Annotated in this window: 51 protein-coding genes, 5 tRNA genes and 1 pseudogene (2 of these 57 running past the window's edge); 22 read left to right on the top strand and 35 right to left on the bottom strand. The window is 57.4% G+C overall.

Annotated elements, in window-relative coordinates; translation table 11 throughout:
- Positions 1–274 carry the start of a peptide chain release factor 3 gene (locus tag N7D90_RS03825; RefSeq protein ID WP_261740951.1) on the bottom strand. 1,310 nt of this gene lie to the left of the window's left edge, so 274 of the gene's 1,584 nt are visible here — the first part of the coding sequence; its start codon is at positions 272–274; its stop codon lies off the left edge, out of view.
- Between the two features lie 337 nt (positions 275–611).
- On the opposite strand from N7D90_RS03825, the gene N7D90_RS03820 reads away from it, so the two are divergent.
- The 5 genes from N7D90_RS03820 (at position 612) to N7D90_RS03800 (ending at position 5,714) form a co-directional block, all read left to right on the top strand.
- On the top strand, positions 612–1,328 hold the full coding sequence (locus N7D90_RS03820; protein ID WP_048359225.1) for an ABC transporter permease: 717 nt from the start codon (positions 612–614) through the stop codon (positions 1,326–1,328).
- 25 nt (positions 1,329–1,353) lie between these two features.
- Positions 1,354–2,247: a glycine betaine ABC transporter substrate-binding protein gene (locus N7D90_RS03815; protein ID WP_261740950.1), complete on the top strand. Its 894-nt coding sequence runs from the start codon at positions 1,354–1,356 to the stop codon at positions 2,245–2,247.
- A 14-nt stretch (positions 2,248–2,261) separates the two neighbouring features.
- Positions 2,262–2,915, top strand: a complete 654-nt coding sequence (locus N7D90_RS03810) for an ABC transporter permease (RefSeq protein ID WP_261740949.1) — start codon at positions 2,262–2,264, stop codon at positions 2,913–2,915.
- Positions 2,912–4,069 carry a betaine/proline/choline family ABC transporter ATP-binding protein gene (locus N7D90_RS03805; protein ID WP_261740948.1) on the top strand — a complete coding sequence of 386 codons (1,158 nt, stop codon included), beginning with the start codon at positions 2,912–2,914 and terminating at the stop codon, positions 4,067–4,069. Before N7D90_RS03810 ends, N7D90_RS03805 begins: the two co-directional genes overlap by 4 nt.
- 481 nt (positions 4,070–4,550) lie before the next feature.
- Entirely contained in the window at positions 4,551–5,714 is a 1,164-nt protein-coding gene (locus N7D90_RS03800; protein ID WP_261740947.1) for a type III PLP-dependent enzyme, read from the top strand.
- Between the two features lie 46 nt (positions 5,715–5,760).
- Here N7D90_RS03800 and N7D90_RS03795 read toward each other — a convergent pair whose 3' ends face one another.
- From N7D90_RS03795 to N7D90_RS03780, 4 genes are all read right to left on the bottom strand, one after another.
- Complete coding sequence (locus N7D90_RS03795; RefSeq protein ID WP_261740946.1) at positions 5,761–6,795, bottom strand: alpha-xenorhabdolysin family binary toxin subunit B; 1,035 nt, start codon at positions 6,793–6,795, stop codon at positions 5,761–5,763.
- Positions 6,792–8,021, bottom strand: coding sequence for an alpha-xenorhabdolysin family binary toxin subunit A (locus N7D90_RS03790; protein ID WP_261740945.1), 1,230 nt, complete (start codon positions 8,019–8,021; stop codon positions 6,792–6,794). The genes N7D90_RS03795 and N7D90_RS03790 overlap by 4 nt, the downstream gene beginning before the upstream one ends.
- Before the next feature lie 193 nt (positions 8,022–8,214).
- Positions 8,215–8,976: a tetratricopeptide repeat protein gene (locus N7D90_RS03785; protein ID WP_261740944.1), complete on the bottom strand. Its 762-nt coding sequence runs from the start codon at positions 8,974–8,976 to the stop codon at positions 8,215–8,217.
- Positions 8,977–8,978: 2 nt separating this feature from the next.
- Positions 8,979–9,659: a Fe2+-dependent dioxygenase gene (locus tag N7D90_RS03780; RefSeq protein WP_261740943.1), complete on the bottom strand. Its 681-nt coding sequence runs from the start codon at positions 9,657–9,659 to the stop codon at positions 8,979–8,981.
- Positions 9,660–9,876: 217 nt separating this feature from the next.
- Here N7D90_RS03780 and N7D90_RS03775 point away from each other — a divergent pair, with 217 nt between their 5' ends.
- Both N7D90_RS03775 and N7D90_RS03770 read left to right on the top strand, forming a co-directional pair.
- The gene (locus N7D90_RS03775) at positions 9,877–12,180 is read left to right on the top strand and encodes a TonB-dependent receptor (protein ID WP_261740942.1); all 2,304 of its coding nucleotides are present in this window, start codon (positions 9,877–9,879) and stop codon (positions 12,178–12,180) included.
- A gap of 241 nt (positions 12,181–12,421) precedes the next feature.
- Positions 12,422–14,956, top strand: coding sequence for a PepSY domain-containing protein (locus tag N7D90_RS03770; RefSeq protein ID WP_261740941.1), 2,535 nt, complete (start codon positions 12,422–12,424; stop codon positions 14,954–14,956).
- 145 nt (positions 14,957–15,101) lie between these two features.
- Here the strand turns inward: N7D90_RS03770 and N7D90_RS03765 are convergent, their stop codons facing one another.
- Genes N7D90_RS03765 through ptsP form a run of 3 tightly spaced genes read right to left on the bottom strand, consistent with a single transcriptional unit; the run spans position 15,102 to position 20,652 of the window.
- A complete protein-coding gene (locus tag N7D90_RS03765; RefSeq protein ID WP_261740940.1) occupies positions 15,102–16,838 on the bottom strand; it encodes a PTS fructose-like transporter subunit IIB in 1,737 nt (578 codons plus the stop codon).
- A gap of 11 nt (positions 16,839–16,849) precedes the next feature.
- Positions 16,850–17,791 carry a 1-phosphofructokinase gene (gene pfkB, locus N7D90_RS03760; RefSeq protein ID WP_261740939.1) on the bottom strand — a complete coding sequence of 314 codons (942 nt, stop codon included), beginning with the start codon at positions 17,789–17,791 and terminating at the stop codon, positions 16,850–16,852.
- Positions 17,791–20,652 (bottom strand): phosphoenolpyruvate--protein phosphotransferase, encoded by a 2,862-nt coding sequence (gene ptsP, locus N7D90_RS03755; protein ID WP_261740938.1) that lies wholly within the window; start codon positions 20,650–20,652, stop codon positions 17,791–17,793. Before ptsP ends, pfkB begins: the two co-directional genes overlap by 1 nt.
- 340 nt (positions 20,653–20,992) lie before the next feature.
- Between ptsP and cra the strand changes: the two genes are divergently transcribed.
- A complete protein-coding gene (gene cra / locus N7D90_RS03750; RefSeq protein ID WP_261740937.1) occupies positions 20,993–21,988 on the top strand; it encodes a catabolite repressor/activator in 996 nt (331 codons plus the stop codon).
- Positions 21,989–21,990: 2 nt separating this feature from the next.
- Positions 21,991–22,767: a TatD family hydrolase gene (locus N7D90_RS03745; RefSeq protein ID WP_261740936.1), complete on the top strand. Its 777-nt coding sequence runs from the start codon at positions 21,991–21,993 to the stop codon at positions 22,765–22,767.
- Positions 22,768–22,937: 170 nt separating this feature from the next.
- Here the strand turns inward: N7D90_RS03745 and ampE are convergent, their stop codons facing one another.
- From ampE to N7D90_RS03730, 3 genes are all read right to left on the bottom strand, one after another.
- On the bottom strand, positions 22,938–23,774 hold the full coding sequence (gene ampE / locus N7D90_RS03740; protein ID WP_261740935.1) for a regulatory signaling modulator protein AmpE: 837 nt from the start codon (positions 23,772–23,774) through the stop codon (positions 22,938–22,940).
- Positions 23,771–24,334: a 1,6-anhydro-N-acetylmuramyl-L-alanine amidase AmpD gene (ampD, locus tag N7D90_RS03735; RefSeq protein WP_261740934.1), complete on the bottom strand. Its 564-nt coding sequence runs from the start codon at positions 24,332–24,334 to the stop codon at positions 23,771–23,773. Before ampD ends, ampE begins: the two co-directional genes overlap by 4 nt.
- 83 nt (positions 24,335–24,417) lie before the next feature.
- A complete protein-coding gene (locus N7D90_RS03730; protein WP_405046612.1) occupies positions 24,418–25,860 on the bottom strand; it encodes a DUF1631 family protein in 1,443 nt (480 codons plus the stop codon).
- A gap of 401 nt (positions 25,861–26,261) precedes the next feature.
- On the opposite strand from N7D90_RS03730, the gene nadC reads away from it, so the two are divergent.
- Positions 26,262–27,110: a carboxylating nicotinate-nucleotide diphosphorylase gene (gene nadC / locus N7D90_RS03725; protein ID WP_261740932.1), complete on the top strand. Its 849-nt coding sequence runs from the start codon at positions 26,262–26,264 to the stop codon at positions 27,108–27,110.
- Between the two features lie 117 nt (positions 27,111–27,227).
- Here nadC and N7D90_RS03720 read toward each other — a convergent pair whose 3' ends face one another.
- The 4 genes from N7D90_RS03720 to N7D90_RS03705 all read right to left on the bottom strand — a co-directional run bounded on the left by N7D90_RS03720 (position 27,228) and on the right by N7D90_RS03705 (position 29,863).
- Positions 27,228–27,725 (bottom strand): methylated-DNA--[protein]-cysteine S-methyltransferase, encoded by a 498-nt coding sequence (locus N7D90_RS03720; RefSeq protein WP_261740931.1) that lies wholly within the window; start codon positions 27,723–27,725, stop codon positions 27,228–27,230.
- A 2-nt stretch (positions 27,726–27,727) separates the two neighbouring features.
- A complete protein-coding gene (locus N7D90_RS03715; protein ID WP_261740930.1) occupies positions 27,728–29,218 on the bottom strand; it encodes a DNA-3-methyladenine glycosylase 2 in 1,491 nt (496 codons plus the stop codon).
- A 115-nt stretch (positions 29,219–29,333) separates the two neighbouring features.
- Positions 29,334–29,409: transfer RNA gene (locus N7D90_RS03710), tRNA-Thr, on the bottom strand.
- A 46-nt stretch (positions 29,410–29,455) separates the two neighbouring features.
- Positions 29,456–29,863 (bottom strand): prepilin-type N-terminal cleavage/methylation domain-containing protein, encoded by a 408-nt coding sequence (locus N7D90_RS03705; protein WP_261740929.1) that lies wholly within the window; start codon positions 29,861–29,863, stop codon positions 29,456–29,458.
- A 213-nt stretch (positions 29,864–30,076) separates the two neighbouring features.
- Between N7D90_RS03705 and N7D90_RS03700 the strand changes: the two genes are divergently transcribed.
- From N7D90_RS03700 to yacG, 4 genes are read left to right on the top strand one after another with little or no spacing between them, the layout of a single operon-like run.
- Entirely contained in the window at positions 30,077–31,294 is a 1,218-nt protein-coding gene (locus tag N7D90_RS03700) for a type II secretion system F family protein (protein WP_261740928.1), read from the top strand.
- A 2-nt stretch (positions 31,295–31,296) separates the two neighbouring features.
- The gene (locus tag N7D90_RS03695; protein ID WP_315968150.1) at positions 31,297–32,157 is read left to right on the top strand and encodes a prepilin peptidase; all 861 of its coding nucleotides are present in this window, start codon (positions 31,297–31,299) and stop codon (positions 32,155–32,157) included.
- 1 nt (position 32,158) lies between these two features.
- Positions 32,159–32,782, top strand: coding sequence for a dephospho-CoA kinase (gene coaE / locus N7D90_RS03690; RefSeq protein ID WP_261740927.1), 624 nt, complete (start codon positions 32,159–32,161; stop codon positions 32,780–32,782).
- Positions 32,779–32,982 carry a DNA gyrase inhibitor YacG gene (gene yacG / locus N7D90_RS03685; protein ID WP_261740926.1) on the top strand — a complete coding sequence of 68 codons (204 nt, stop codon included), beginning with the start codon at positions 32,779–32,781 and terminating at the stop codon, positions 32,980–32,982. Before coaE ends, yacG begins: the two co-directional genes overlap by 4 nt.
- Positions 32,983–33,080: 98 nt before the next feature.
- Here yacG and N7D90_RS03680 read toward each other — a convergent pair whose 3' ends face one another.
- Positions 33,081–33,770, bottom strand: coding sequence for an energy-coupling factor ABC transporter permease (locus N7D90_RS03680; RefSeq protein WP_261740925.1), 690 nt, complete (start codon positions 33,768–33,770; stop codon positions 33,081–33,083).
- 109 nt (positions 33,771–33,879) lie between these two features.
- Here N7D90_RS03680 and N7D90_RS03675 point away from each other — a divergent pair, with 109 nt between their 5' ends.
- From N7D90_RS03675 to N7D90_RS03665, 3 genes are all read left to right on the top strand, one after another.
- Positions 33,880–34,509, top strand: a complete 630-nt coding sequence (locus N7D90_RS03675) for a DUF1780 domain-containing protein (protein ID WP_261740924.1) — start codon at positions 33,880–33,882, stop codon at positions 34,507–34,509.
- Between the two features lie 90 nt (positions 34,510–34,599).
- A complete protein-coding gene (locus tag N7D90_RS03670; RefSeq protein ID WP_261740923.1) occupies positions 34,600–34,773 on the top strand; it encodes a DUF3094 domain-containing protein in 174 nt (57 codons plus the stop codon).
- A gap of 65 nt (positions 34,774–34,838) precedes the next feature.
- Entirely contained in the window at positions 34,839–36,140 is a 1,302-nt protein-coding gene (locus N7D90_RS03665; RefSeq protein WP_261740922.1) for an NAD(P)/FAD-dependent oxidoreductase, read from the top strand.
- 112 nt (positions 36,141–36,252) lie between these two features.
- On the opposite strand, the gene N7D90_RS03660 is transcribed toward N7D90_RS03665, so the two are convergent.
- Positions 36,253–37,650, bottom strand: a complete 1,398-nt coding sequence (locus N7D90_RS03660; RefSeq protein ID WP_261740921.1) for a glutamate decarboxylase — start codon at positions 37,648–37,650, stop codon at positions 36,253–36,255.
- A gap of 171 nt (positions 37,651–37,821) precedes the next feature.
- Here N7D90_RS03660 and glsA point away from each other — a divergent pair, with 171 nt between their 5' ends.
- The gene (gene glsA / locus N7D90_RS03655) at positions 37,822–38,766 is read left to right on the top strand and encodes a glutaminase A (RefSeq protein ID WP_261740920.1); all 945 of its coding nucleotides are present in this window, start codon (positions 37,822–37,824) and stop codon (positions 38,764–38,766) included.
- A gap of 25 nt (positions 38,767–38,791) precedes the next feature.
- Positions 38,792–40,366, top strand: a complete 1,575-nt coding sequence (locus N7D90_RS03650; protein ID WP_261740919.1) for an APC family permease — start codon at positions 38,792–38,794, stop codon at positions 40,364–40,366.
- Between the two features lie 210 nt (positions 40,367–40,576).
- Here the strand turns inward: N7D90_RS03650 and N7D90_RS03645 are convergent.
- The 7 genes from N7D90_RS03645 to rluD form a co-directional block, all read right to left on the bottom strand.
- Positions 40,577–40,653, bottom strand: a tRNA-Pro gene (locus tag N7D90_RS03645).
- A gap of 95 nt (positions 40,654–40,748) precedes the next feature.
- Positions 40,749–40,824, bottom strand: a tRNA-Lys gene (locus tag N7D90_RS03640).
- Between the two features lie 5 nt (positions 40,825–40,829).
- A tRNA-Pro gene (locus N7D90_RS03635) sits at positions 40,830–40,906 on the bottom strand.
- A 9-nt stretch (positions 40,907–40,915) separates the two neighbouring features.
- Positions 40,916–40,991, bottom strand: a tRNA-Asn gene (locus N7D90_RS03630).
- A gap of 308 nt (positions 40,992–41,299) precedes the next feature.
- Entirely contained in the window at positions 41,300–43,867 is a 2,568-nt protein-coding gene (clpB, locus tag N7D90_RS03625) for an ATP-dependent chaperone ClpB (protein WP_261740918.1), read from the bottom strand.
- Positions 43,868–43,987: 120 nt separating this feature from the next.
- A complete protein-coding gene (gene pgeF, locus N7D90_RS03620; protein ID WP_261740917.1) occupies positions 43,988–44,722 on the bottom strand; it encodes a peptidoglycan editing factor PgeF in 735 nt (244 codons plus the stop codon).
- Positions 44,719–45,681 carry a 23S rRNA pseudouridine(1911/1915/1917) synthase RluD gene (rluD, locus tag N7D90_RS03615; protein ID WP_261740916.1) on the bottom strand — a complete coding sequence of 321 codons (963 nt, stop codon included), beginning with the start codon at positions 45,679–45,681 and terminating at the stop codon, positions 44,719–44,721. The genes pgeF and rluD overlap by 4 nt, the downstream gene beginning before the upstream one ends.
- 148 nt (positions 45,682–45,829) lie before the next feature.
- On the opposite strand from rluD, the gene N7D90_RS03610 reads away from it, so the two are divergent.
- Together N7D90_RS03610 and N7D90_RS03605 are read left to right on the top strand one after the other, a co-directional pair.
- Positions 45,830–46,843, top strand: a complete 1,014-nt coding sequence (locus tag N7D90_RS03610; protein ID WP_261740915.1) for an outer membrane protein assembly factor BamD — start codon at positions 45,830–45,832, stop codon at positions 46,841–46,843.
- A gap of 118 nt (positions 46,844–46,961) precedes the next feature.
- Positions 46,962–47,192 carry a PP0621 family protein gene (locus N7D90_RS03605; protein ID WP_261740914.1) on the top strand — a complete coding sequence of 77 codons (231 nt, stop codon included), beginning with the start codon at positions 46,962–46,964 and terminating at the stop codon, positions 47,190–47,192.
- Between the two features lie 109 nt (positions 47,193–47,301).
- Here the strand turns inward: N7D90_RS03605 and thiO are convergent, their stop codons facing one another.
- From thiO to pilV, 5 genes and pseudogenes are all read right to left on the bottom strand, one after another.
- Positions 47,302–48,402, bottom strand: coding sequence for a glycine oxidase ThiO (thiO, locus tag N7D90_RS03600; RefSeq protein WP_261740913.1), 1,101 nt, complete (start codon positions 48,400–48,402; stop codon positions 47,302–47,304).
- A gap of 33 nt (positions 48,403–48,435) precedes the next feature.
- Positions 48,436–48,837, bottom strand: a complete 402-nt coding sequence (locus N7D90_RS03595) for a type IV pilin protein (protein ID WP_261740912.1) — start codon at positions 48,835–48,837, stop codon at positions 48,436–48,438.
- 10 nt (positions 48,838–48,847) lie between these two features.
- The gene (locus N7D90_RS03590) at positions 48,848–49,390 is read right to left on the bottom strand and encodes a PilX N-terminal domain-containing pilus assembly protein (RefSeq protein WP_261740911.1); all 543 of its coding nucleotides are present in this window, start codon (positions 49,388–49,390) and stop codon (positions 48,848–48,850) included.
- A gap of 8 nt (positions 49,391–49,398) precedes the next feature.
- Positions 49,399–50,073, bottom strand: coding sequence for a PilW family protein (locus N7D90_RS03585; RefSeq protein ID WP_261740910.1), 675 nt, complete (start codon positions 50,071–50,073; stop codon positions 49,399–49,401).
- A 35-nt stretch (positions 50,074–50,108) separates the two neighbouring features.
- Positions 50,109–50,309 (bottom strand): annotated as a pseudogene (gene pilV, locus N7D90_RS03580) (type IV pilus modification protein PilV); the annotation flags it as partial.
- Positions 50,310–50,552: 243 nt separating this feature from the next.
- Between pilV and N7D90_RS03575 the strand changes: the two are divergent.
- Positions 50,553–51,074: a GspH/FimT family pseudopilin gene (locus N7D90_RS03575; protein WP_261740909.1), complete on the top strand. Its 522-nt coding sequence runs from the start codon at positions 50,553–50,555 to the stop codon at positions 51,072–51,074.
- On the opposite strand, the gene ispH is transcribed toward N7D90_RS03575, so the two are convergent.
- From ispH to murJ, 6 genes are all read right to left on the bottom strand, one after another.
- Positions 51,071–52,018, bottom strand: a complete 948-nt coding sequence (gene ispH, locus N7D90_RS03570; RefSeq protein WP_261740908.1) for a 4-hydroxy-3-methylbut-2-enyl diphosphate reductase — start codon at positions 52,016–52,018, stop codon at positions 51,071–51,073. The genes N7D90_RS03575 and ispH overlap by 4 nt on opposite strands.
- Positions 52,019–52,083: 65 nt before the next feature.
- Positions 52,084–52,521, bottom strand: coding sequence for an FKBP-type peptidyl-prolyl cis-trans isomerase (gene fkpB, locus N7D90_RS03565; protein ID WP_261740907.1), 438 nt, complete (start codon positions 52,519–52,521; stop codon positions 52,084–52,086).
- Entirely contained in the window at positions 52,514–53,032 is a 519-nt protein-coding gene (gene lspA, locus N7D90_RS03560) for a signal peptidase II (RefSeq protein ID WP_261740906.1), read from the bottom strand. The genes fkpB and lspA overlap by 8 nt, the downstream gene beginning before the upstream one ends.
- Positions 53,025–55,856, bottom strand: a complete 2,832-nt coding sequence (ileS, locus tag N7D90_RS03555) for an isoleucine--tRNA ligase (protein WP_261740905.1) — start codon at positions 55,854–55,856, stop codon at positions 53,025–53,027. Before ileS ends, lspA begins: the two co-directional genes overlap by 8 nt.
- The gene (ribF, locus tag N7D90_RS03550; RefSeq protein ID WP_261740904.1) at positions 55,853–56,803 is read right to left on the bottom strand and encodes a bifunctional riboflavin kinase/FAD synthetase; all 951 of its coding nucleotides are present in this window, start codon (positions 56,801–56,803) and stop codon (positions 55,853–55,855) included. Before ribF ends, ileS begins: the two co-directional genes overlap by 4 nt.
- Positions 56,804–56,921: 118 nt before the next feature.
- Positions 56,922–57,671: the 3' portion of a murein biosynthesis integral membrane protein MurJ gene (gene murJ, locus N7D90_RS03545; protein ID WP_261740903.1), read on the bottom strand. Its footprint extends 789 nt past the window's final position; 750 of the gene's 1,539 nt are visible here — the last part of the coding sequence; its start codon lies beyond the right edge, outside the window — the gene reads right to left on this strand; the stop codon is at positions 56,922–56,924.

The raw sequence follows: 57,671 nt of genomic DNA, 5'->3' as shown, positions 1-57,671 counted from the left end.
CTTCGTGGCCCGGGGTGTCGAGCAGGTTGATCATGTGGTCGCGATACGGGAACTGCATGACCGACGTGGTAATCGAAATACCCCGTTGTTTCTCCATTTCCATCCAGTCGGAGGTGGCATGGCGGTCGGACTTTCGCGATTTCACCGTACCGGCGATAGCAATCGCCTTACCCATCAGCAGGAGCTTTTCGGTGATGGTGGTCTTACCCGCATCGGGGTGGGAAATAATGGCGAAAGTGCGGCGTTTCGCGACTTCGGCGGCCTGGTTGGTCATGGGAAATCGCCTGACGATTGATTCAAAAAAGGGCGCGGATTATAGCCCAAATCAGGTGCCCACGGCCACCGTTGCCACCCTTGCTCGTCGGACAAGGGTGGCAATGTGCCGTAAAAAATGTGAACCTTTTAGACAGTGGAGGCGTCCACTCTCCTGATACGACAAACCGTCAGGAGCTGAAATATCAGCAAGTTAGCCTGACGAGGCTGCGCTAATGACAGGTGATGAGAGCGATTTTCGCCACCACCCGTTGCTCTTCGCGAACTCATTGTCGGCAGCCAGGAATGGCCTTGCCACACGACGATGTGTACGCCGACTGAAAAAAAGGAGTCCGTCTGTGGCTAATCGCTATGGAAAAGGGCTTATAGGATGTGCGGTAGTTATCGCGCTTCTGGCCCTGTTGGTCCACTGGATCGGCATCAGCACTATCGAACACTATCAAGATGATTTGTTGTTCTATCTGCAAGCCCACCTGTACCTGGTACTCGCTTCAATGCTCGCGGCCCTCCTTGTAGGGATACCAGCCGGCATTTTCCTCAGCCGACCTAATATGGCCGGACGTGCGGAACGCTTCATGCAAGTCTTCAACATCGGTAACACCGTACCCCCGCTGGCGGTACTGGCCATTGCCCTGGGTTTCCTGGGAATCGGTAGCGGCCCTGCCATCTTCGCCCTGTTTCTCGCCTCGTTGCTGCCTATCGTGCGCAACACTTATGAAGGCCTGAAAAACGTCCAGGGTTCACTCAAGGAAGCCGCCGTCGGCATCGGCATGACCCCGCGCCAGGTGCTGTGGCGAGTCGAGTTGCCCAACGCCGTGCCCATCATCATGGGCGGTGTGCGAGTGGCACTGGCGATCAACGTCGGGACGGCACCGCTGGCGTTCCTGATCGGCGCCAACAGCCTGGGCAGCCTGATTTTCCCCGGCATCGCCCTTAACAATCAGCCGCAATTGATCCTCGGCGCTGCGTGTACCGCGCTGCTGGCATTGCTGCTCGACGGCCTGGTGATTCTCATCAGCCGCCGATGGTTGGAACGCGGTCTGCGACCTGTTTAAGGTCTGGCTGAGCAAAGGAATACCCATGAAAAAAATTAGCTTTTTACTAGGCTGCATCCTGCTGTGCGCAGGAATTGTCCAAGCCGCAGAAAAACCCCTGATTCGCATTGGGGCGCGGGTGTTCACCGAGCAAACACTGCTCGCGGAAATCACCTCGCAATACCTTAACAGCAAGGGCTACAACGCCAAGGTGACCGGCGGGCTCGGCAGCAGCCTGGCACGTTCGGCCCATCAATCCGGGCAACTGGACATGGTGTGGGAATACACCGGCGTATCGTTGGTGGCCTACAACCACATCACCGACAAGCTCGACAGTCAGCAATCCTACGACCGGGTCAAAGAGGTCGATGCAAAAAAAGGACTGATCTGGCTGCACCCGTCAAAGTTCAGCAATACCTACGCGCTGGCCTTGCCACAGAAAGTGGCCGAGGCGTTTCCCGACATCAACAGCATCAGCGATCTGAACAAGGCACTGCGTGACCCGCAAAACAAAAGAGCGCTGGTAGCCCTGGACACTGAATTTGCCAACCGTTCCGATGGTTTGCTGGGCATGGTCGAGCTCTACGACATGGACCTGACCCGCCGCAATATCCGACAGATGGACGCAGGTCTGGTTTACACCGCGCTGAAAAACGGTCAGGTGTTTGCCGGGCTGGTCTACACCACGGACGGTCGCTTGAGCGCCTTCAACCTCAAGCTGCTCAACGACGACTTGCATTACTTCCCGGACTACACCGCCGCACCGGTAGTGAGCAAAACCTACCTGGACGCCCACCCCGACCTCGAAGGCCTGCTCAAGCCGCTGGCGGATCTGTTTGACGACGAAACCATGCGTCAGCTCAACGCCCGGGTCGACGTTGACCACGAAAGCCCGTCCAAAGTCGCCGCAGACTTCCTGCGCCAGCATCCACTGAACTGAATTGAGGAGAAGACATGGAATTTTTAAACGCCTTTTCCCATATGGACTGGTCGCTAGTCTTACATCTGACCTTGCAACACATCAGCCTGGTAGGCATTGCCGTGGTTCTCGCGATCCTTATCGGTGTACCGCTGGGTGTGCTGATGACGCGTTTCCCGACACTGGCCGGCCCCCTGCAAGCCAGTGCCACCGTGCTGCTGACCATTCCGTCAATCGCCCTGTTCGGTCTGCTGCTGCCGTTTTACTCCAAATTCGGTCAGGGCCTGGGCCCGATGCCAGCCATCACGGCGGTGTTCCTTTATTCACTGCTGCCCATCATGCGTAACACCTTTCTCGCCCTTACCGGCGTTGAGCCGGGTATTCGCGAAGCCGCACGCGGCATCGGCATGACCTTCGGCCAGCGCCTGCGCATGGTTGAACTGCCGATCGCGGTGCCCGTGATTCTGGCCGGTGTGCGCACCGCCGTGGTGATGAACATCGGTGTAATGACCATCGCCGCCACCATCGGTGCTGGCGGTCTGGGTGTACTTATTCTTGCTGCAATCAGCCGTAGCGACATGTCGATGCTGATCGTCGGCGCCGTGTTGGTCAGTGTTCTGGCCATCATCGCTGACCTGCTTTTGCAATGGCTGCAACGCTCGCTGACTCCAAAAGGACTGCTCAAATGATCGAACTTCAAAACCTCAGCAAAACTTTCCAAAGCAACGGCAAAGACGTAAAGGCCGTGGACTCGGTAAGCCTGACCGTCAACGAAGGCGAAATCTGCGTATTCCTCGGGCCTTCGGGCTGCGGCAAAAGCACCACGCTGAAAATGATTAACCGCCTGATCAAGCCCACCTCCGGAAAAATCCTGATCAATGGCGAAGACACTACCGACCTCGACCCGGTAACCCTGCGGCGCAATATCGGTTATGTAATCCAGCAAATTGGTCTGTTCCCCAACATGACCATCGAGGAGAACATCACCGTCGTCCCGCGCCTGCTTGGCTGGGACAAGCAAAAGTGCCATGACCGTGCTCGTGAACTGATGAGCATGATCAAGCTCGAACCCAAGCAGTACCTCAATCGCTACCCGCGTGAACTGTCGGGCGGCCAGCAACAGCGGATCGGGGTGATTCGCGCCCTCGCCGCCGATGCACCGTTGCTATTAATGGACGAACCGTTTGGCGCGGTCGACCCGATCAACCGCGAGATGATCCAGAACGAATTTTTCGAGATGCAGCGGGCGCTGAACAAGACCGTAATCATGGTCAGTCACGACATCGACGAAGCAATCAAGTTGGGTGACAAGATTGCGATCTTCCGTGGCGGCAAGCTGCTGCAGATGGATCACCCCGACACCCTGCTCGCCCACCCAGCCGACGACTTTGTCAGCAACTTCGTGGGCCAGGACAGCACGCTCAAGCGCCTGCTGCTGGTCAAAGCTGAAGACGCAGCGGACAACGCGCCGTCAGTCAGCCCTGAAACCCCGGTGGGTGAAGCGCTGGAACTGATGGACGAACTCGACCGTCGTTACGTTGTGGTCACCTGCGCCGACAACAAGGCCCTGGGCTATGTGCGTCGTCGCGACCTGCACCGCCAGACCGGTACGTGCGGCCAGTACCTGCGCGAATTCACCGCCACAGCCGCCTCCGAAGAGCATTTGCGCATCCTGCTGTCGCGCATGTATGAGTTCAACCGTTCGTGGTTGCCGGTGATGGACGCCGAGCGTGTGTTCCAGGGTGAAGTGACCCAGGAATCGATTGCCGCCTACCTGAGCTCGGGCCGCTCGCGCGGGGCCAAGACCAGTATCGTGTCGCCAGCAGATATCGCGCTGGCGTAACGGCCAACAAGCCTGGGGCAAGCCCCAATGCTGTTCACTTAAGCAAGTGGTATGACTGTGGGAGCGAGCCCGCTCGCGAAGGTCGTTAACGATAGCGCGTACGCTATTGAAACCTTCGCGAGCAGGCTCGTTCCCACAGTCGTGTTCACCTTCCACGCCCCCGCAAAAGCCCTCCGTTCGAACTCCTCAGTGTCATGACTGTCGGTTACTTATATAGCTGTCAGTGCCCCCACGACGAACGCGTACAAAAACGCGACATTTTTTGTTGATCTCAGCGCACTCACGCCCTAAAGTTCGCGCCGAACATTCATGCTGGAAACGATCCATCCGGCTCAAGTACTGACGACGAGACAGCAAGGTCCATTTACCTTATTTGCTTTCGGCGGACATGCCTTGGGAAGTAGGCGAACCAAAGTGGGGATACGGAGGATGTTCAGCTGCACCCATTTATTTTTTACGTTTGCCACAGGAGTCCCCACGCATGTCGATTCAGATCGAAGACTATTACGCGCGCGATACCTTCAACAAAATGAAGGCTTTCGCTGACACCCAGGAAACTCCGTTCGTGGTGATCGACACCGCCATGATCAGCAAGGCTTACGATGACCTGCGTGCAGGCTTCGAATTCGCCAAGGTGTACTACGCCGTCAAAGCCAACCCGGCCGTCGAAATCATCGACTTGCTGCGCGACAAGGGTTCGAACTTCGACATCGCGTCGATCTACGAACTGGACAAAGTGATGGCCCAAGGCGTTGGCCCGGATCGCATCAGCTACGGCAACACCATCAAGAAATCCAAAGACATCCGTTATTTCTACGAGAAAGGCGTGCGCCTGTTCTCCACCGACTCCGAAGCCGACCTGCGCAACATTGCCAAGGCTGCACCGGGTTCGAAAATCTACGTGCGTATTCTGACCGAAGGCTCGACCACTGCTGACTGGCCTTTGTCGCGCAAATTCGGCTGCCAGACCGACATGGCCATGGACCTGCTGATCCTGGCTCGCGACCTGGGCCTGGTGCCTTACGGCATTTCGTTCCACGTGGGCTCCCAGCAACGCGACATCAGCGTTTGGGATGCCGCGATCGCCAAGGTCAAAGTGATCTTTGAACGTTTGAAAGAAGAAGACGGCATCGTCCTCAAGCTGATCAACATGGGCGGCGGCTTCCCGGCCAACTACATTACCCGTACCAACAGCCTGGAAACTTACGCCGAAGAAATCATCCGTTTCCTCAAGGAAGACTTCGGCGACGACCTGCCAGAAATCATCCTGGAGCCAGGCCGCTCGCTGATCGCCAACGCCGGTATTTTGGTCAGCGAAGTAGTACTGGTTGCGCGTAAGTCGCGCACCGCCGTTGAGCGTTGGGTATACACCGACGTGGGCAAATTCTCTGGCCTGATCGAAACCATGGACGAAGCCATCAAGTTCCCGATCTGGACTGAAAAGAAAGGTGAAATGGAAGAAGTCGTAATCGCCGGTCCAACCTGCGACAGCGCCGACATCATGTACGAAAACTACAAGTACGGCCTGCCACTGAACCTGGCCATCGGTGACCGCCTGTACTGGTTGTCGACCGGTGCCTACACCACCAGTTACAGCGCTGTTGAGTTCAATGGCTTCCCGCCGTTGAAGTCGTTCTACCTGTAAAACTGCAACGCCCTCCGGACAAGTGTTCGGGGGGCGTTATTCGTTGCTAGCGACTGATGCGCCGCAAGAAGCGCTGAAACCCGGACAGCTCTGCCGATGCTTGCAGCATCGAATGTTCATTCACTTCAGTCGTCGCACGAACCCTGGCCAAAAACACACTCAGCCCTTGGGCAACCAACCTCAGGTTTTCAACCCAGTAGGCCCGCGCCTCAACCAGTTCTGTGTGGCGGCGAATTTTTTCTGCCCGTTCCTTGAATGACCGCGCATCCGTCCTGTTCTTGTTTTGCAACACTCTCAGGTCATATAACTTTTCAGTTATTTTATTGCGTGCCACAGTCAGCGAAAACAACCGATAACCACCGTCAAAAAAGCCCAGATACTGCACCACACGTGCAATGGCCGCTGTGACAACATCCGCCTCCACTTTGCCCACCTGGGTTGTGGTGACAAGCGTCTGTATTTGCTCGGCCGTGGGCAGCAAGTCCCGTACATGCTCCAACCATGTACGGGACTGCAACACGGCGACAGCAGCATCTAAAACCTGTTTATCTGCCCGCAACCGATCTTCTTCCACTTGCAACGTTAAAGCCTGTTGTTCCAGTTCTTCGAGCCTGACCGCGTCATAAGCCAACAAAGGATCGGAGTAGTGTTCCAGGTTTAGCCCACCCCCCTCCTCGACACGCAATACTATTTGCTCCTTGGCCGCGGTGACTGCACTTGCGATACGGCCTACCCGCTGCGCAAAAGCATCATTCAGAACTTTAAGCGCAGCGCTTTGCACTTCCACAGTCAATTCGGTGTGTGCCTGAATCGCAACCCACTGTTCGAGCAGTTCATCGAGCCCCGCATTTTCCACTTTCACATCAAGACTGCGTACGTGTTCGACAATTACACGTGCACTGTGACTCAAGCATCTGGCCGCCAGACTCAAGCGTTCCTGCAATGAGGGGATAAAATCATATTCGCGATTAACCGCCACCGCATTGAACTTTTTAAGCCCTGCAAAAACACCCGACATATCAGGATTTTCGTAAACCATTAGTCCAATTTCCCTATTCATGATTTCAGTCCCTTTATTCAAAAGCGCTCATTGATAATTTCATTAAACGCATTGGATATCTGCACGCTGTAGTCTTTAACACGCGTCCAGGGATTTAACAGTTGGGCGAAATCAAGTTTGAATTTATGGAGTCGGGCGAGGTTATCCACACCCTCCAGCTGCTCGGCGGCTTCATCCAGATAAATGGCAATATAGCCCCACACTTGCGCCAACTGCTTGGCTCCCTGCTCGGCCACGAGCATACGACTGCGCAAATCAACAAAACGCTGCTGAGTGGCATCCAGCATAATGGCCAGTCGCTCTTGTTCCTGACTGCCTTTCCTTGCGATATCCCGCGCAGCAATCAGTTTGTTTTTTCGGGCACGAGTAGCTTCGGCTTTTACGCCAAATATCCCGCCCGTGATCGCCAAAACGATAGGCCCCATAAGTATCCCTGAATGCCCATACAACACCTGAGATTTGTAGTCCTTGATGACCTGCTCAATTTCACTGTCCAGTTCCTTGATACGCGCGATCAACGCTACCCGCTCTTGGGAGAGCCCGGCCTGCGCATAGGCCTTAAGCTTGGTGTTAACCTCGTGAATCAACTCGTCCGACAGCACTCGCTCAAACTCGGCCGCCAATGCGCCTACGGCGTAGGCCTTTTTAATATACGAGTCGGTATCTTTTTTAATCTGCAGTACGTAATCCCTGACAATCCCGACTGCCCTAAGCTCTGTTGTACTTAGAATGATTTCTTTCAACTCGGCCTCTTCCTCCTCGGTCAACTCATTCAACGTACCGGTGAGAAATCGCTCGAACTCGACTCTATTGATGATCTCAATAATGCCGTTACCCGTTGTAATAAAACTGTCAGAGAACCGGTTAAGTTGCCGACTCAGCTCTTTTGTATCACGCTCCAGTGGCGACCATGTAGCAGCGTGCTGTACAACTTGTTGATGAAACGCCTGAATGCTTGCAGGTTCCAGGCCCGGCACACTTTCCGTGTTACCCCCAACCCACTCCACGATCTTGTTGTAGTCAACCGGCAATGCCCGTGACTCGCGAACATAAGCACGAACACTGTGTATATCACTGCGCCGAATGATAAAGCCCAATTCATCTTTTGAAACAGCAGCATCACTCTTGCCGGCCAGCACCTGAATATACTGTGACGGTAAAAGTACAGCGACCTCCAACGAAGTCATTTTTTCCAGCGATCTGGCTTCGCCAATATTCTCACTGAATGCGAAATCACTACCTTGCATATTAATTCCCTTTAAATAATTATCCTGCCCAAACAGAATTAATCTTTAAAGGACTTCAATCAACTGCAACATTGCTCTGCAACATGTAAGACAATGACAAAAGCAAAAATGAATAGTTACCGAAGTAAATACTCACTCGCTCGGACTCACTTGAAAGCCGCGTACGAGTACTACTCGCACGGCGTAATCAGTATCAGAAGTTGTTGCTCTGCAACGCATTAATCCGCGCTTGCCAAGCATCGCTGAGGACTTGGACACGAGGCTCGCGAGCCTCGAGCAGGGCTGCCCGGCTCACCCGTAAAAAATTCAGATTGCCGCCTGCAAGTGCACGCTCAAACCAGATTAACGCCTCATCGATATTGCCGGACTCGGCCAACACCGAGGCATGGCTGAACTGGCCACGAAAATCACCGCCAAGGGCTGAGCGCTCGTACCAAAAACACGCCGCAGGCTTATCGCCCGGGCAATGCACGCCCGCTTCGAGGTAACGCCCCACCAGGTTCATCGACTTGGCATGGCCCGCCTGCGCCGCCACCCAGTACAACTTGAACGCCGCGTCCTGGTCTTGTGCCACACCGCGACCAGTGGCCAGCAGATTGGCGTAATTGTAGAGCGCCCAATCCAGCCCGCCCTCTGCTGCCTGCCGATACTCCAGGCTCGCCAGAGTGCAGTCCACCGGCCCGCCCCAGCCATGCTCCCAGCAGCGGCCGAGCATGTTGCGGGCCATCAAGTGCCCACCATTGGCCGCAATCTGAAACCAGCGTTTGGCCAGTACGGGATCACGTGCAATACCCTGGCCGTCGAGCAGAATTTGCCCGAGCAAGGCCTGGCCATCGACGATGCCTTGCTTGGCCGCCAGTAAAATGGCCTGGGCCGCTTTCGCCGGGTTCTCAACCAGCATGGCGCTCAGTTGGTCGCCATCCAGAACTTCTTCGCGGCGCAATTGAAAGCTCATGGCTACACCTCAGCCCAGCGACGCAATAGATTGTGATACGTGCCGGTGAGCTGGATCAGCGATGGATGATCGGGTACATCGCGGGTCAGTTGCTGAATCGCGCCATCCATCTCAAACAGCAAGGTGCGCTGGCTATCTTCGCGCACCAGGCTTTGGGTCCAGAAAAACGATGCGAAGCGTGCCCCACGGGTGACGGCATTAACCTTGTGCAAACTGGTGCCGGGGTACAGCACCATATCGCCAGCAGGCAACTTGACCTGCTGCACACCGTAGGTGTCCTGAATCACCAGCTCGCCGCCGTCATAGTCCTCGGGATCGCTGAAAAACAGGGTTGCCGAAAGATCGGTACGTACCCGTTCGGGGCTGCCTTTGGGTTGGCGCACGGCGTTATCAATATGAAAGTCGAAACTGCCGCCACCGGTGTAGCAGTTCACCAACGGCGGGAACACTTTGTGCGGTAACGCTGCTGACATGAACTGCGGGTTTTTCCACAGCCTGTCGATCATCGCTACGCCAATTTCCTTGGCTAACGGGTGGTCTTCGGGCAATTGCAGATTGTGCTTGGCCTTGGCCGATTGAAAACCTGCGGTGATCTTGCCGTCAGCCCACTCTGTCTGCTCCAGCGCCTCACGAATACGCTGCACCTCATCACGGGAAAACAAGCCGGGGATATGCAGCAACATGACGCCATACCTGATAGCAAAGGGATGGCAATGGTATTGATTCTTATTGAATGTGTAAAACCCTGTTAAGGGTCCATAGACGAACGAGTGTGAAAAAACCGTAAAGGGAATTTGTAAAGATTGTAAATTTAGCGCAAATAGTAATATCTCTCAATTGATAGCTAGAATTGTTTGCACTATATTTCGCGGCTCAAATTCTGGGGGAAGGGATCTTAAAATGTCGCGCCAACAATTAAAAATACCCGTCAGCTCACCGCGTTTGCTGGCTTCAGCCATCGGTGTCGCTATCACCGCGACGTCTGCAGCCCATATGGCTCAGGCTGCTGAAAGCACTGACAGCAAGGTACAGGGCAACAGTATTTCCCTTGGCGCGACCACTGTTACCGGTGAGGCTCAAGATCAAAAGTCGTATCAGGTCGAGAAAGCCAGCTCCCAGAAGTACACCGCACCTCTGGTCGACACCCCGCGCTCCGTCACCGTGATCCCTCAGCAGGTGCTGCAAGACACCGCAGCCACCTCGTTACAAGACGCATTGCGCACTGTTCCGGGTATCACCTTCGGCGCAGGCGAAGGCGGTAACCCACAGGGCGACCGTCCGTTTATTCGTGGTTTTGACGCTCAGGCCGATATGTACCTGGACGGCGTGCGTGACGCTGGCGGCCAGACCCGTGAAATTTTTGACATCGAGTCGATCGAAGTCAGCAAAGGCCCGAACTCCTCCTTTGGTGGTCGTGGCTCGGCAGGCGGCAGCCTGAACATGGTGAGCAAGGCCCCTAAGCTGGGTGACTTCACCAACGGTGGTTTCACCTACGGCTCCGACCAGACCCGTCGCTACACCGTGGATGTAAACCGTCAGTTCCTGGACACCGCTGCGTTCCGCCTGAACCTGATGAGCCACGAGCAGAATGTCTCGGGCCGTGATGCGGTCAACTACGACCGCTGGGGCGTTGCGCCATCGCTGACCTTCGGCCTGGGCACTGAAAACCGCCTGAACGTCAGCTACTACCACCTGGAAAGCAACGATCTGCCGGACTCGGGCATTCCGTATGGCTACAGCAACAGCTCAAAAACAGCTGTTCATGGTCACGACAAGCCAACCGATGGCGGTGACAGCAGCAACTTTTACGGTTTGAAAGACCGTGACTTCCGCAAAACCCGCGTCGACATCAGCACCATCTCGTTCGAGCATGACTTCAGCGACGCGATGACCCTGAAGAACACTTTCCGTCACGGCAACACCGGCCAGGACTACATCCTGACCCAGCCAGACGATAGCCAGCACAACGTTAACCAGTACGGCACCGTGTGGCGTCGAGCCAACACCCGTGTTTCGACTACCGAAACCACCACCAACCAGACCGATCTGTTTGGTAACTTCCAGGTCATGGGCTTCAAGAACACCTATTCCACAGGTGTCGAGTTCACCCGTGAAGAAACCCGGGCCAGCGGCTATACCGTCTCCCCGAACAGCAACCCTAACTGCACACCGGACAAAGTCGGCAACAGCGGTGGCCAGTGCACCTCGCTGTCCAACCCTAATCCGAATGACGTTTGGACCGGTACTGAAGCGCGCAACTACTACGGCACCAACACCGTTGGCGTGACCAAGGCGGCTTACGTGTTCGACACGATCGAACTTGATCCAAAATGGCTGTTGAACGCCGGTCTGCGTTATGACGCGTTCAGCACCACAGCCAACACCAACGCTGCAACCGGCCGCACCAAAGCCTCCAACGACAGCAACTTCTTCAACTGGCAGACCGGTCTGGTCTGGAAGCCGCTGGATAACGGTAGCGTTTACGTTTCCTACGCGACATCAGCTTCCCCACCAGGTGGCATTGTGGGTGAAGGCGCTGAAGGCAACGGTCTGATTGCCCAGGGCAGCAACATTACCAGCGACCTGAAGCCGGAAGAAACCGTTAACTACGAGCTGGGCACCAAGTGGGATGTGTTCCACGATCGCCTGTCGCTGACGGCTGCGATATTCCGTACCGAGAAGAAAAACACCCGCGTCCTGACTGACTCGTTCACCTACCAAAACGCCGGTGAGTCCCGCGTTGACGGTCTGGAATTGTCGGCCAGCGGCAAGATCACCGAAAAATGGCAAGTGTTTGCAGGCTACAGCTACCTGAAGAGCGAGCTGGTTGATCCAGGCCAAAAAGGCAACCGTAACGGCAGTATCAATACCACTGCCGTGTCGGACAAAGGCAACGAAATGCCAAACACCCCGAAAAACAGCTTCAGCCTGTGGACAACTTATGAAGTGATGCCAAAGCTGACCATCGGCGGCGGTGCGTTCTATGTTGACGAAGTGTACGGCGACACCGCCAACACCGTTTACGTCCCGGCCTATACCCGCTACGACGCAATGGCCAGCTACAAGCTGACCAAAAACATCGATCTACAACTGAACGTACAGAACCTGACCGACAAGACCTACTACGACAAAGCCTATGCTGCGCACTTCGCCAGCCAGGCAGCAGGCCGTACAGCCTTGTTGACCACCAGCTTCCACTTCTAATTCGAAGTTGAGCTGAACAGAGCCCCGTCCATTCAATGGCCGGGGCTTTTGTGTGTAGCCGCTGACGAGGTACGAGGCTGCGATGCGGGCCGCAGGACCGCCGACGGGGGCCGCTGCGCAGCCCATCGCAGCCTCGTACCTCGTCAGCGGCTACATGTTCCGGGCGCTACACAAATGTATAAATGACGTACACGGCAAACTGCGCCGTGAAGCATTCAATTGAGCAAGCAAGGCGGTCGTTGTGTTTAAGAAAACACTTTTTCAGCTGCACTGGTTTTTCGGGATTACCGCAGGGCTGGTTCTGGCCCTGATGGGGATAACCGGTGCCACGGTGTCGTTTCAGGACGAGTTGCTGAACTTGCTCAACCCTTCGGTGCTCAAGGTCGAGAAACTCGACAGCGGCGTGCTGCCTCCCGCCGAACTGGTGCGCAGGGTCGAAGCCACCGAGGGCAAACAGGTTTCCATGCTGTGGGTGGGTGTGGACAGCGGCACTGCCGCGCGCATCTTCTTCACCCCACCACCGGGTGAGCGCCGTGGCCAACTGCGTTATGTCGACCCGTATACCGGCGCCTACCAAGGCGATGCCAGCGGCCAGGGCTTCTTCGACCTGATGCTGCAACTGCACCGCTTTCTGGCCATGGGCCAAACCGGTCGCCAGATCACTGGCGCCTGTACCTTGATGCTGATTTTCTTCTGCCTCTCGGGCCTGTACTTGCGCTGGCCGCGCAAAGCGTTGAACTGGCGCACCTGGCTGACCCTGGACTGGGCGAAAAAAGGCCGCAGCTTCAATTGGGACCTGCACGCCGTAGCCGGAACCTGGTGCATGATCTTTTACCTGCTGGCTGCCCTGACCGGTCTATCGTGGTCCTACGAGTGGTACAACAAGGGCCTGCAAAAGCTGTTTTCGGACACCCCCAACAGCGAGCAACGCAAAGGTGGCCGCGGCCAGCCAGGGCCTGCAGGGCCAGCTCCGGTTGCTGACTATGACGCGATCTGGGCCAGTATCCAGAAAGCTGCCGGGCCAGAGCTGAGTCTGTACAACGTACGTATGCCGCCTGTGGCCGGGCAACCGGCCACGGTGTTTTACCTGCTCAACAGTTCACCCCACGAACGTGCGTTCAACATGATCAGCCTTGACCCGGCCACAGGTCGGGTGAAAAAACATGATCGCTACGAAGACAAAAGTTACAAGGCGCAACTACTCGGTAGCATTTACGCGCTCCACGTGGGCAGCTATTGGGGGCTGACCGGTCGCATTCTGGTGACCATCGCCAGCCTGACCATGCCGTTGTTCTTTATTACCGGCTGGTTACTGTACCTGGACCGGCGCCGTAAAAAGCGTCAGATCAAACAGGCACGCCAGGGTTTTGCCGCCGCAAGCAACGATGCGCCGTCATGGCTGATCGGCTTTGCCAGCCAGAGCGGGTTTGCCGAACAACTGGCCTGGCAGACTGCCGGGCAATTGCAGGCAGCCGGGTTGCCGGTGCGGGTTCAGCCTTTGGCCACACTCAGTGAAGACGACTTGCAACAGGCCAGTAACGCACTGTTTGTGGTCAGCACTTTTGGCGATGGCGAAGCACCCGACAGCGCACGCGGCTTTGAACGCAAAGTCCTCGGCCAGCCCTTGGCGTTGAACGCACTCAACTATTCGGTGCTGGCACTGGGCGATCGCCAATACCCGAACTTTTGTGGTTTTGCGACACGGGTTCAGCAATGGCTGAGCGAACGCGGTGCGCAGTCATTGTTTAGCCCGGTGCAAGTGGACAGTGGCGATCCTCAGGCGCTGCATCACTGGCAGCAACAGCTCAGCCAACTCACTGGCGCAGCGCCACCAGCCAACTGGCAGGCGCCGAGCTACAACAACTGGCCCCTTGCTCAGCGCCTCCTGCTCAACCCCGACAGCTGCGGCTCGGGGGTTTACCTGCTGGGGCTCAGCGCGCCCGACGCAAGCTACTCGTGGCAGCCGGGTGATCTAGTGGAAGTCATGCCCCGGCACTCGAGCTGGGCGGTTGAGCATTTCCTTGAAGGCCTGGGCCTATCGGCTGACACCCAAGTGCAACTCGATGGCCTGCAGGAAACCCTGGCCCAGGCGCTGGCAGGCCGCCAACTGCCGGAAAATCGCGGCCATCTGGTGGGCATGCACGCCCAGGCCCTGGTAGATGCGCTTATCCCGCTGAACATGCGCGAATATTCGATTGCCTCGATCCCGCAAGATGGCTTGCTGCAATTGATCGTGCGGCAGGAACGCCATGATGATGGCAGTCTGGGGATCGGTTCGGGCTGGCTCACTGAACATGCTGCCGTCGGTTCGGCTATCAGCCTGCGCGTGCGGCGCAATAGCGGCTTCCATCTACCGGCCGAACCCTGCCCACTGATTCTGCTGGGTAATGGCACAGGGCTGGCGGGGCTGCGCAGCTTGCTCAAGGGCCGAATTGCTCAGGGTCAGCAGCGCAACTGGTTGTTCTTTGGCGAGCGTAACGCCGAGCACGACTTCTATTGCCGCGATGAGTTGCAAGGCTGGTTGGCCAGTGGTGATCTGGCACGGCTGGATCTGGCATTTTCGCGGGACCAGGCGCAGAAGATTTATGTACAGGATCGCTTGCTGGAAGCCGCTGATGAAGTGCGCCAGTGGCTGGCTGATGGCGCCGCTATCTATATTTGCGGCAGTTTGCAGGGGATGGCGGCGGGCGTGGATCAGGCGCTGATCGATATGCTGGGGGCTGAAGCGGTGGAGTTACTGATCGAGCAAGGGCGCTATCGGCGGGATGTGTATTAACGATACCGATCCATTGTGGGACAACACTGCGGTGTATGTGTTACATCGCAGTGATGCCATCCCGAGCAAGCCCGACTCCCACAAGTTTGCGTCGATATAAAACTAATGAGGGAGCGGGCTTGCCCGCGAAGCAGACGGCGCGGTCTTAAGCCTTCACCGCCTCCAGCGCCATCTCAACCGGCTCTGGCCGTTTGATCACCGCATAGACCACTGCCGTCAACAAACTACCCGCCACAATTGCCAGCAAGTACAGCAGCGCATGGTTGATCGCATTCGGGATCAGCAATACAAACAAACCACCGTGCGGGGCCATCAGTTTGCAGCCGAAGTACATCGACAGTGCGCCCGTCAACGCACCGCCCAAAATACTCGCTGGGATCACCCGCAGCGGGTCTTTTGCGGCAAACGGGATCGCACCTTCAGAGATAAAGCACAGCCCCAGCACCAACGCCGCTTTACCGGCCTCGCGTTCGGTCTGAGCAAATTTGCGCCGGGCCAGGAAGGTCGCAATACCCAAGCCGATCGGCGGCACCATGCCCGCAGCCATCGTAGCGGCCATCGGTGCATAACTTTGCGATGCCAGCAGCCCAACCGAGAACGCATAAGCGGCTTTGTTGATCGGCCCGCCAAGGTCGACACACATCATGCCGCCCAGCAACACACCCAGCAGGATGGCGTTGGTGGTGCCCATACTGTCGAGGAAATGAGTCAGGCCTTCAAGCATCCCGGCGACCGGCTTGCCCACCACGTAAATCATCACCAGACCGGTAAACAGGCTGGCAAACAAAGGGATGATCAAAATCGGTTTCAACGCTTCCAGGCTTTGCGGCAGACGCGCATAGCGATTGATCGCCTTGGCGCAGTAGCCCGCAAGAAACCCGGCAATGATCCCGCCGATAAACCCGGCCCCCAAAGTACTCGCCAACAGACCACCGATCATCCCTGGCGCCAGGCCCGGACGGTCGGCAATCGAGTAGGCGATGTAACCCGCAAGCAACGGCACCATCAGCTTGAACGCCGCATCACCACCGATCTGCATCAGGGCTGCTGCCAACGTACCGGGCTCTTTATATGCAGAGATGCCAAACACGAAGGACAACGCGATCAGCAGGCCGCCCGCCACCACCATCGGCAACATGAACGACACACCGGTCAGCAAATGTTTGTAGACCCCGGTCTTTTCCTGCTTGGCGGGTGCCCCGCCGGCCGACGCAGCAGTTTCCTGCCGCCCTTCGCTCAGCGCCTTGTTCAGTGTGGCTTCGGCTTGCTTGAGGGCGATGCCGGTACCGCAGCGGTAAATTTTCTTGCCGGCAAAGCGCTCGGTGGGCACTTCAATATCCGCTGCCAGCAGCACCACATCGGCGTCGCTGATGGCCTGGGCACTCAACGGGTTGCGTGCACCGACCGAACCCTGGGTTTCGACTTGCAGCTCGTAGCCCAAACGCTTGGCCGCTTGTTGCAAGGCTTCGGCCGCCATAAAGGTGTGCGCCACGCCGGTCGGGCAGGCAGTCACGGCAACGATTTTAGGCGCCTGCTTTATGCTCTCGACCTGAGCCGAAGGTGCAGGGGCAACATAGACTTCAGCTTCTTTGACCCCACGCTGCAATACCGCTTCTACATCTTGCAGGGCTTGGGCCGGGGTGCTCTGAAACACCCGCTTGCCAATAAAACGCTGCATATCCAGCGGCGTGCTGCTGACCAGCAGCACCCACTCGGCTTCGTCGATGATGGCCGCCGACAACTGGCGCTCCGGGTGCTTGGGGTCGTACACCTCAACGCTGGTGCTCCAGCCCTGACGCTGCGCAGCAGCATCGAGCAAACGGGCGCACAGCACGCTGGTTACCATGCCGTTGGGGCAGCCCGTCACAATGGCTAATTTCATGTGTATCCCTCTTATTCTTCTGTCAGGGGGCGAACGCTAACGCCGCTTTCGAGCGTCGCCAGGTGCGCCGCATCGCTGATACCAAAACCGATTTGAGTGACCGCCATGGCCGCAATGGCGGTGGCGGTGCGCAAGGTCTGTTCGGGGCTGTGGCCACTGAGCAAGCCGTGAACCATCCCCGCCAGCAGCGAGTCACCGGCACCCACGGTACTGGCGACGCTGACCCTGGGCGGCAACGCCTGCAAGGCCGGTGCGCGGCTGAACCAGTTCACGCCATCGGCCCCATGGGAAATCACCACATGCTCAACGCCTTGCGCCTGCAGGCGGCCAGCCGCGGCGATCTGGGCTTCCAGGCTGCTGATATCGCAACCCAAAGCATCGCTGAGTTCTTCGGCATTGGGTTTGATCAACCACGGGCCGGCCGCCAGACCGTGTTTCAAGGCCTGGCCACTGGTGTCCAGAATCACTTTTAAACCGAGCGCCTTCAAACGTAGCAGCAGGTCGTGCAGCCACTCTGGGCTGACCCCTTGCGGCAAGCTGCCAGCCACGATCACCGCGTCATGGCCGGGGGCAATTCGCTCAAGGGTCTCGAGTAATTCTTGTTGTGCCTGCGGGCTGACCAGCGGCCCAAGCCCGTTAAGGTCGGTGACGCGGCCATCGTCTTCGGCGACTTTTATATTGCTGCGGGTTTCACCGGGCACGCGGATAAATGCATCGACAAAGCCACGGCGCTTGAACAATGCGTCAAATGCATGCTGATTGTCTTCGCCCAGAAAACCGCTCACGGTCAGCGTGTGGCCCAGGTCAGCCAGCACTTGCGCGACATTCAGCCCCTTGCCTGCGGCATGGGTCAGCATCATCGGGCTGCGATTGACTTCGCCCGGCTGCAGGTGCCCAAGGCGCACAGTCAAATCCAGTGCAGGGTTGAGGGTGATGGTCAGAACGCGGGCCATTAGAGCGCCTCCACCAATGCACGGACTTCATCCGGGCTGCCAACACTCAAGGCTTGCGCGGCCAGGGTTTTGAGGCGATCCATATTCAACTCGCGAACCCGCGCCTTGACTTCAGGAATGCTGCGCGCCGACACGCTCAGCTCATCCACACCCAAGCCGACCAGTATTGGCACTGCCAGTGGGTCGGCCGCCAATTCGCCGCACACGCCAACCCATTTGCCATGGGCATGCGCCGCGCGCACGGTGATGTCGATCAGTTGCAGCACCGCCGGGTGCAAACCGTCGGCCTGGGCCGACAAGGTCGGGTGACCACGGTCGATGGCCAGAGTGTATTGAGTCAGGTCGTTGGTGCCGACGCTGAAAAAGTCCACTTCTTTGGCCAGAACCGGCGCCAGCAAAGCGGCGGACGGAACTTCGATCATGATCCCCAGTTGCAAATCGGCCACCGGGATTTCCAGGCGCAGACGCTCGGTCATGTCACGCGCGGCACGCCATTCGGCCACGCTGCCGACCATCGGGAACATGATGCGCAGCGGGCGGTTGTCTGCCGAGCGCAACAAAGCGCGCAATTGGCTTTCCATGATTTGCGGACGTTGCAACGTAAGACGGATGCCACGAACGCCCAGAAACGGGTTTTCTTCTTTCTCGATTGGCCAGTACGGCAGCGGCTTGTCGCCGCCCACGTCCAGGGTGCGAACCACCAGAGGCCGCCCGTCCAAACCGTCGAGTACGCGACGGTATTCGGCTTCCTGCGTGGCTTCGTCCGGGACCTGGGAGTGGGCCATGAAAATCAGCTCGGTGCGCAGCAGACCAATGCCTTCGGCGCCCTGCTCGACTGCACTGGCGACGCCTTTGCTTTCGCCGATATTGGCGAAGACTTCAACCGCGTGGCCATCCTGGGTCACCGCCAGTTCATGACGCTGAGCGGACGCGGCCAGCAAACGCTGTTCGCGGCTGTCGCGCTCCTGCGTGGCGCGCTGTAGCGCTTCGGCATCCGGTGAAACGTGCAAACGGCCGCGCTGGCCATCAATCAAAAGTTCAGTGCCCGGCGCCAGCAGCAGCACCGCTTCGCCCGCACCAACCAAGGCCGGAATACCCAGCGCACGAGCAACGATGGCACTGTGGGCGGTAGCACCGCCACGGGCGGTCAAGATCCCCGCAACCCGAGCCGGGTCGAGGCGCGCCACGTCCGACGGGCCGACTTCATCCATCACCAGCACATAAGGCTGGTCAGGTTCGGCTGGGGTTTCAACGCCACACAGTTGGGCCAATACACGGCGACCAATATCACGCAGATCGGCTGCACGCTCGGCCAGCAGCGCATCCTGCAAGGACTCTTGCTGGCGTGCGGCGGCTTCGATTACCGACATCCAGGCAGCTTCGGCGCTTTCGCCCTGCTTGAGACGCGACTCGACTTCATCGGTCAGTTCCGGGTCGTCGAGCATTTCCTGGTGAGTGATAAAAATTTCGCGAATGGCCTTGGACTGGCTGCGCGAAATCAGGCCTTCGATGTCCTGACGCACTTCGCCCAAGGCTTTTTGCAGACGCTCGCGCTCAACCAGGGACGACTCGCCACGCAGGGGGTAATCGAAGGTTTGCAGCACTTGAATATGGGCCGGACCAATCGCAATACCGGGCGAGGCGGCAATGGCCTGAACCACGCTCCCGGCAGCCGGGGCGGTGATCAGCGTGGCAATTTCGGCCACGCACGGCGCCGCTTCGACCAGGGTCGGCAGCGGCTCGACTTCTTCCCCCAAACCCGCCTCAACCGCAGCCAGCAACGCGGGCAATGCATCGTTGGCGATACTCGGTTCAGCAACAAACTCCAGCACCTGACCACGACGGGCACCAAGGCTCAGCAACTTGCTCAGGCTCTTGGCCGAGACGGCCGAGTCCTGGCCATCGACGATTCTGACGCGGATATCACCCTCAAAACTCTTCGCCAGTTGCGCGAGGACTTTTGCCGGGCGCGCATGCAAACCGTGGGCGTTGGCCAGGGTAATGCGCGCACTCGGCCAGTCAGCCGGCAACTCACCGCCCAGCACTTCGAGCACCGCGCGGCGGCTGGTGGCCCGGCCCAATTCATGACCGCGACCGGCAATCAGCAGCGCACACAAGCGCTCAAGCAAGGCCTGATGCGCTTCGCCCAGGCTGGCCAGGCAGAACAGGCCGCTCAGCGGCTGTCCCAGGTAGCGCATCGGTTTGTCCGGGGTTACAAACGCCAGCCCCGGACGCTTGACCGTTTGTTCGCTGTGCAGCCACCACAGGCCATCGCCCAGCGGCAGCGCATCAACTTGTTGCAGCACGGCGGCAAAGCCATTGCTCACGCAATCAGCCTGGCGCAATAGACGAGCGCCACGCCATACCAGCTCTTCGAAATCATCGGCGGACACGCCCAGGCCAATCATCTGCGCATCCAGCGCCAGCTCTTGCGGTGCGCCCTGGAGCAATGTGAGCAAGGCTTCGGCAGAACTGGCACGGCGCAGAGCTTCGCCCAGATCGGTTTCGCCCAAGGCACGGGTCAGCAGTTGCAGCAAACGCAGGTGCTCGTCGGACTTGGCCGCAATGCCAATCGCCAGATACACCATCTGGCCATCACCCCAATCCACACCCTCAGGGAACTGCAGCAGACGCACGCCCGTGGTGAATACCAGCTCGCGGGTTTCAGGTGTGCCATGGGGGATGGCGATACCCTGGCCCAAAAAGGTCGACCCCTGAGCCTCACGCGCTTGCAAGCCACTCAGATAACCTTCGGCCACCAAGCCATCGGCAACCAGTTTATCGGCCAGCAATTGCAGCGCCGCAGACTTGTCCACAGCCGTTTGGCCCATGGAAATCTGCTCTATGGTGAGCTCGAGCATGCGTTCTCCTTTTCCGGTACTCAATGGCACTCGGTATTGTTTTGAATTAAGTCAGCTTGGGTCGCTCATTCCGGGCAGCGTCTGCGGATGTGTGGCAAGTACATCACTACCGAAATAAGTGCCTTTAAATACGCCTGCTGAAACGTTTAATCAAGAATGTCCGGCACGTTACTGCATAATTGCTCGCGCTTGAAGTCCAACTTGTCGCATTGATTGGCGTCAGCCAGCGAATATTGCAAAAAAATACAGTACACCGATGGCAGACGATGGTCGGCTGCCTTTATGGGTTAGGATTGGCCAGAATGTCGACATGTACTACAAAAAATAAGGAATTATCGGCGTGAAGCTCAGTGATATCGCTCAATTGGCAGGTGTTTCCGTAACGACTGCCAGCTATGTCATCAATGGAAAAGCCGAGCAGCAGCGCATCAGCAGCAGCACGGTGGAGCGCGTGCGTGCGGTGGTCGAGGAGCACGGTTTCACCCCCAACCCGCAAGCAGCCGGGCTGCGCAGCCGGCACACGCGCACGCTGGGGTTTATCCTCCCGGACCTCGAAAACCCGAGTTATGCGCGCCTGGCCAAGCAACTCGAACAAGGCGCTCGCGCTCGTGGCTATCAGCTACTGATCGCCAGCTCCGACGATGCGCCGGACAGTGAGCGCCAGTTGCTCAAGTTGTTTCGTGCCCGTCGTTGCGATGCCCTGTTCGTCGCCAGTTGCCTGCCCGATGACGATGACAGCTACCGCCAGTTGCAGGATCTGGGCATGCCGATCATTGCCATTGACCGGACCATGGAGCCAGAACGCTTTTGCTCGGTGATCAGCGATGACTGCGAAGCCAGCCTGCAGTTGACCCGCAGCCTGTTGCATCCTTTGCCACGCCAAATTGTATTGATCGGCGCGCGCCCTGAGCTGAGCGTCAGCCAGGCCCGTGAGGCAGGCTTCAGGCAAGCCGTGGAAGGATTCAAGGGTGAAGTCCTGATCGAGCACGGCACGGCGTTCAGCCGCGAATGCGGGCGCCGGATCATCGATGATCTGCTGGCACGCCAAGGGCACTTTCCCGAAGCGCTGATCACGACTTCATACGTGCTTTTGCAAGGTATGTTCGACGCACTGCTGGAGCACCCAAGCCAACGTCCGCCCTTGCGTCTGGCCACTTTTGGCGACACCCAACTGCTGGACTTCCTGCCGCTGCCGGTCAATGCCATGGGCCAGCAACATAAGCTGATTGCCGAAAAAGCCCTGAACCTGGCACTTGCAGCCATTGAAGAGCAAAGCTACGTGCCTGGTATCCATGCGATTGCCCGAACCTTCAAACAACGGATTCATCAGGCCTGAGCATGGGACTGATCGACAGCCATACCCACCTCGACTTCCCGGACTTTGACGCTGACCGCACGCAGTTACTGGCGCGCAGTCGGGCGTCGGGGGTTGAGCAGATGGTGGTGTTGGGGGTCTATCAGCACAATTGGCAGCGTTTGTGGGATTTGGTGCAAACCGACAGTCAGCTATATGCCGCCTTTGGCTTGCACCCGGTGTACCTCAACGAACATCGCCCTGAGCATGTACTTGAACTGGGGCAGTGGCTGAGCCGCCTGGCGGGGCACCCGCAGCTATGTGCCGTGGGCGAAATCGGCCTCGACTACTTCCTGCCCGAACTCGACCGCGAGGGTCAGCAACAGCTGTTCGAAGCCCAATTGCAGCTGGCCGCCGACTTTCAGCTGCCCGCCCTACTCCACGTCCGACGTAGCCATGCGCAAGTGATTGCAACGTTAAAACGCTTCAGGCTACAGCGCGGCGGGATTATTCATGCATTTGCAGGAAGCCGCGAAGAAGCCCGCGAATACCTGAAGCTGGGATTCAAGCTGGGTCTGGGTGGCGCGGCTACCTGGCCGCAAGCCTTGCGCCTGCGTAAAGTGATCGTCGATTTGCCGCTGGACGCCATCGTGCTGGAAACCGACTCGCCCGACATGGCCCCTGCCATGTACCCCAACCAGCGCAATAGCCCGGAGCACCTGCCCGATATCTGCCAGGCGCTGGCCGAAGTGATGGGCATCAGCCCCGAGCGTTTGGCCGAAACCAGTACGGCCAATGCGCGGGAGTTGTTTGGCTGGTAACCGGCCCTGCTTTTGTAGCCGCTGAGGAGCGTAGCGAGGCTGCGTTGGTGTGGTACGGCACTCCGGTGAGAACGCGTTATCTGAATTTACGATCGCTTCGCAATCGAACGCAGCCTCGTTCCTTCGGCAGCGGCTACGAGGATTTGCGCACACCAACGCTCACACAGGCGTTACAACAACAACGCCCACACCGCAAAGCACGCATACCACAGCACTGCCGCGCGCAGCAGCAAAGCCCACAGGGTGTCGAGGCTGCTGATACCTTCAGGGCCAGCTTGCGGTGCCGGGATTTCAGCGGCTGCACAACCGGCTTTGTTAATCAGTTGCGCAGCACTGATGTCCCAGCTCAGCAACTCATGCAGCATCACCCGGCTGACCGCCGCGAAGTTGCCCACCAGCGCAAAACTCGCCGCCAACAACCGCACCGGCAACCAGTCAAAAGCATGGCGCACTTGCTCGGCACGCTCTACCAGCGCCGGGTTCTGGCTGTGCTCTGCTGCCAGGGCCAGCAATCGGTAGCTCAAGACCACCACCGGGCCCAGCAGGAAATACCAGAAAATCACTGCAAAAAAACTCTGGTAGGCCTGCCACAACAGATGCCCTTGCACCTTTTCCAGCAACTGCTCACCGCTGTCCGCACTGACGCGAAGGTCACGCTCGGCAACATGGGCCGCCGCCTGTAAATCACCGCGCCGCCAGGCATCGCGAAAGGGCCCAAGTCCCCCCAACAAATCGCCGCGACCCAGGCTGTAAATCACCACCAGCAGGTGTATCGGCAGCGCCAGCAGGCCATAAGCCACCGGTTGCAGCACCACTAACAGCAAGCCCAATACCAATGCGGGCAACACAATCAGAATGAACAGCACCCACCACGGTTGCTTGCCAAACCTGGGGCTGGCTTCAAGCTTGTGCAGTTCGCGCAGCCAGCCACCATCACACTGCAGACGCTGTCGCAAAGCCGAGAACTTCTCGACCAGAATCGCCAGCAGTAACACCACAAAACTCATTGTTTCTCTCCTGTGTGCTGCAACGCGCCGCGAAAGCGCATCCAGTCAAAAGCCGGCCCGGGGTCTGTCTTGCGCCCCGGTGCCACGTCGCTATGACCACATATCCTGTTCGATGTGATGGCGGGGTAAGCCACCTGCAGTTGCCGGGTCAACGCTGTCAGCGCCTGATACTGCGCGTCCGTGAACGGCTGTTCATCGGTGCCCTCAAGCTCAATACCCAGCGAAAAGTCATTACAGGTCTCACGCCCCTCGAAGCTCGAAATGCCCGCATGCCATGCACGATCGAGACATGAGACAAACTGGGTAACCCTACCGTCACGCTCTATCAGAAAATGTGCACTTACCCTGAGGTCGATGATGCCTTCAAAGTAAGGATGCTCTGTGACGTCCAGTTGGTTTTGGAAGAACTCCTGAACCTTGCCGGTGCCAAATTGCCCCGGCGGCAAGCTGATGTTGTGGATAACCAGCAGGGAAATTTCGTCGCTCGGGCGCGTATTGAAGTTGGGTGACGGGCAATGGCACACGCCTTGGCACCAGCCACTTGCGGGGTCCAGCTGCATACAGGCTCCTTCAACAGGCAAAACCAAAGGCCCAGTATGCCGCGATGAGCACGCCGATGGGGAGCAATCTGTGTTGTCTGCGATTAGTCCGCGCCAGACTGCCGCAAACTGTCTATCACCGACTCCAGGGCCCTATCGAACAACAACCGGTCGTCGAGCAGCAGAATAGCCCCGCTACGCAGCTGGACGATTAAATCAGTGCGGTTTTTTTCCAGCACCTTGGCCCCCATGCGATTGACAAAAACATGAATGCCGCCCGGTTCCAGAATCGTGATCAGTTTGCAACGCAGCCGCGTAGTTTCATCGGCCTGCAGTTCGATCCACGTTCCGATGCGCAATTGGCTGACCAGCAGCAAGCCCAGATGGCCCTGCTCATCGAGAGCAGGTAAAGGCCATGACTGCACCGGGCTGGCCTGGAACGGAGGTCGACGACGCGCATGTTCGGCGTCACGGGTGCGTTGCTCCAGCAGCTCAATGCGCCCACGCTCGCCGCGGGTAAACATCGAAAAATCATGCAGCATGGACTCAAGCAGCGCCGGGTTATTACCTGCATATCGGGCCAATTGCAGCACCACGTGCTCAACCTTGCGATACAGCATGTCGCTGCAGTCCTCAGCGTTGGCGCCCCACCCAATGGCCGCGCTGGCAATCACATTGAGTAATCGGCGAGCCGGGTGGCTGTCGCAGCTGAAAAAATTCTGATCGCGCCGCGCAATCTGGAGCATCGGTTCGCGTAACAACGCCAGCAGCTTTTTCAGCGGTTGCGAGAGATTGCGGTCATCACTGATGTAGTCGAACAACAACCCGACCAATTTGCCTGCATCCTCGCCGGTATTGGTTGATTGCTGTTCAAGGGCGCTGACTTTGGTGGCGCAGCACGTTGCTTCCTCGGCAAGGTCAGGCAGCACCCCCGTGGCAATCAAAAGTTGGTTAGCGTCGGCATACAGCTGTCCGGTCTGGCTGAGCAGGTACTTCTCGAACAGTCGGAGCATGATCAGCTTGACCTTCAAGTCCATACCCTGATCACGTTCCGATTGCAGAAAGTACTCGCACAGCATCGCGGGCCCCAACGGGTTGTTTTGGTCATCGAGCGGCTCGCAGCTCAGGGTATTGAGGCGAGCACTCAACTGGCACAACGCCAATTGGTTGCGGGCCAAAACCCGCGCCACCATCGCATTCGTCACCTGAGCCCGTTCAAGATCATTGGCCATCAGTGAGAACGCGCTCTGTGCCGGAGCTACAGCCTGCAAGGCAGGCTCTGCGACTTCAGGCTGGGCCAGTCGGATAAACGCTTCAAACAGCCGCTCAAGAAAACCGCGCTCAATGTTTTTACGTTTGAGCCTGACATCGCGCATGGCTTCAAAAAACAGGCTCTGCTCAGTGTCGTTTTGAGCCTTGTCAGCCATTTCAAACAGGGTTTCATCGGCATTTTCGAACAGCACTTGCAGCTCGTTCCTGAGCTGCTGTGCAGCCTTGTCATGCACCTGCAACAGGATCACAGGCAGGCGGGCAAGCGGCGAGTGCATCGCCCGCTCCGTAGTGGTCCTGTGCGCAGGTGCCACTTTCCCGTCATTTTGCATCCTGTCCTCCCTGAGTGGTTTATTCGCTTGCAGGTGAGCGTGCGTGGCCAGAGCCATTTTTGACGCACACAAGCAGAACCGGCGGATGCCTTGCGCACTCGTCGGCGTATCGAAATTAAGGGCAACAGCTACACGTCAAAGCTATGGCGCCAATCGCAAGGCGGATTATCTTGTAAAAGACGACGCTTGTGCCAGCACACTCTTCACTTCATTGAGCGAGGGTGCCAAATAGTTCTCAAAGTGCCGCACCAGCCTGTTGCAGGCATTTGCCCACGGCGCGGTGGCACACCTTGGGTTCAACCGTGGCATGGCCCTATAATCGGCGCACTTTGTTTGTGGAGCTCGTTATGCCGAATTTACGCCTGGCCGACCTCACTGCCGAAATCGAAGCCAACGTGCGCCGCGCGTTAGCTGAAGACATTGGCAGCGGCGATATCACTGCACGGCTGATCCCGGCCGAACGTCTGGCCAAAGCCACGATTATTACCCGTGAAGCAGCTGTCATCAGCGGTACAGCGTGGGTCGACACTGTGTTTCGCCAGCTTGATCCACGAGTGGCCGTACACTGGCAGGTCGCCGATGGCGAGCGCGTGAGCCCCAACCAAGTGTTGTTTCACCTTGAAGGTCCGGCTCGCTCTCTGCTCAGCGGCGAACGTAGCGCGCTGAACTTTCTGCAGCTGTTGTCAGGCGTTGCCACACACGCCCAGTACCTGGCCGATCAAGTGGCCGATACCCAGGTCAAGTTGCTGGATACCCGCAAAACCTTGCCGGGCCTGCGTCTGGCACAGAAATACGCCGTGACCTGCGGCGGTTGCCACAATCACCGGATCGGTCTGTACGACGCATTTTTGATCAAGGAAAACCACATCGCAGCGTGTGGCGGTATTGCCGAGGCCATCAGCGCCGCACACAAGATTGCTCCGGGCAAGCCGGTAGAAATCGAAGTCGAAAGCCTGGCTGAACTCAAGCAAGCACTGGACGCAGGCGCCGACATCATCATGCTCGACGAACTGAGCATGGATGACATGCGCGAAGCGGTGCGCCTGAACGCGGGTAAAGCCAAGCTGGAGGCTAGCGGCGGCATCAACGAGACCACCTTGCGCCCGATCGCCGAAACCGGCGTGGACTACATCTCGATTGGGGCCATGACCAAAGATGTCAAAGCAGTGGACTTGTCGATGCGCTTGAGCATCTAAACAGCCCTACTCCTTGTGCAGCGGGCTTGCTCGCGACGGTATCGATGCGGTTTGACAGTTACACCGCAGCAATCCAATCGCGAGCAAGCCCGCTCCCACAGGTTTAGTGCAACGTGCTCAAGACAGCGTAAAGCCTTGGCACTTCATTTCATGCTCAAGCAACCATTGCTTGGCCGCCAGGCCGCCGCCGAAACCGGTCAGCGTACCGTTGCTGCCAATCACCCGATGGCACGGGATGATGATCGGGATCGGGTTACGCCCATTCGCCGCCCCCACCGCCCGCGATGCCTTGGGCCGCAGAATTTGCTGTGAAATCTGCCCGTAGCTGGTGGTCACCGCGTAGGGGATGGTTGTCAGCGCTTGCCATACCGACTGCTGAAACTCTGTGCCCAGTGGCTTGAGCGGCAAGTCGAAGGTCAGACGCTTACCGGCAAAGTACTCCTCCAGTTGACGACGCACTTCTGCGAGTTTTTGCGCCGAATGCACCCAGCCGTCCAGCGGCGTATGCGGCCTACGATCCAACTCGAATCGCACTTCGCGTAGCCCTTCATCATCGGCGACCAAAAACAGCGGCCCAATCGGCGATGGCATTTGTTCGTAATAAATCTGCGTCATGTTCATACCTTACGCGCAGCCGCCGCATCGGTGGCTGCACGCCATAAATACATCACTGAATAGGCCCGCCATGGGCGCCAGCTTTCGGCCAGTGCTTGCAGCGCTTTGGTGCTGAGCGGTGCACCGTGGGGGTTGGCTTCGCGGCGCAGGATCAAGTCAGCTGCGGGGAATGCATCGGGGTGCTTGAGTACGCGCATGGCAATGTAATGCGCGGTCCATTCGCCAATGCCGGGCAGCTGCACCCAACGGCTGATAAAGCGCTCTAAAGGTTGTTCAACAGCGAAATCTACGCGACCTTCAATAAGTGCGCGGGCAATCCCCTGGATCGTATTGATCCGTGCCTGGGTAATGCCCATTTGCCCAAGATCGGCCTCTGCCAGTTGCTCGGGGCCTGGGAACAAGCGATCCAGCGCCGAACCTGCACCCGCTTCAATGGCAATCCCATAGCGCTGCACAATACGACTGGCCAAGGTGCGTGCCGCAGCCACGCTGACTTGCTGCCCCAACACAGCTCGTACCGCCACCTCAAACCCGTCCCAACCACCGGGCAAGCGCAGGCCCGGATAGCGTTCGATGGCCGGTGCCAGCAACGGGCTGGCACTTAAGGTGTGGGCAATTGCGAGCGGGTCGGCATCAAGGTCAAACATCCGCCGAATCCGCGTGACCACGCCCAACATCTGGCTGGGTGGTACGTTCAACAGTTCCAGCTGCAACGCATGCTGCCCGCCCGGCCAGGCACTCACCCGCAGCCAGCAGGGCGCATCACGATGTCCGAAAACCCGCTGATAACTGCCTGCGTCGACCTGTTCGATACCGGGCAATGCCCGGGTCTGTAAAAAACCCAGCAAGGCATTGAAATCAAATGGCGGGCGATAGCCCAGGCGCAACACCAATGCTTTATTCACACGCGCCTTTGAGCTGCGTCTGAATGCCCGAGGCTCGGCATGATTGGCTTCGGAAAATGCCGCATTGAACCGGCGCAAACTGCCAAAGCCAGACGCCATGGCCACTTCGGTGATCGACAGGTCGGTTTCGGTCAGCAGTTGCTTGGCAAACAGCAGGCGCTGAGTGGCGTGCACCGCCATCGGCGGCGCCCCCAGATGCTGAACGAACAAGCGCCGCAATTGCCGGGTACCGATATTCATGCGCTCGGCCAGCCCTTCCAGCGAGTGATCCGCCAAATAGCCTTCATTAATAAGTTTCAGCGCCCGCGATACCAGATGTTCGCCCTGCAACCAGAGTTGATTGCCCGGCGCCAGCTCCGGGCGGCAGCGCAAACACGGGCGAAAGCCTTGAGCCTGAGCTGCCGCCGCACTGGGGTAATACACCACGTTTTCGGCTTTGGGCGCTCGCGCCGGGCACACGGGCCGGCAGTAAATGCGAGTACTGAGCACAGCGGTAAAAAACACCCCGTCAAAACGCGCATCGCGGCTCAGACGAGCGATTTCGCAGGCGGCGGTACTGGGCGTGGTGAGGCTGTTATCTGTACTCATGGGCCGCAGAATAGCACCGCGCTTTTACCGATTCTCGCCATTTTCGGACGTCAATGTGCCTGCTTTCGCGTCAATACAAAAAAGCCACCCGAGCTATACCGGATGGCTTTTACAGTGGTGCCGGAGACAGGAATCGAACCTGCGACCTTCGCGTTACGAGTGCGCTGCTCTACCGACTGAGCTACACCGGCGGTGCCGATAAAACTAGCACCGCTGGAAAAGCCCGACAATCGATGGCTATTTACAGGCACCACTGGCCAGACATGTACCGTTTTGAGTCCAGTTCAGTGTGCTGCCTGAACTACTCAACGTCGGCACCAGCACACTGACCCAACCGCCTGCAGCCTGGGTACCGGCCATGGTAATCACGCCATCTATCACGGTCATGCCTGCTGCCAGATTGTCAGTGGCTTCAGCCGGGGCCGGGATACCGTGGGTGCCTGCATCGCAGACCATCAAGTCATTAGTCTCGCTGAAGCACAGGGCAACGGCCGTCTTGTAGGTGTTGCTGATTGAGTTCACCTCGGCAAAACGGGTCTTCATGACGTGGTCGTTGTAAGCCGGAAATGCGAACGAAGCGATCAGGCCGATGATCGCCACCACAATCATCAGTTCGATCAGGGTGAAGCCTTTTTGTTGTTTCACATGGAGTCTCCGAATAGGGGGCACGTCGAGGTGCCCGAGCAGTGCTGTGCAGCCAAAAAAGTGCGCACAGGCTATCAAGGTTAGTGGGCCGATGCTCCACAACTGCATCACTGACACCTTTGGACACTCACGAGCGGGCGGGTCAGGGCTGGGAACCTCTAGTCTTTAAGACTTGAAGCACAGCCGGGCGCGCAGCGTTCCAGGGATCGAAGCATGGCAACACAGGCCGTTAAAACCAGGCTTTATCGATGGCAGGGCACTGATCTCAAGGGGGCTCGAATTAGTGGTCAAATCACCGCAGACAGTCACGTAATGATCCGGGTCCAACTGCGCCGCCAAGGTATTACCGTTAGTAAAATCCGCTGCCATGCAAACCATCAGTGTCCAGGCGCGAAATCCATCAGTGCTGTGGATATCACCCTGTTCACCCGTCAGTTGGCCACCCTGATCAACGCCGGTATCCCGCTACTGCAAGCCCTGGAGGTTATCGCCAACGGTTTCGAGCAGCGCGCAATGCGCCAACTGGTGACCGAACTCAAACAGGACATCGGTGCAGGCACCAGCCTGGCGGCTGCGCTGCGCAAAAAACCGGCACATTTTGACCTGCTGTTTTGCAGTCTCGTTGAAGCAGGGGAGCTGGCTGGGGCTCTGGATGTGTTGCTGCTGCGGGTGGCCACCTACAAGGAAAAAACCGAAGCCCTGAAAAAGAAAATCAGAAAGGCCATGACCTACCCCATCGCCGTATTGCTGGTGGCATTAGCGGTGAGCAGCATTCTGTTGATCGAAGTGGTGCCGCAATTTCAGGGCATGTTTTCCTCATTCGACGCACAACTCCCCGTGTTCACGTTGTGGGTAATCGGCCTGTCAGAGGTACTGCAAACACACGGCCTGTGGCTGCTGGGATTTTTTTGCGTCACGCTTGCCTGCCTGCGCCATCGCTATAAACACTCCGTCCTTCTGCGCCAGCGCGCTGATCGATGGCTTCTGAGGTTGCCCGTCATCGGCAACCTGTTGCACTTGTCTGCAATAGCCCGCTTCGCCCGCACGCTGTCGACCACCATTGCGGCTGGAGTGCCGCTGCTTGAGGCGTTGAACTCTGTGGCCAGTGCTACTGGCAATAGCCTGTACAAAGAAGCGGTGCTACGGCTCAAACAGCAGGTGGCGACGGGCAGCCAGATCCATGTGGCCATGGGTGCTACCGGGGTGTTCCCTGGCATGGCGATTCAAATGACAGCAATTGGCGAAGAATCCGGCACACTGGACGATATGCTTGACCACGTAGCCACCTATTATGAAAGCGAGGTCGACACTCTGGTGGATAGCCTCACAACCTTGATGGAGCCGGCAATCATGGTGGTACTTGGGATCATGGTGGGCGGACTGGTAATCGCCATGTATTTACCGATTTTCAAACTGGGCCAAGTGATCTGAGCATGATTGATTTCTTCAATTTTCATCCTGATGCATTCATTGCCTGTGCCCTGCTATTGGGCTTGTTGGCGGGCAGCTTTATCAATGTCCTGGCGTGGCGTTTGCCGAAAATGCTCGAACAGGACTGGCAGTCCCAGGCCCGCGAGTTGCTGGACCTACCCGAGCCCGCCAAGCGCCCTGTGTATAACTTGAGACACCCTCGCTCCCACTGCCCCGCGTGCACGCATCCATTGCGCCTGCGGGACAACATTCCAGTGCTGAGCTATCTGTTTTTACGGGGCAAGTGCGCGCACTGCCAAACCGCTATCAGCCTGCGCTACCCCTTCACCGAACTGGCCTGCGCCGTATTGTCGGCCGTTGTAGCCTGGCATTTCGGCTTTGGTGCGCAAGCGGGCTGGATGCTCCTGCTGACCTGGGGGCTTCTGGCCATTTGCCTGATTGATGCCAAACATCAAATCGTGCCCGACATGCTGGTGTTTCCCCTGCTCTGGCTGGGGTTGTTGCTCAACAGTTTCGATCTTTTCACCAGCCTGCCCCAAGCCGTATGGGGCGCGGCATTAGGCTATGCAAGCCTGTGGTCGGTGTTCTGGCTATTCAAACTGATCACCGGCAAGGAAGGCATGGGCTATGGCGACTTCAAGTTACTGGCCATGCTCGGAGCTTGGGGCGGGGTTGCAGTTCTGCCATTGACCATCCTGTTTTCTTCGCTGCTGGGTGCGCTGGTGGGGTTGGGCCTTTTGGCTTTGCGCCGCGCCAAAACGTCCACCGCCATTCCCTTTGCGCCGTATCTGGCAATTGCCGGCTGGATTGCATTGCTCTGGGGTGGTCAAATAACCGGCTTCTATTGGCCGATTTCGGTTTGACATGATGACTCCACCTTCAAAACCCTGGATTCTCGGGCTGACCGGCGGTATCGGCAGTGGCAAAAGTGCCGCAGCCGAGCACTTTGCCGCGCTGGGCGTACACGTGGTGGACGCCGATCATGCTGCACGCTGGGTCGTCGAACCTGGACGCCCGGCGCTGGCCACAATTGCCGAGCACTTTGGCGATGAGGTACTGCAAGCCGACGGGCAGCTCAATCGCGGCGTATTGCGTAACCTGATCTTTGCCGATCCCGAGCAACGCCGATGGCTCGAAGCGCTGCTGCACCCACTGATTCGTGAAGAAATTGCGAACAACCTGGCGCAGGCACAATCGCCTTACGCCATTTTGGTCTCGCCGCTGTTGATCGAATCTGGCCAATACACGACAACCCAGCGTGTATTGGTGATCGATGCCCCGCAAGCCCTGCAAATTCAACGCACGTTGCTGCGCGACAACACCAGCGAGCAGCAGGTACAGGCCATTCTCAAGGCACAGGCCAGCCGCGAAGATCGCCTTCGCCACGCTGACGATGTGCTGGTCAATGACAACGATCTAAAGGCGCTGCAGACTGAAGTCGAGCGCTTGCATCACTTTTATTTAACTTTGTGTGGAGGCCGACCATGACCAAACCGATGACCGTAGACTGCCCGACTTGTGGCACCGCCGTGCAATGGGATACCACCAACGCTTTCCGGCCGTTTTGCTCGGACCGCTGCAAGCTGATTGACCTGGGTGCCTGGGCATCCGAAGAGCACAAGATTCCGGTAAGCCCTGATGCTGAAGATGATTTGTTTTCCGAGGATTTGACCGAGCGCTTCCATTAACAACCAAATCCTGTAGCCGCTGCCGCAGGCTGCGACAAGGCCCGCAGGGCCTTCAAAAAACGGCTTGCTTCGCAACCCTTTGCAGCCTGCGGCAGTGGCTACCGGTTTTCTCCATCATCGTTCCACGGCGCTGCCAGGTAGCGGGTGCGGTTGAAGGTTTCAAGCCATTCAGGGCAGAACACCACCAGTGCCGTGACCAGCATCCCGTTGATAAACGCCTCAGGAAAGATGATCAGCCACAGGTAGCCAATAAAGTCCTCCAGCCACTCCGGCATCGCAAACAACCCATCCAGCCACAACACACCAAGCACTGCCAATACGCACAGCAATGCCGCCAGAGCCGCAGCAAAAAAGCCCGAGCAAAAGATATACACAAAGGGATTACGCGGCTGTGCTCGCTCGACCATGCGCGCACACCCTTCGGTCACCGCAACCGGCAACAGAATCAGCAATACGCCATTGACGCCCATCGCGACCAGGTCTTGACGCCCCAGTAACACCAACCCGATTTGCGCCAGCAGCGCACCGACAATCGCCAGCGGCCAGTCGAGCAGCAGCGTGACCACCGTCAGACCAATAAAGTGATACGACACGCCGCCCTCAAAGTCGCGGCGTACCAGCCATAGCAAAAATAGCGAAAACACCGTGCCAAATAGCAGGTGCTGGCGCCGCGTATCGGCAAACAGCTCAACCCACGGCGCTCGCCAGATCGCCCACAACACTACGGGGGCATACAGCAACCAGCCGATTGCCAATGTCTGTGTGGATAACACCTCTGCAGCAATCATGTGTTCAGCCCAATCTTGTTAAACCACACCGCTCAACCCTCCATGTTTGATGCGCCTGAGTCTACACCCGGACTTTCAGTAACACCTGTTTCAAGGCTAAGCTGCATCCATGGACGACTCTGATTATTTACGCCTGCTCACCATCCAGGCCGAGCAAGCCAACGCCTTTCTATCCAATGCCCGCAAATGGGAGCGTGAGCGTTGGGTCTGCCAGCGCCTGCTGCAAGGCTTGAACATTCCCTATCACAACGAAGACTTTCTGCAGGCAAGCCAGGAGCCGCCCGACGTATTGTTCGGCGAGGCGCGCTTTGAAGTGTTCTTTGTGCTCGATGAGGGGCGGCGCCTGAACGATGAATGGCGTGAAGAGCTCCAGCGCCGCCGCAGCGCCTATTCCCTGAGCCAGCTGGTGCGGCGCGAGGCCCGACCCAAGCGGATCCCGGCGAGCAAACTGTTGCAGCGCCTGGGTCCCACCCTGCACAAAAAAGCCAGGAACTACCAAGAGCGGGATATCGACTTGGGGCAATTGGACATCATTGCGTTTTCCAGTCTCAAGCGCGAAGTGCTGGACCTTAACAGCCACTTCCCGCCCCCGACCGAGTACTTGCGCCAAGGCTGGCGTTCGCTGTCACTGGTAGGACCCACCTTTGCCCGCGTGCTGTTCGCACAACCCGATGCGCCGGACTTTCTGCGCAACAACCTGGGGCGCAGCATTATTTTTGATGTAGGCATCAGCCTGTAAGTTCGTGTTCAGCCCCAACGGGCTATGCTTGTTTCCATCTCGCTGTAGCTTTTACACATCCCGCAACGTCTATTTGACGAGGCCAAAAATATGCCCAGCCGCCTGAACCCGGATGATCTGAAGCATGTCGAAGAGTACCTGCAACTGCCACAAAATCAGGTTGAGCGCCGACCATTCCGGCCCTGGCTGCTCCTTGCGGTGGTAGTGATCGTGGTAATCGGCATGGGCCTTTTGAGCCGCCTCCTGAGTTACCTGGCGCTATGAGCTGCGTTGCGCTCGCCCGGGTACGCTCTGGCACAGAATTTTTTTAAGCCTTGTGAGTGATACCCATGACCCATCGTATTGTTATCGTCGGCGGCGGTGCCGGCGGCCTGGAGTTGGCGACCCGCCTGGGCAAGACTCTAGGCAAGCGCGGCAAAGCCAGCGTCACGCTGGTCGATGCCAACCTGACCCACATCTGGAAACCGCTGTTGCATGAAGTGGCCGCAGGTTCCCTGAACTCATCGGAAGACGAACTCAACTACGTCGCCCAGGCCAAGTGGAATCACTTTCAATTCCAGCTGGGGCGCATGAGCGGACTGGATCGTGAACTGAAAAAGATCTCATTGTCGGCAACCCTCGATGAAAATGGCCTGGAGCTGGTGCCTGCTCGTGAGCTGAGTTACGACACACTGGTGATTGCCGTGGGCAGTACCACCAATGACTTCGGCACCAAGGGCGCAGCCGAGCATTGCCTGTTTCTGGATACCCGCAAGCAGGCCGAACGTTTCCATCAGCAATTGCTTAATCACTACCTGCGCGCTCATGCCGGGCAAAGCGATGAGGTCGAGCAGATCAGCGTCGCCATTGTCGGTGCGGGCGCGACCGGGGTTGAGCTGGCGGCCGAACTGCACAATGCCGCGCACGAACTGGCGGCTTACGGACTGGACCGCATCAAACCGGAAAACATGCATATCACCCTGATCGAGGCTGGCCCACGGGTGTTACCCGCGCTGCCGGATCGTATCGGCGGGCCTGTGCATAAAACCCTGGAAAAACTCGGCGTCACGGTGCTGACCAATTCTGCCGTCAGCGAAGTAACAGCTGATAGCTTGATTACCAAAGATGGTCAGGTAATTGCTGCAAGCCTGAAAGTTTGGGCGGCAGGGATTCGGGCGCCGGGCTTTCTTCAGGAAATCGCCGAGCTGGAAACCAACCGCATCAACCAACTGGTGGTCCGCCCTACCCTGCAAACCACGCGCGATGAGAATATTTTTGCCTTTGGCGATTGCGCAGCCTGCCCACAACCGAGCACCGACAAGCTGGTTCCGCCTCGCGCCCAGGCCGCCCACCAGCAAGCTTCGCTGCTGGCCAAGTCGCTGAAACTGCGGATTGAGGGGCAAGTGCAACTTCCAGACTACAAGTACCGCGATTATGGCTCGCTGATTTCACTGTCGAGTTTTTCGGCTGTGGGTAACTTGATGGGCAGCCTGATGGGCACCGTGATGTTGGAAGGCTGGTTGGCGCGGATGTTTTACATTTCGCTGTATCGCATGCACCAAATGGCGCTGTACGGCACCTTCCGCACATTGATGCTAATGCTGGGCAGCAGAATCGGACGCGGCACCGAGCCGCGCCTGAAACTGCACTAAGGAGCACCAAAACCTGTGGGAACGGGCTTGCTCGCGATAGCAGCAACGCAATTTGACATCAGATTTGCGTTGCCTGCATCGCGAGCAAGCTCGCCCCAACAGGAGGCAGGCGTCAACGCCCGGCGTGATTACCCGACTCGGCTTCACGGCCTTTAAAGCCGTGGGGCTGATGTTCGTCAAAGAATTTGATCGCCCGTACAAAGTCTTCCAACAACAACTTGGCCATGTCGATCGACAGGCCCTGCTTCACCAGAATCCGCTGTACCACCACTTTTTCTACATTCGCTGGCAAGCTGTACGCTGGCACCAGCCAACCACGTGTGCGCAGCCGATCTGCCAGATCATAGAGCGAGTAACCGGTTTTTACGCCGGGCTTCAGACGCCAGGTCAGCGCTGGAATCCCCAACTGCGGGTCACCGTTATAGAGCATCTCGAACGGCCCGACCTTGACCAGTTCAGCCGCCAAAAACTGTGCTGTTTCGTAGCACGCCGAATGGATCCGCTCATACCCCTCACGGCCCAGGCGCAAGAAGTTGTAGTACTGCGCGATGATTTGTCCGGCCGGACGTGAAAAGTTCAGGGCGAAAGTCGGCATGTCGCCCCCCAGATAATTCACATGGAAAACCAACCCTTCAGGCAACTCATTCTCGTCGCGCCAAACCACCCAGCCCGCGCCCAGCGGGGCAAGGCCGAACTTATGCCCGGAGGTGCTGATGGACTTGACCCGCGGCACTCGAAAATCCCACAGAATATCGGGGGCACAAAACGGTGCCAGCATCGCACCACTTGCGCCGTCGACATGCAGATCAACGTTCAGGCCGGTGCTTTTTTGCAGATCATCCAGGGCATCAGACAACGGTTTTACGGTTTCATACAGACCGGTAAAAGTCTGGCCAAAGGTCGGCACCACCACGATGGTATTTTCATCGACCCGTTCCAGCATGTCCTCGGGGGTCATGAACCAATGACCTTCAGACATCGGCACTTCACGAATTTCCACGTCCCAGTAACGGGCAAATTTGTGCCAGCACACCTGTACCGGGCCGCACACCATATTCGGCGTAGTCGTCGGTTTGCCAGCCGCCTTGCGCACGGCGCGCCAGCGCCACAAAGCTGCCAAACCACCGAGCATGCAGGCTTCACTGGAACCAACGGTCGATGTACCGATGGTGGTGGCCGCCGCCGGGGAATGCCATAAGTCCGCCAGCATATGGATACAGCGGTTTTCCAGCTCCGCTGACTGCGGGTACTCGTCCTTGTCGATCATGTTCTTGTCGATCGACAGGTCCATCAGCTTGTGAACTTCGTCCTCTTCCCACGTCTGGCAGAAGGTCGCGAGGTTCTGCCGGGAGTTGCCATCCAGATACAACTCATCGTGAACCAGTTGATAAACCTCACCCGGCGCTTGCTCAGCCTCCGGAAACAGTTTGATCGCAGCGGCATGAGCCAGCGCAGAAGAACCAAACACGGGATCAACGTCCTTGTTGCGCTTGATACGGTGCAGTGCCATGTGAACTCTCCTTGAGTATTGGTCAACCTTTGAGCCTGCCCTTGCAACTCTGGCTCAGCTTTGACCCTGCCAGCATAGACAAGCATTTCGAGTCTGCTGTCCGATTTCCGGGCATTGTGAGTTTTCCGATCTATAGTCTCGATTATTGAAAGTACTCATGGAGCGAGCACGATGAAGCACAAACCTTCAACCGTCGACAGCGCGGTGAAAAAGGCGTTGGACGAAGCACTGCTGCGGTTTTCCAGCAATCAGCACGGCAAAAATGCCAGCTATATCCCCTACTTGGCCTCCGTGCCATCCCACCTTTTCGGCATCAGCATCATGTTCTGTGATGGCACCCATGCCGAGGTAGGGGACACCGATTACGCCTTCGCCATAGAGTCTATTTCCAAGGTATTTACCCTCGCCCGAGTGCTCGATGAGGTCGGGCCACAGGTCTTGCGCAGCAAGATCGGCTGCGACCCAACCGGTGAACCGTTCAACTCGGTGATCGCCCTGGAGCTGCACAAGGGCCGACCGCTCAACCCCTTCGTAAACGCAGGCGCGATGGCCACGGTCAGCCTGCTTGAGGCCGACTCTGCGCAGGCTCGCTGGGACCAGATACAAGCGACTTACAACGCTTTTGCCGGGCGTGAACTGATGCTCAACGACGAGGTTTACCAATCCGAAGCCAGCAGCAATCAACACAATCGCGGGATTGCCTGGCTACTGCAAAGTTACGGCTACATGCATGCCGACCCCATGCAAGTGTGCGATGTCTACACCCGCCAATGCTCGATGTCGATTACCTGTCATGACCTGGTCACCATGGGCGCAACCCTGGCCAACGGCGGCGTCAACCCGGTCACTGACAAGCAAGTTGTGGCAGCCAAAAACGTGGCACCAATCCTTTCCGAGATGACCTTGAATGGTCTCTATGACACCACTGGCGACTGGTATTACAAAGTCGGCCTGCCGGGTAAAAGCGGGGTCGGTGGCGGGATTCTGGCTGTGGTTCCTGGCGTCTGCGCCATCGCCGCTTTCGCCCCGCCGCTGGATGTGGCAGGCAATAGCGTTCGCGGTCAGTTGGCCGCCGAATATCTCAGCCGCACGCTCAACCTGAGCCTGCTGCACTAATCACGCGAAATGCAGGGAGGCATTTATGACTACCGCCAACAAAACTAAAACTTACATGTCGTGGCTTACCATCTGCTTCATGATGGTTGCAGCCGTTGCCAGTATTCGTTCACTGCCGAGCATGGCCGTGTATGGCCTGGGTTCGGTATTTCTGTATGTCATTCCGGCACTGCTGTTTTTTATCCCGGTCTCGCTGGTGGCCTCTGAGCTGGGGACCGGCTGGAACGGCGGGATTTATGGCTGGGTCAGACAAGCCTATGGTGATCGACCGGGTTTTTTCATCATGTGGTTCATGTGGGTGCAAGTGGTGGTCTGGTACCCGATTGTGCTCGGGTTTGGTGCCAGTACCATGGCGTATCTGATCAACCCGGAACTGGCCAAAAGTGGTGTGTTCACGGCTGCTGTCATTATCGTTCTGTATTGGTTATCGACGTTTGTCGCCCTCAATGGCCTGACAACGCTGTCGAAACTCACGTCATGGTTCATGCTGCTGGGCACCGCATTGCCTGCCGCGCTGCTGGTACTGCTCGGCGTGGCGTGGCTAGTGCTGGGGCATAAATCCGCAACACCGTTAACCTGGAGCGCGCTGATTCCGACCATTTTCGATACACACTCCACGGTCAGAACCGGTTCGCACAACCTGCACCCGGACTTATGGCGGGAATTTACCGGCGCCATCACCGGCCTGGTACTGATTGTGAGTAACTTCCTGGCGTTTGCAGGTATCGAAATGAACGCCATTCATGCCCGTGAATTGCGCAACCCGCAAAAAGAAATGCCGAGGGCGATTCTTTTGGCCTTCTTTATGATCCTGCTGGTGTTTATCCCGCCGACCGTGGCGATTTCGCTGGTGGTTCCCGCTGACTCAACCAGCCTCACCGCTGGCGTTATTCAGGCTTATGCCGCCTTCTTTGCAGGCTTCAATATGCCGTGGGCAACGCCGATCATGGCCATTCTGCTGATTATCGGCGCCTTGGGCGGGGTTTTGGCCTGGACTGCCGGGCCATCTACAGGCCTGCTGTTTGTCGGCAAGGCCGGGATGCTTCCACCCGTGATGCAAGAAGTGAACAGCAAAGGGGTGCAAAAAAATATTCTGTACTTGCAGGCCGTGATCGTCACGCTGCTGTCGACGATCTATATCTTTCTCGACAACGTATCGGATGCCTTCTGGATGATCAGTGCGATGGCGGCGCTGATGTACCTGATCATTTACGTATTTATGTTTATGGCTGCCATGAAGCTGCGCAAGACACAGCCCAATGTAAAACGTGGCTATGTGCTCAAGGGGCTGCATGGCTGGTGCTATCTGGGCCTGATGTCGACGTGCGTGGCGCTGATTTTCGGCTTTATTCCGCCAAATAATTTCAGCAGCATGCCGTTTTTTGAGTATGCCGGGATTTTGTTGCTGGGATTGGTCGTCGCAGGGACGCCGCCGTTTATCTTCTATGCGCTGCGCAAGCCTTCGTGGCAGATGGTGCCCAAGGCCGAGTCAGATCAATATTCTGCAGCATTGCAGGATCTGCAAGATGCGGATACCAAGGCCGCAAGTACCAGCCCAAGCCTGGTTACAGCTCCGCCAGCGGCCCCAAGCGTAAGCTGAGGCCCTTTGTAGTCGCGGCTGCGAGGCCTCACTGCGGTTCGTCAGATGAACCGCGTTATGCACATCGCAGCCTGCTTACCTTGCCAGCGACTACAGGCCTGGTTTTCTGCAGGCATAAAAAAAGCGTCCCGAAGGACGCTTTTTTTATGGTGTCTGATGCGGTTGGCATCAGTACCTTATTTTCTACACCCATTACTGCTGGGCAGAAAATGGTCGGGGTAAGGGGATTCGAACTCCTGACATCCTGCTCCCAAAGCAGGCGCGCTACCGGACTGCGCTATACCCCGGTAAAAAAAAGGCACCTTCAAGAGGCGCCTTCTGCGATCAGTGCTTTTGGCCTCTGATCTTAAGATCTAACTCCAGGGTTAACTGGAGCCAAAAATGGTGGGTCGTGTGGGATTCGAACCTACGACCAATTGGTTAAAAGCCAACTGCTCTACCAACTGAGCTAACGACCCAAAAATGGTCGGGGTAAGGGGATTCGAACTCCTGACATCCTGCTCCCAAAGCAGGCGCGCTACCGGACTGCGCTATACCCCGGCTTGAAAATGGCTCCACGACCTGGACTCGAACCAGGGACCCAATGATTAACAGTCATTTGCTCTACCAACTGAGCTATCGCGGAACTACATATTTCAATCTACAACGTTGTTGCTTTACTGCTTTGCAACACTCTTCGAGTTCTTCGCATCGCTGCGTTGGCGTCTCTGAGGTCGGCTATTCTACAAGCTTTAAAACCCTTGTCAACCCTTATTTTTCGTTAGAAGACAATTACTTAGCTCTTCTAGCGGGCTTCTCGGTTTGGGCCAAGTTGCCGTTGCGGGTGACTTACTGCGGGGCGCACTTTACTCGCGTTTTCCTTATAGATCAACACCCTAAATAAAAAAAAGGCCTCGCAATGCGAGGCCTTCCTTAAAGCACCACTTTCAAGCCTTATGCAAAGACGATTTCGTCGTCCTTCACGGTGGCTACCACGGTAGTGCCTGGCAAGAACTGACCGGACAGAATCAGCTGTGCCAACGGGTTTTCGATCCAGCGCTGGATCGCACGTTTCAGAGGGCGTGCGCCATAAACCGGGTCGTAACCTACCGCTATCAGTTTATCCAGAGCCTCCTGACTCAGCTCAAGGCTCAGGTCACGCTCAGTCAGACGGCTGCGCAGACGACCCAACTGGATCTCGGCGATGCCGGCAATCTGATCACGGGCCAGAGGCTCGAAGATCACCACTTCGTCGATCCGGTTCACAAACTCCGGACGGAAGTGGGTGCTTACCGCATCCATCACCGCTGCACGCTGTGCTTCACGATCACCAACCAGCTCCTGGATCTGTGCAGAGCCCAGGTTGGACGTCATCACGATCACCGTATTGCGGAAGTCCACCGTGCGACCATGACTGTCAGTCAGGCGACCGTCTTCAAGCACTTGCAGCAACACGTTGAACACGTCCGGGTGAGCCTTCTCGACTTCGTCCAGCAGGATCACCGAGTAAGGCTTGCGCCGTACTGCTTCGGTCAAGTAACCGCCTTCTTCGTAACCTACATAGCCCGGTGGCGCACCAATCAATCGAGCCACGGAATGTTTCTCCATGAACTCGGACATATCGATCCGCACCATCGCCTCTTCAGTATCAAAGAGGAACTCGGCCAGCGCCTTGCACAGCTCGGTTTTACCCACACCGGTCGGGCCAAGGAACATGAACGAGCCGCTTGGGCGGTTCGGGTCACTCAGGCCTGCACGCGAACGGCGTACCGCGTTGGACACAGCCACAACCGCCTCGTCCTGACCAATCACGCGCTGATGCAGCAAGCTTTCCATCTTCATCAGCTTGTCGCGCTCGCCTTCGAGCATCTTGGAGACCGGGATACCCGTCCACTTCGATACCACTTCAGCGATTTCCTCTTCGGTCACCTTGCTGCGCAGCAACTGGTTTTCAGTTTTGCTGCTGTGCTCATCGACCATTTGCAGGCTGCGCTCCAGGTCGGGAATGATCCCGTACTGCAACTCGGCCATGCGGTTGAGGTTACCGCTGCGGCGTGCCACTTCAAGCTCCTGGCGCGCTTGCTCGATCTTCTGCTGGATCTGCGCAGAACCCTGCACTTCGGCTTTTTCCGAGGTCCAGATTTCTTCCAGGTCAGAATACTCGCGCTCAAGACGCTGGATTTCTTCCTGCAGTTTCTCAAGGCGCTTTTTCGCTGCCTCGTCTTCTTCTTTCTTGAGTGCCTGCGCTTCAACCTTGAGTTGAATCAAGCGGCGCTCCAGACGGTCCAGTACCTCAGGCTTGGAGTCGATCTCCATGCGGATACGGCTGGCCGCCTCGTCGATCAGGTCAATCGCCTTGTCGGGCAACTGACGATCAGTGATATAGCGATGGCTGAGCTTGGCCGCGGCAATGATTGCACCGTCGGTAATAGCCACCTTGTGGTGAACCTCATAACGCTCTTTGAGGCCACGCAGGATCGCGATGGTGTCTTCTTCGCTCGGCTCTTCTACCAGTACTTTCTGGAAACGACGCTCAAGCGCTGCGTCCTTCTCGATGTATTGGCGGTACTCGTTGAGCGTTGTGGCACCTACACAGTGCAACTCACCTCGCGCCAGCGCAGGCTTGAGCATGTTGCCCGCGTCCATTGCGCCCTCGCCCTTGCCGGCACCGACCATTACGTGCAGTTCGTCGATAAACAGGATGATTTGCCCTTCCTGTTTCGACAGCTCGTTGAGCAATGCTTTAAGACGCTCTTCGAACTCACCACGGAACTTGGCACCAGCAATCAACGCACCAATGTCCAACGACAGCAGGCGTTTGCCTTTGAGGCCGTCAGGCACTTCGCCGTTGATGATCCGTTGGGCCAGACCTTCGGCAATCGCGGTTTTACCCACGCCAGGTTCACCGATCAGTACCGGGTTGTTTTTGGTACGACGCTGCAAGACCTGAATGGTGCGGCGAATTTCATCGTCACGACCAATGACCGGGTCGAGCTTGCCTTCTTCGGCGCGCTTGGTCAGGTCGATGGTGTATTTATCCAGCGCCTGACGCGACTCTTCGACGTTCGGGTCGTTGACCGCTTCGCCACCGCGCAAGTTGTTGATGGCGTTTTCCAGGGCTTTCTTGGTGACGCCTTGGCCCAGCAACAGTTTGCCCAGCTTGCTGTTGTCGTCCATGGCCGCCAGCAACACCATTTCGCTGGTGATGTACTGATCGCCTTTTTGCTGCGCCAGCCGGTCTGCCTGGTTCAACAGACGCGCCAGATCCTGCGACATATTCACGTCGCCAGTAGGATTCTGGATTTTTGGCAGCTGATCGAGCTCTTTAGCCAGTTCTTTGCGCAGGCTGTTTACATCAAAACCGACTTGCATCAGCAGCGGCTTGATCGAACCGCCCTGCTGTTCCAGCAATGCTTGCATCAAGTGAGCAGGCTCAATGGCCGGATGGTCAAGGCCTACGGCCAAAGACTGAGCATCGGACAACGCCAATTGCAGCTTGCTGGTTAATCTATCTATACGCATTCGTCACCTTCCTTATGAGCAGGCCGGAGGGATGGAAACTCCTGAATGAAGAAACCTGCCAGATACCTTAGTAGATGCGGGCAATTACGGGAGTTTCAAGCGCTTGAAAAATGACGCAAGTCAGCTGGACGGTCTTTCGATCCAAACCAGTGATGCAAAACGGCCAGTACGAGGACTGCGCCGGTAGGAATAAAAGCGAGGGTCGGTCACGGTGCAAAAACCGCCACCGTATACGGCGTTGATGCCGAAACGGGCCAAGCGCAAACGCGCCAGCTCATAGATGTCGGCCATGTAGCGCCCGGCATTGGCGCTGGGCACAAAGGCTCCAGCCGCTTCAGGCATGTCCGTGACAAAGACTTCCCGAACCTCGGTGCCAACCTCGAACGCTTTGGGGCCGATGGCCGGTCCCAGCCACACAAGAATCTCTTGCGGTTCAACATTGAGGCTTTGCGCTGCGGCTTCAAGCACCCCCGCTGCAAGCCCGCGCCAACCGGCATGGGCTGCTGCAACGCGAGTGCCTGCACGATCGCAAAACAGCGCAGGCAAGCAGTCTGCCGTCATTGCCGTGCAGGCAATACCGGGAGTGGCCGTCCAGCTGGCGTCGGCTTCAACAATCAGTTCAGGGTTGGCAGGTGCGACTACAACCCCGTGAACCTGGCTGAGCCAAGCGGGCTGTACGTCAAAAATATGGGTAAGGCGCTGGCGGTTATGCGCAACAGCGACAGGGTCGTCGCCCACATGGTCGCCCAGATTGAAGCTGTCGAACGGCGCCAGACTGACGCCGCCCGCACGAGTGGTCACACAGGCCCTGATGCCTGCCGGCGCAGGCCAGTCAGGAATCAGGAAGGTGTTCACCCGATGAATGCCTCGCGGTCTTGCTTGAGCAACGTCAGCAACCAGACAAAATCGTCCGGCAGTGGCGATTCCCAGCTCATGCGCTTACCGGTCGTCGGATGATCCAGCTCCAGGAAACGAGCATGGAGCGCCTGACGCGGGAAAGTTTTCAGCGATTCGACCATCGTCACACTGGCAGACGGCGGAATGCGGAAGCGACCACCGTAGGCGGGGTCTCCGACCAACGGGAAGTTGATATGAGACATATGCACACGAATCTGGTGCGTACGACCGGTTTCCAGCTTGACCCGTACATGGGTGTGGGAACGGAAACGCTCAAGCACACGGTAATGACTTACCGCCTGCTTGCCGCCTTCCATTACCGCCATGCGTTGGCGCTGCTGGCCGTGACGACCGATGGGCGCGTCGATCTTGCCCCCAGCGGTGACAACACCGATAACAATGCACTCATAGATCCGGCTGACACTGCGGCTCTGCAACTGTGTAACCAGTTGCGTCTGCGCCTGGATGGTCTTGGCGACCACCATCAGACCAGTGGTGTCCTTGTCCAGGCGATGCACGATCCCAGCACGCGGCACATTGATAATGTCCGGTATGTGGTGCAGCAAGGCGTTGAGCAAAGTGCCACTGGCATGCCCCGCAGCCGGGTGCACCACCAGGCCCGCGGGCTTGTTGATGACCAGGATGTCATCGTCTTCATAGACGATATCCAGGGGGATGTCTTCAGCGATCCACTCACCCTGGGCTTCCTGCTCTGCAGTCAGCTCCAGGATGCAACCACCGTGCACAATGTCACGGGGGCGTATGACGGCTCCGTCCACAGTAAGGCGGCCATCTTTGATCCAGGCGGAAAGGCGCGAGCGCGAGTGCTCAGCGAATAATTGTGCGGCGACTTGATCGAGGCGTTGGCCACCCAGTTCGGACGGCACCTCTTCGCGAAGTTGAATTTTCTCGGACATGCTCATCAGGACCGCGCCAAGCCTTTGGTTTCGGCTGCGCGCTTGTGGTTAAATACGGCGTCTTTTGCCCCGAGGCTTTTCACGGGGCGCTCATCATAACAGGACGGACCCGCCCAAGACAGCGGCCGTCATAGGGACGCAAGCCGCCATGCAAGTGAGACACCTGCTGCTGATCGCCATCCTCGCACTGACTGCCGCTTGCTCGTCAACAAAAGAAGTAGTTGACGAAAACCTCAGCGAAGTCGAGCTGTACCAGCAGGCACAGGCCGACCTGGACAACCACAGCTATACCAGTGCTACCGCCAAACTCAAGGCTCTGGAGTCACGCTACCCGTTCGGTCGCTACGCCGACCAAGCCCAGCTTGAACTGATTTACGCCTACTACAAAAACTCCGAACCCGAAGCGGCCAAGTCGGCTGCAGAACGGTTTATCCGCCTGCATCCACAGCATCCCAACGTTGATTACGCCTATTACCTTAAAGGCCTGACCTCGTTTGACCAGGACGTGGGCCTGCTGGCGCGCTTCCTGCCGCTGGACATGACCAAGCGCGATCCTGGCGCTGCACGTGACTCTTACAACGAGTTCGCCCAGCTCACCAGCCGCTACCCCAACAGCCGTTACGCACCAGACGCCAAGCAGCGCATGATTTACCTGCGCAACCTGCTGGCAGCGTATGAAATCCACGTAGCCGATTACTACCTGACTCGTCAGGCCTATGTAGCTGCTGCCAACCGTGGTCGCTATGTGGTCGAAAACTTCCAGGAAACCCCTTCGGTCGGTGACGGCCTGGCGGTAATGGTTGAGTCTTACCAGCGCATGCACCTCGACCAGTTGGCCAACACCAGCCTTGAAGTGCTCAAAACCAACTATCCGGACCACCCAAGCCTGGTTGACGGTCAGTTTGTTCCGCAGACTTCCGAATCGGACAACCGCTCGTGGCTGAGCAAGGCCACCTTGGGCCTGATCGAGTCCACTACGCCGCTGCCACCGGGTGAAACCCGTGCCAACATGGACATCCAGAAGCAGTATCAGGACGCCAAGGATGCAATCCCGGCTGAACTGAAGCCAAAGGATGCTGACGGCAATGTGATACCAGAACCTGAAGCGGAAGGTAAAAGCCGCTCATGGTTCAGCTACATGACCCTTGGCCTGTTCGACTGATTGTTCAGCGCCAAAAAAAAGAGCCCTTCGGGGCTCTTTTTTTATGTTTGATTTGGCGCTGTGCGCCTGCCAAGTCCTTGGCTAAACTGGCGCATCTTTTCTCGAATAGCGAATAACCATGCTTCGTTTACTGATCTGGGCTGCTTTGATTGCTGCGGGCGTGTGGCTCTGGCGCAAATACAAAGCCGTTGCGGCCGATACCAAAAAACCGGTCGAACCGGGCGTCCTACCGATGGTGCGCTGCGCCCACTGCGGCGTGCACCTGCCCCGCGACCGGGCACTGAGCCAGCAACAAGAGTGGTATTGCACCCAGCAGCATCTGGAGCAAGGGCCAAAGCCACGGGGCTAGTTCCCCTGTAGCCGCTGCCGCAGGCTGCGATAAAGGCCGCAGGACCTTCAAGACTTCAGAGTCGCTGCGCAATTCATCGCAGCCTGCGGCAGCGGCTACAGCGCAAGCCTTAAATTCGCCCCTCTGGCGCATAAGGCGCCGGATCGATGATCGGCTCACGGCCCAGTAGCAAATCAGCAAACAACTGGCAGGATGCCGGCGCCAGCACCAGCCCGTTGCGATAATGCCCACAGTTGAGCCACAACCCGCCAAAGCCCGGCACCCGACCAATATACGGAATGCCTTCCGGCGACCCCGGGCGCAAGCCAGCCCAATGCCCCACCACTTCTGCATCAGCCAATGCTGGGATCAACTCGACCGCGGAGGCCTTCAGGCTCTCAAGGGCTGTTTGAGTCGGGGTTTTGTCAAAACCTTCGTGCTCCAGCGTGCTGCCGATCAGGATATGACCGTCGCGACGTGGGATGGCGTAACGCCCTTTGGCCAGCACCATGCACGACAAGAAGTCGGACGCGCACTTGTACAAAATCATCTGGCCTTTGACCGGTTCCACGGGTAGTTCAATACCCAAGCCACTCAACAGCTCACCGCTCCATGCACCCGCCGACAGCACTACTTCGTCGCCGCGAATCTCACCTTGAGTGGTATTCACACCGGCAATTTTTTCGCCTTCATGAATAAACCCCAGGACCTCGCACTGCTCATGAATCGTGACATTGGGCATGGCCTGCAGCGCAGCCTTGAGCGACTTAACCAGCCGCGGATTGCGCACATTGGCTACATCGGCCATATAAATGGCGCGCGAATAACCGCCACCCAACACCGGCACAGCATCGCCAACCGCCGAGATATCGGCCGTTGCAAGTGGCCTGCCCTCACGCTGGGCCCACTCCAGTGCCTGCGCCTCATCGTCCAGATCCAGCCAATACAGGCCGGTGGTATGCACTTCTGGATCGACCCCCGTAGAGGCGAACAAACGCTCGGCCAATAGTGGGTAAAAATCCTGTGACCAGTGGGCCAGTGCCGTAACCGCACAGTTATAGCGCCACGGATAAAGCGGCGAAACAATCCCTCCGCCCGCCCATGAAGACTCCTGCCCTACACCACTACGGTCCAGCAGAACCACCTGCTCAACATCAGCGGCCAGATTAAACGCAGTCAGCAGGCCGATAACCCCACCCCCGACAATCACTACCCGTTGCTGCCTAGCCATCTATTAATCCAGCCCATGATTCAAAATTAATCGTTAGCGCCCCCAGCACTGATGCAGTGTCAGGCCCGGGGCGGCCTGGGTAATCGTTGCCAAACCGGTATGAGCCAGCATAAAGCTCCCGCATGGATCACCCGCCATTGCCGAACCCGCTTTAGGCGTCGCCGTCAGCAAGAAGGCGTGATCTGCGAGATCGATCGTAATGTCGTAGTACTGATTACCTGAACTGAGGTCTTGCACGCCGCTATATATCGCGTTTTTTGTATAAAAGCGCTCAAGACTTTGGGCTTGCGTCGTTAACAGGACAACGATTTGAGAGCGATACGCCCGCTTCACATAATCGCCATACAGCGGATAAACGAATGCACCAAGGATACCGATGATCACCACGGCGATCATCAGTTCGATCAAGGTAAAACCTGCTCCACGTCTATACATTGCGTATTCCCTATTGCAGCTGCCGCCACATAACCCGGCGAAAACGCTGGGGGGCATCCTCTTCAGGACCGTCATACACGTCCTGATAACGTGCATAAACACTCTCCAGCACCGTACGCGACTGCCCGCACAAGCCAATGCCGGTAACTCGATACAAACGGGTCGTGGTGGTCACCGGGAAATGCCCTGGAGTAACACTCGGCCCAAGGTTCTGCATGCCATACAACCCATCCGTAACGCCCACCCAAAGCACCCCGGATACCGGATCAAGCGCTGGCACTACCTGAGAGCGGGCCTCTGCAGGCGGGTTACAGCCGGCTGGCGAAGTGCACGGCACTAATCCGGCCCATCCGTCCAGAAGCCAGGATTCACCACTGTTTAGCGCCGCTTCCGCAGCCTGGAATGAGTGATGGACACGCTGAATGGCTGCAGCCATTTTTTCCTGCTGTGTTGCGCTGACCATGGAAGCCAGGCCCGTCAGACTGAGCAGCAACATAAATACCAGACTGACCAGCAGCACCATCCCACGCTGAGTACTTAACGAAAAAAACATGGGCGGCCCTAAACCCGTCGATTACGCAAAGCGACAACCAACTGATATGCCTGATCCTTGACCCGCCCCCCAGGGTCTCGCAAGGTCAGGCCGATACGTACGCTACGGATACTGGAAACATTGGCCGGACGGTCCTCATAGCGCATCACCGACTGCGCACCTGCTACGCCAAAACTCACATCAAACGCAGCCACATTATCGAGCAGCACTGTTTTATTGGGCCCGGTTTTCAACTGCCCACTCTCGAAGCGGTAAAACAACTCACGCAGGGGGAAAGCCATTTCACCAAGGGCCAAAGATAATCGCGCGCCAGGGTAGGCTTTTGCGAATGTTGTGCAGTCAGACACCACCGTCCAGTCAGGCCTACCCGCCTGACGCCCCATGTCCGCAGTGATCATGCGAAACGATTTGCCATGCCCGGAAACAGGCGTTTTAAACACCTCCGGTGCATCAATGATGCGATCAATCGGAAGGCAGCCGAACATGCCCACCATGCGAATTTCACGCGCCATTTTGCTCAGCACATAGCGCGCATCCTCTTGCAGCATTGCCGATGAGCGCTGGCTCAAGTAGGTGGCGCGACTGCTTAAAAAAACTTGTGCCAGCCCCAACACCACCAGCGAACCCAACGTCAATGCCACCATCAGCTCGATCAGGCCAAACCCCGAATTCGGCCTGTTCATGATGCTTTTGCCGTTGCATGGCGGTTCAGAGTCGGATTCACGGCGGCCCGCACCTGATCCCGCGTGCTGTAGGCAATAAAACTGGCCTGGGTACTTGTTAGCGCGCTGGTGGTGTATTTCAGGGCATTGAGCTGCATACCGGCAGAACCCAACAGGCTGATAAACAGAATCAACAGCGCAATCAGCACTTCGATCAGGGTCATTCCAACTTGTCGGCTTTTATTTAATCGAGGCATGTGAACCCTCCATGTCTATGACGACAACGACACATCCTGTGTCGCCCAGCCAAAAGCCTAGCGCCAGTTACAGCCCCCACTGGTAGGACGATTCCAAGCAAGACAACACGATTATTCACCTGACTTCGTGAGCCGTAGCCGGTCAATAACGCCACAAACATGATGAAACTATTACCGGGGATCCGCAGATTCCGCTTCAGCTATACCGATAACACATGCCAGAAAATATCCAGGGAGGACACTGTGCACCAACGTGGCATGAGCCTGATCCAGTTACTGCTGGCACTGACGATCGTGGCGATCGCTGCCCGATTTTCCAGCCCGGTCTATAGCGCGCTCACTGAAAATCAACGGCACCAGGTCGCTGCCGAACAACTGGCCAGCAGCCTGCGCAGCGCACGTACCGAAGCACTGCTACGTCATCAATATGTAGTGGTTTATGCGCTAGAGGGGGACTGGAGCCGAGGTTGGCGGACTATTTTGGACCTCAATGGCCAGAGCCATCTGGACAAGAGCAACCCGGTACTGAGCGAAACCCAAGTCAGTGGACGCATACCCATTGCGGGCAATACGCCAGTTAAAAACCATGTGCGTTTCAACCCGTTGGGCGAGCCTCTGCTAAGTGGGGGCGCCTTCCAGGCAGGGACGCTGCACGTTTGTCAGGCCAGGACTGCACAGAGCCACTTTCAGGTGGTACTGGCAAAAAGCGGGCGTATCAGCCTGCGCAGCAATCAGGCTGCACAGGCGTTATGTGCAAAAGCTTAGGTGATTGCGCGAACACGCAGTTCCTTGGGCATGGAGAACGTAATGTTCTCTTCGCGGCCGGCCAGCTCATCGGCACCGGTTGCGCCCCAGGCATGCAACTGTTGGATCACGCCACGTACCAGAACTTCAGGGGCCGAAGCACCTGCCGTAATACCAATGTTCTGCACACCGTCGAACCAGCTTTTTTGCAGATCTTCGGCTCCATCGATCAGATAGGCCGGCGTCTTCATACGTTCAGCCAGCTCACGCAGGCGATTGGAGTTGGAGCTGTTCGGGCTGCCCACCACCAACACGACATCGCACTCATCGGCCAACTGCTTGACCGCATCCTGACGGTTTTGCGTCGCGTAGCAGATGTCGTCCTTGCGCGGCCCGCCAATGGCTGGAAAGCGCGCGCGCAGGGCGTCGATGACACGACTGGTATCGTCCATCGACAAGGTGGTCTGGGTAACAAACGCCAGTTTTTCCGGGTTGGCGACCTGCAGGTTGGCGACGTCTTTTTCGTCTTCAACCAGGTAAATCGCACCGCCATTACCGGCGTCGTACTGACCCATGGTGCCTTCAACTTCAGGGTGACCGGCATGGCCGATCAGGATGCACTCGCGACCGTCACGGCTATAGCGCGCAACTTCGATATGCACTTTGGTCACCAGCGGGCAGGTAGCGTCAAATACTTTAAGACCACGCCCTGCAGCTTCTGTACGTACGGCTTGGGAAACGCCGTGAGCACTGAAAATCACAATGACATCGTCCGGAACCTGATCCAGCTCTTCAACGAAGATCGCGCCACGGGAGCGCAGGTCTTCGACGACAAATTTGTTGTGCACCACTTCGTGGCGAACATAGATAGGCGGACCGAAGACTTCCAGAGCACGATTGACGATTTCAATCGCACGGTCCACCCCAGCGCAGAAGCCACGGGGGTTGGCGAGTTTGATATGCATACTAGGCCTCGTGGGGCGCGCAGAAAAATAATGCCTATCAGGCCCGGCCGCAGCCGGGCACTGAGTTACAGCGCTTTAACGTCTTTGATTTCAACCTCGAAGGTCAGGGTTTTGCCTGCCAACGGATGATTGAAATCGATAGTTACTTGTTCATCGTCAAAGACTTTGACCACACCCGGAAGCTCAGTATTGGCCGCGTCGTTGAAGATCACCAGCAAACCCTGCGACAACTCCATGTCCTTGAACTGCGAACGCGCAATTATCTGCACATTTTGCGGGTTAGGCTGGCCAAAGGCGTTCTCTGGAGGAACTTCCAGCGTGCGCTTGTCACCCGCCTTGAAACCGAACAATGCAGCTTCAAAACCTGGAAGCAGGCTGCCATCACCAACCTTGAAGGTGGCCGGGGATTTGTCGAAGGTGCTGTCGACGGTGTCGCCATTCTCCAGGCGCAAAGCGAAATGCAGAGTGACTTGTGTGTTTTGGCCAATGCGTTGCTCAGTCATGAGCGGGCTCTCCGGACTTTTTACTTTTGAACATATCCAACGCCAGCATCACGGCACCTACACAAATCGCACTGTCGGCGAAGTTGAAAGCAGGGAAGTACCAGCGATTTTGCCAATGCACCAGAATGAAATCGACTACATGGCCGTAGGCAATGCGGTCATACAGATTACCCAACGCGCCACCCAGAATCAGTGCCAGCGCGATGGCCAACCAAGTGTCATTGCGCCCAAGGCGCTTGAGCCAAACCACCAGCACAGTACTGACCACTACAGCAATCAATGCAAACAACCAGCGCTGCCAGCCAGCACTGTCAGCCAGAAAGCTGAAGGCCGCGCCAGTGTTGTAGGCCAGGGTCCAGCTGAAGAGATCAGGGATCACCACAATTTGCTGGTACATCTGCAGCGAGTTGTCGAAATAGACCTTGGTGGTCAGGTCAATGACCAGGACCAGCAAGGTCAACCAGAGCCAGCCCAGGCGCCCGAAGCGCCCGGTAGTGCTGGTATTAGGCATAGTGACGTACCTCGCCGGCGCCGCTGATGTTGTCGACGCAACGGCCGCAGATTTCCGGATGCTCCGGGTTCACGCCGACATCTTCGCGGCAATGCCAGCAGCGCGCGCACTTGGCGTGAGCCGACTTGACCACTTTGAGCTTGAGGCCCGCTACTTCGGTAACAACCGCATCCACAGGCGCCAGCGAGAACGGTGCAACGCTGGCAGTGGAGGTGATCAGCACGAAACGCAGTTCGTTGCTCAGCTTGGACAGGTCCGCGGCCAGTTGATCTTCGGCGAACAAGGTGACTTCAGCCTGCAAGTTGCCGCCAATGGCTTTGGCTGCGCGCAGGTTTTCCATCTCTTTGTTGACCGCAACCTTGACCGCCATGATCCGCTCCCAATAGGCGCGATCCATTTCGGTGCCTTCCGGCATTTCAGTCAGGCCTTCATACCAGGTGTTGAGCATGACCGATTCGTTGCGCTCGCCTGGCAGGTATTGCCACAACTCGTCAGCGGTGAACGACAGGATCGGAGCGATCCAGCGCACCAGCGCTTCGGAGATGTGGAACAGTGCGGTCTGGCACGAACGACGGGCCTTGCTGTCAGCGCCGGTGGTGTACTGACGGTCCTTGATGATATCCAGGTAGAAACCACCCAGCTCCTGCACGCAGAAGTTATGCACCTTGGAGTACACGTTCCAGAAACGGTATTCGCCGTAATGCAGCTCAAGCTCGCGTTGCAGCAACAGAGCGCGATCCACAGCCCAACGGTCCAGGGCCAGCATTTCTTCGGCTGGCAGGATGTCGGTAGCCGGGTTGAAGCCGGTCAGGTTCGACAGCAGGAAGCGCGCGGTGTTACGGATACGCCGGTAGGCGTCCGCACTGCGTTGCAGGATCTGGTCGGAAACCGCGATTTCACCCGAATAGTCGGTCGAAGCAACCCACAGACGCATGATGTCAGCGCCCAAGGTGTCGTTGACCTTCTGCGGTGCAATCACGTTGCCCAAAGATTTGGACATTTTGCGGCCCGCCTCGTCCACGGTGAAACCGTGGGTCAGCAGTTCACGGTACGGCGCGTGGTTGTCGATGGCACAACCGGTCAGCAACGACGAGTGGAACCAGCCACGGTGCTGGTCGGAACCTTCGAGGTACAGATCGGCACGCGGGCCGGTCTCGTGACCCATCGGGTGCGAACCGCGCAGAACGTGCCAATGCGTAGTGCCCGAATCAAACCAGACGTCCAGGGTGTCAGTGATCTTGTCGTACAACGGCGCTTCGTCGCCCAGCAGCTCGGCGGCGTCCATTTTGAACCAGGCTTCAATGCCTTCGACTTCAACGCGCTTGGCCACTTCTTCCATCATTTCGACGGTGCGTGGGTGCAGCTCGCCGCTTTCCTTGTTCAGGAAGAACGGAATCGGTACGCCCCAGTTGCGTTGACGCGAGATGCACCAGTCAGGGCGATTGGCGATCATTGAGTGCAGGCGGGCCTGACCCCATGCCGGAACAAACTGAGTGTCTTCGATAGCCTTGATCGCACGGGTGCGCAGGGTATCGCCGGCAGTCGGCTCTTTGTCCATGCCGATAAACCACTGCGCGGTAGCGCGGTAGATCAGCGGAGTCTTGTGGCGCCAGCAGTGCATATAGCTGTGGCTGATGGTTTCGGTAAACATCAGCGAGCCGACTTCGATCAGCTTGTCGATGATGTTCTGGTTGGCCTTCCAGATGAACTGGCCACCGAAGTACTCCAGCGACGGCACATACACGCCATTGCTTTGCACCGGGTTGATAATGTCGTCGTTGACCATGCCATAGGCTTTACAGGTCACGAAGTCGTCTACGCCGTAAGCCGGGGCGGAGTGAACCACGCCAGTGCCAGCGCCCAGCTCAACGTACTCGGCCAGATAAACTGGCGACAGACGATCGTAGAACGGGTGACGGAAGTTGATCAGCTCCAGCGCAGCACCGGTTGTGGTGGCGATGACCGAACCTTGCAGGTTGTAGCGGGCAAGGCTGGATTCAACCAGTTCTTCAGCCAATACCAGCAGTTTGTCGCCTACGTCGACCAGCGCGTAGGTGAACTCCGGATGCACGTTAAGCGCCTGGTTGGCCGGAATGGTCCACGGGGTGGTGGTCCAGATCACGATCGAGGTTGGCTTGCTCAGAGCTGCCAGGCCAAAGGCCTCAGCCAGCTTGGCTTCATCCGCAATCGGGAACGCGACGTCGATGGCGGCCGATTTTTTGTCCTGATATTCAACTTCTGCTTCAGCCAGGGCCGAACCGCAGTCGAAACACCAGTTCACAGGCTTCAAGCCTTTAAATACGAAACCGCCTTTGACGATTTCGGCCAAAGCACGGATTTCACCGGCTTCGTTTTTGAAGTCCATGGTTTTGTACGGATTGGCGAAGTCACCCAGCACACCCAGGCGGATGAACTCGGACTTCTGGCCTTCGATCTGCTCAGTTGCATAGGCACGGCACAGCTCGCGGGTTTTATCCGCGCTCAGGTTTTTACCGTGGGTCACTTCGACCTTATGCTCAATTGGCAGACCGTGGCAGTCCCAGCCCGGCACGTACGGCGCGTCAAAACCCGAAAGGGTCTTGGAGCGGATGATCATGTCCTTGAGAATCTTGTTCAGCGCATGACCGATGTGAATCGTGCCGTTGGCGTACGGAGGACCGTCGTGAAGTACGAACTTCGGACGATCCTTGCCAATCTCGCGCAACTTCCCGTACAGGCCAATGCTGTCCCAGCGCTGCAAAATTTGCGGTTCGCGCTGTGGCAGGCCGGCCTTCATTGGGAAGGCGGTGTCCGGGAGGTTTAGCGTGGCTTTGTAGTCGGTCATTTCAGGCTCTTTTTAAGCGGTTGACCCAGCCAATAGGCTCGGGCGGCGGCGACGTCCGCATTGATCGCCGTCTTGAGCGCCTCCAGGGAGGCGAAACGCTGCTCATCACGCAGCTTGTGGTGGAATGCCACAGTCAAACGCCGGCCATACAGATCACCGGCGAAATCCAATAGATGTACTTCAAGATGGGCGCTGCCATCCCCTGCTACGGTTGGCCTGACGCCAATGTTGGCGACGCCGGGCCAGGTTTTACCATCGATCTCGACGCTGGCCAGGTAAACCCCGGTCAACGGAACACGACGACGCTTGAGCTGGATATTGGCTGTCGGCGTACCTAATTGGCGCGCCAGTTTTTGCCCGTGCAATACCCTGCCAGCAATTTGAAAAGGACGCCCCAGCAAACGTTCTGCGAGGGGGAAATCTGCGACGGCCAAGGCATCGCGCACCTTGGTGCTGCTGATGCGTACGCCATCAAGTTCGACCGTTTGCGCGGCCTCGACGGTAAAGCCCTGCATCAGGCCTGCTTGCTGCAAAAAATCGAAGTCGCCCACGCGGTCGCAGCCAAAACGAAAGTCGTCACCGACTTCCAGATGTTGCACACCCAGGCCGTCCACCAGAATGGTGTCGACAAACTCGGCAGCGCTGAGCTTGCACAAGCGTTGATTGAACGCCAGGCACAGCACCCGATCAACCCCGGCGTCCGCCAGCAGCTGCAGCTTGTCGCGCAGCCGGGCCAGACGCGCCGGGGCTGTTTCGGGGGCAAAGAACTCGCGCGGCTGCGGTTCGAAAATCACCACGCAGCTGGGCACGCCCAACTCCAGTGCACGCTCACGCAGCCGGCCCAGGATAGCCTGGTGACCACGGTGTACACCGTCAAAGTTGCCAATAGTGGCGACGCAGCCCCGATGCTGGGGCCGCAGATTGTGAAGGCCTAGAACCAGCTGCATAACGCGCTTCTTGCTCATAAAGTGGTCGATTATAACCACACCCAGCCCGGTACGACAGGCAACAGCGCAAGGCAAATCAGGTCAATTCGACAAAATCGACGTCTGACCTTCAATTACCTTACATAAGTGACTTGCGGGCGAAATCCTTCAAACGCAAGCCCAACAGCAACAACATGCCGAAATACGCCAGCACGCCTGCAACAACCAACCCGCCCAGACGAGTAAAGCGCTCCAGCATATTGCCATGATCCCAGGCAGGCATCAGATGCATCAAACCCAGCAACACAGCGGACATCACGGCCACCGCCAACACCAGCTTGAACAGGTACTTGGTCCAGCCTGGCTGCGCGACAAACAGCTTTTGCTTGCGCATCTGCCAAAACAGCAGCCCGGCATTGATGCAGGCACCCACGCTGATTGCCAGTGCCAGACCGGCATGCTGCAACGGCACAATAAATACCAGGTTGAGTAACTGCGTAACGATCAGCGTGAACACGGCAATTTTCACCGGGGTCCGTATGTTCTGCTGCGCGTAAAACCCGGGCGCCAGTACTTTAATCAAAATAATACCGAGCAGGCCAACCGAATATGCGATTAACGCGCGCTGGGTCATGGCCGCATCCAACGCCGAAAACTGACCATACTGAAACAACGACACAGTCAGCGGCTCAGCCAGAATCGCCAGCGCCAACGAGCATGGCAGCACCAGTACAAAGCACAGACGCAAGCCCCAATCGAGGATCCGCGAATACTCCTGGCGGTCTTTATTGGCGTAGGTTTTTGACAGTGTCGGCAACAGAATCGTGCCCAACGCCACACCCAACACACCTGAAGGCAACTCCATCAGACGGTCTGCGTAGTACATCCA

Origin of the sequence: Pseudomonas fragi (genome assembly GCF_025426255.1) — a bacterium.
Taxonomy (GTDB): domain Bacteria; phylum Pseudomonadota; class Gammaproteobacteria; order Pseudomonadales; family Pseudomonadaceae; genus Aquipseudomonas; species Aquipseudomonas kulmbachensis.
Note: the sequence above shows the minus strand (reverse complement) of the source record. Positions and strands in the feature narration are given on the sequence as shown.

Bases quoted from the DNA above. Each gene is read 5' to 3' on its own strand.
- lspA (WP_261740906.1), bottom strand. From the start codon at position 53,032: ATGCCTAATACCAGCACTACCGGGCGCTTCGGGCGCCTGGGCTGGCTC.
- thiO (WP_261740913.1), bottom strand. From the start codon at position 48,402: ATGGCTAGGCAGCAACGGGTAGTGATTGTCGGGGGTGGGGTTATCGGC.
- ileS (WP_261740905.1), bottom strand. From the start codon at position 55,856: ATGACCGACTACAAAGCCACGCTAAACCTCCCGGACACCGCCTTCCCA.
- N7D90_RS03595 (WP_261740912.1), bottom strand. From the start codon at position 48,837: ATGTATAGACGTGGAGCAGGTTTTACCTTGATCGAACTGATGATCGCC.
- N7D90_RS03675 (WP_261740924.1), top strand. From the start codon at position 33,880: ATGGACGACTCTGATTATTTACGCCTGCTCACCATCCAGGCCGAGCAA.
- N7D90_RS03590 (WP_261740911.1), bottom strand. From the start codon at position 49,390: ATGTTTTTTTCGTTAAGTACTCAGCGTGGGATGGTGCTGCTGGTCAGT.
- N7D90_RS03695 (WP_315968150.1), top strand. From the start codon at position 31,297: ATGATTGATTTCTTCAATTTTCATCCTGATGCATTCATTGCCTGTGCC.
- clpB (WP_261740918.1), bottom strand. From the start codon at position 43,867: ATGCGTATAGATAGATTAACCAGCAAGCTGCAATTGGCGTTGTCCGAT.
- fkpB (WP_261740907.1), bottom strand. From the start codon at position 52,521: ATGACTGAGCAACGCATTGGCCAAAACACACAAGTCACTCTGCATTTC.
- N7D90_RS03805 (WP_261740948.1), top strand. From the start codon at position 2,912: ATGATCGAACTTCAAAACCTCAGCAAAACTTTCCAAAGCAACGGCAAA.
- N7D90_RS03715 (WP_261740930.1), bottom strand. From the start codon at position 29,218: ATGAGTACAGATAACAGCCTCACCACGCCCAGTACCGCCGCCTGCGAA.
- N7D90_RS03660 (WP_261740921.1), bottom strand. From the start codon at position 37,650: ATGGCACTGCACCGTATCAAGCGCAACAAGGACGTTGATCCCGTGTTT.
- N7D90_RS03650 (WP_261740919.1), top strand. From the start codon at position 38,792: ATGACTACCGCCAACAAAACTAAAACTTACATGTCGTGGCTTACCATC.
- N7D90_RS03780 (WP_261740943.1), bottom strand. From the start codon at position 9,659: ATGTTGCTGCATATCCCCGGCTTGTTTTCCCGTGATGAGGTGCAGCGT.
- N7D90_RS03720 (WP_261740931.1), bottom strand. From the start codon at position 27,725: ATGACGCAGATTTATTACGAACAAATGCCATCGCCGATTGGGCCGCTG.
- N7D90_RS03585 (WP_261740910.1), bottom strand. From the start codon at position 50,073: ATGAACAGGCCGAATTCGGGGTTTGGCCTGATCGAGCTGATGGTGGCA.
- N7D90_RS03810 (WP_261740949.1), top strand. From the start codon at position 2,262: ATGGAATTTTTAAACGCCTTTTCCCATATGGACTGGTCGCTAGTCTTA.
- N7D90_RS03610 (WP_261740915.1), top strand. From the start codon at position 45,830: ATGCAAGTGAGACACCTGCTGCTGATCGCCATCCTCGCACTGACTGCC.
- N7D90_RS03790 (WP_261740945.1), bottom strand. From the start codon at position 8,021: ATGCAAGGTAGTGATTTCGCATTCAGTGAGAATATTGGCGAAGCCAGA.
- N7D90_RS03765 (WP_261740940.1), bottom strand. From the start codon at position 16,838: ATGAAATTAGCCATTGTGACGGGCTGCCCCAACGGCATGGTAACCAGC.
- yacG (WP_261740926.1), top strand. From the start codon at position 32,779: ATGACCAAACCGATGACCGTAGACTGCCCGACTTGTGGCACCGCCGTG.
- coaE (WP_261740927.1), top strand. From the start codon at position 32,159: ATGATGACTCCACCTTCAAAACCCTGGATTCTCGGGCTGACCGGCGGT.
- N7D90_RS03605 (WP_261740914.1), top strand. From the start codon at position 46,962: ATGCTTCGTTTACTGATCTGGGCTGCTTTGATTGCTGCGGGCGTGTGG.
- N7D90_RS03800 (WP_261740947.1), top strand. From the start codon at position 4,551: ATGTCGATTCAGATCGAAGACTATTACGCGCGCGATACCTTCAACAAA.
- N7D90_RS03775 (WP_261740942.1), top strand. From the start codon at position 9,877: ATGTCGCGCCAACAATTAAAAATACCCGTCAGCTCACCGCGTTTGCTG.
- N7D90_RS03680 (WP_261740925.1), bottom strand. From the start codon at position 33,770: ATGATTGCTGCAGAGGTGTTATCCACACAGACATTGGCAATCGGCTGG.
- ampD (WP_261740934.1), bottom strand. From the start codon at position 24,334: ATGCAGCTGGACCCCGCAAGTGGCTGGTGCCAAGGCGTGTGCCATTGC.
- pfkB (WP_261740939.1), bottom strand. From the start codon at position 17,791: ATGGCCCGCGTTCTGACCATCACCCTCAACCCTGCACTGGATTTGACT.
- N7D90_RS03815 (WP_261740950.1), top strand. From the start codon at position 1,354: ATGAAAAAAATTAGCTTTTTACTAGGCTGCATCCTGCTGTGCGCAGGA.
- N7D90_RS03745 (WP_261740936.1), top strand. From the start codon at position 21,991: ATGGGACTGATCGACAGCCATACCCACCTCGACTTCCCGGACTTTGAC.
- N7D90_RS03665 (WP_261740922.1), top strand. From the start codon at position 34,839: ATGACCCATCGTATTGTTATCGTCGGCGGCGGTGCCGGCGGCCTGGAG.
- N7D90_RS03670 (WP_261740923.1), top strand. From the start codon at position 34,600: ATGCCCAGCCGCCTGAACCCGGATGATCTGAAGCATGTCGAAGAGTAC.
- ptsP (WP_261740938.1), bottom strand. From the start codon at position 20,652: ATGCTCGAGCTCACCATAGAGCAGATTTCCATGGGCCAAACGGCTGTG.
- N7D90_RS03730 (WP_405046612.1), bottom strand. From the start codon at position 25,860: ATGCACTCGCCGCTTGCCCGCCTGCCTGTGATCCTGTTGCAGGTGCAT.
- N7D90_RS03785 (WP_261740944.1), bottom strand. From the start codon at position 8,976: ATGAGCTTTCAATTGCGCCGCGAAGAAGTTCTGGATGGCGACCAACTG.
- ribF (WP_261740904.1), bottom strand. From the start codon at position 56,803: ATGCAGCTGGTTCTAGGCCTTCACAATCTGCGGCCCCAGCATCGGGGC.
- nadC (WP_261740932.1), top strand. From the start codon at position 26,262: ATGCCGAATTTACGCCTGGCCGACCTCACTGCCGAAATCGAAGCCAAC.
- ampE (WP_261740935.1), bottom strand. From the start codon at position 23,774: ATGAGTTTTGTGGTGTTACTGCTGGCGATTCTGGTCGAGAAGTTCTCG.
- rluD (WP_261740916.1), bottom strand. From the start codon at position 45,681: ATGTCCGAGAAAATTCAACTTCGCGAAGAGGTGCCGTCCGAACTGGGT.
- ispH (WP_261740908.1), bottom strand. From the start codon at position 52,018: ATGCATATCAAACTCGCCAACCCCCGTGGCTTCTGCGCTGGGGTGGAC.
- N7D90_RS03700 (WP_261740928.1), top strand. From the start codon at position 30,077: ATGGCAACACAGGCCGTTAAAACCAGGCTTTATCGATGGCAGGGCACT.
- glsA (WP_261740920.1), top strand. From the start codon at position 37,822: ATGAAGCACAAACCTTCAACCGTCGACAGCGCGGTGAAAAAGGCGTTG.